Consider the following 56391-nt stretch of genomic DNA (forward strand, 5'->3'; position numbering starts at 1 on the left):
GCGCGTCGGTGGCCTCGCCGAGGCTCGGCTCGGCGCCGGCCGGGACGCCCGGCATGTCCTCTTCGTCGCCATCGGCACCGGCATCGCCGCCGCGCACGTGGTCGACGGCGCGGCCGCCGCCGGCGCGCACGGCGCCGCCGGGGAGATCGGCCACATCCTGGTACGCCCCGGCGGACCGCGCTGCGGCTGCGGCCGACCCGGGTGCCTGGAGGCGGTCGCGTCGGCGTCGGCGGTGGCCCGGCGCTACGCGGAGCTCGCGGTGACACCCGCGGTGAGCGCGGCGGAGGTGGCCGCTCGGGCCGCTGCCGGGGAACCGGCGGCCCGGCAGGTCTGGACGGAAACGGTCGAGGCGCTCGCCGACGGGCTCGCCACCGGGCAGGCTCTCTACGACGTGGAGACGATCGTGCTCGGCGGCGGCCTGGCCCAGGCTGGCGCCCAACTGCTCGATCCGCTGCACGCCGCGCTGCGCGAGCGCATGACCTTCCACCGCGAGCCGCGCCTGGTGACCGCGGCCCTCGGCGACGAGGCCGGCTGCCTCGGCGCCGCCCTGCTCGCCCTCGACAGCCTGGAGAAACGATGACCGTACGGGTGACCGGCAAGGTGGTGACCCCGACCGGGGTGATCCGTCAGGGCTGCGTGGAGATCAACGGCGAGCGGATCACCGCGGTGGCCGAGTACCCGTCGGTGCGGGACGGCCACTGGATCCTCCCCGGCTTCGTGGACATGCACACCCACGGCGGCGGTGGGCACACCTTCACCACCGGCGATGCCGAGGAGGCCCGGGCCGCCGCCGGGTTCCACCTGCGGCACGGCACCACCACCCTGCTGGCCAGCCTGGTGAGCTCGCCGTTCGAGCTGATGCGGGCCGCCACCACCGCCTACCGACCGCTGGTCGCGGAGGGGGTGCTGGCCGGGATCCACTTCGAGGGCCCGTACCTGTCGGCGGCGCGCTGCGGGGCGCAGAACCCGGAGTACCTGCGCGATCCGTCCACCGAGGAGCTGACCGAGCTGATCGAGCTCGGCGGCGGGACGGTCCGGATGGTGACCCTCGCCCCGGAGCGGGACGGCGCGGTGGAGGCGGTGAAGCTGCTCGCCGGTCACGGCGTGGTGGCGGCGGTCGGCCACACCGACGCGACGTACGACCAGACCCGGGCCGCCGTCGCGGCGGGAGCGAGCGTCGCCACCCACCTGTTCAACGGCATGCGGCCGGTGCACCACCGCGAGCCGGGGCCGGTGGTCGCGCTGCTGGACGCGCCGAGCGTGGTCTGCGAGCTGGTCGCCGACGGCGTGCACCTGCACGACGGGATGCTCGCCTTCGCGGCCGGTACGGCCGGCGCCGAGCGGGCCGCGCTGGTCACCGACGCAATGGCCGCGGCCGGGATGCCCGACGGAGAGTACGAGCTGGGCGGCCAGGCGGTCACCGTGGCCGGTGGCGTCGCCCGGCTGGCCCGCGACGGTGCGATCGCCGGCAGCACGCTCACCATGGACGCCGCCCTACGGCACGCGGTCGGGGCCGGCATCCCGGTTCCGGACGCGGCCCGGATGGTCGCCACCACTCCCGCCCGGGCGATCGGCCTCGGCGACCGGGTGGGCGCGCTGCACGTCGGGCTCCGCGCCGACCTGGTGGTGCTCGACGACGACCTGAACATGGTCCGGGTGATGCGTGCCGGCTCCTGGCTGGACTGACCGCCGCCCACCGACCGCGGCCGGCCGACCGCACCGACCTTCGACGTGGACAAGAGAACAGTGGCCGCCTTTGGAGCTGACCCGTTGACGTCATCAGACGCTGCGGAGCCAGGCCAGCCCACACACAGCCAACCCAGCCGACCCACCCACGCCGCCAACGCCCCCCACCCAGGCCAGCCCACACACAGCCAACCCAGCCAACCCACCCACGCCGCCAACGCCCCCCACCCAGGCCAGCCCACACACAGCCAACCCAGCCAACCCACCCACGCCGCCAATGCCCCGCACCGAAACCAGCCCACACACAGCCAGCCCAGCCAACCCGTCCACCGTGGCCGCCGCGGGCCCCCCGCAGCCAGGTCAGCCCACGCGCAGCCGCCCCCCCCAGCGGGCCGTCGCGCCCCCAAGGCCCGCAGGTGACCCTCCCGCGCGGCCACCGTCGCCGATCCACCTCCGACATCAGCTCCAAAGGCGGCCAACTGACCAATCGCCTGCGCCTGGCGCCATGGCACGGCACGGCCGATGGCCTCCTGAGCCGAAACCGGAGGGAGCGGGCCGCGAAGCGGCACGCGACGGGTCAGCGCGGGGCCGGGATCTCCACGCCGAGCACGGCCTGCTCGTCGGGGCGGTGCGCGAGCACGTCGGCGAGGTACGAGTGCACCGCCGGCGCCATGCCCACGTCCCGCCCGGCCCGCTCGGAGAGCAGCCACTTGTGCTCGATGATCTGCGCGAAGATCTCCTGAGGCTCCAGCTTGCGGCGCAGGTTCGCGGGCACGGCCCGGACCACCGGCTCGAACACCTCGGTCAGCCAGCGGTGCGCCGCCTGCTGCTCGTCGGTCAGGTCGCTCTCGGCCCGGTACGCGTCCAGGTCGTTGAGCAGCCGGCGGGCCTGGTTCTCCTCGGCGTCCAACCCGGTCAGGCGGAGCAGCCGCCGGGTGTGGTAGCCGGCGTCGACCACCTTCGGCCGCACCAGGTACCGCCCGTCGGCGATCGTCGACATGGCCACCTCGGCGACGTCGAAGCCCATCTCGTTGAGCCGCCGGATGCGGCCCTCGATGTCGTGCCGGGCGTCCCGCTCGACCTGCTGCTCGTAGGTGATCTCGTGCCACAGCCGCTCGTAGCGCTGCACGACCTCCTCGCAGACCACCTCGGGGTCGATCGACTCGTGCAGCAGCCCGGCGGCCTGGAGATCGAGCGCCTCGCCGAAGATGTTCATCCGGGCGATCTCCAGGTCCTCGCCGCGCTGCCCGTTCGACAGCGAACTGTGCAGCGCGCCGGTCTCCGCGTCCACCAGGTACGCCGCGAACGCTCCCGCGTCCCGCCGGAACAGCGTGTTCGACAGCGAGCAGTCACCCCAGAAGAAGCCGGTCAGGTGCATCCGCACCAGCAGCAGCGCGAGGGCGTCGAGCAGCCGCTGCATCGTCTCCGGCCGCAGTGTCCGCGAGAAGAGCGCCCGGTACGGCAGGGAGAACTGGAGGTGCCGGGTGATCAGCACCGGATCCAGCGGCTCCCCGTCGTCGGCCTGCCGGTCGGCCACGATCGCCACCGCCTCGACGGCCGGGAAGTCGATCCGCTCCAGCACGCGCAGCAGGTCGTACTCCCGCTCGGCGACCCGCTCGCCGGTCTCCTTGACCGCGTACACGTAGTCGCCCAGCCGGACGAACCGGACGACGTGCCGGGAGATGCCCTGCGGCAGCGCCACCAGGTGCTGCGCGGGCCACTCCTCCAGCGGGGTCGACCAGGGAAGGTCGAGCAGCGCCGGGTCGACGAGGGCCGAGGTGATCCGCACGGGGCCTAGTCTTACCCCTCCCCCGCCGGAACGCCTCTCCACGTGGCTCGGCACACAGCCGCCCCGGACCGCGCCGATCGGCCACCCCGCCCGGCCGGTAGCGTGACCAGGGTGCGGGAGGCCACAACGGTACGGCATAGGGTGCGGCTCCGGCCGGTCCGCCCGGCCGGCTGGTGGTTCGACGCCCTGCTGCTCGCCGGTCTCGTGGCGCTGACCGTCGCCCTCGCGGCCGGGCACCTCTTCGGCCTCGACCGATCGGTCGCCGACTGGTCGGACGCGCACCGCCCGACGGTCGCGTACTGGGTCGCGCGGATCCTCAACTACCTCGGCCAGGGCACCCCGCTGACGTTGATCGCCGCGGGGATGGGCGTGCTGCTGGCGCTGCGGCTCCGGTCGGTCCGCCCGCTGCTGCCGCCGGTGGTCGGGTTCGCGCTCACCTACCTGACGATCGGCCCGCTCAAGGTCTGGACGGCCCGGCCCGCGCCCAGCGCCAGCACCCGGGAGCCGTTCCTGCCGCCGGAGCAGACGCTGCCGTTGTTCCAGGACGAACTGCCGCTGCGGTTCGCACAGTCCTACCCGTCCGGGCACGTCGCCAACGCGATCGTCTGGTACGGCGTGATCGCCCTGCTGCTCGCGCCGCTGCTGCGCAGCTACCGGCGGTCGATGCCGCCTCGGCTGGTCACCGTGGTCCGGATCGTCCCGCCCCTCGTGGTGCTGTGCACGACGACCTACCTGGGCTGGCATTGGCTGACCGACTCGATCGCCGGGCTGCTGCTCGGCCTGCTGCTGGACCGGCTGCTGCACCGGGCGCCCTGGGACGACGTGCCGCTGCCGGGGGCGCTCGGCCGCTGGAACCAGCCGTTCACCTCGTACCCCTAGCATCGGCGGTCGTGGAGCAACTTGCGCGCCGGCTCGGCGTACGCGACGCGGTGGTCATCGGCCTCGGCTCGATGCTCGGCGCGGGCGTCTTCGTGGTGTTCGCTCCGGCCGCGGCGGAAGCCGGCGGGGTCGGGCTGCTGGCGGCGCTCACGCTGGCCGGCTTCATCGCGTACTGCAACGCGACCAGCTCGGCCCGGCTCGCCGCCCGGTACCCCGAGTCCGGCGGCAGCTACGTCTACGGCCGGGAACGGCTCGGCCCGTTCGCCGGGTTCCTGGCCGGCTGGGGGTTCGTGGTCGGCAAGACGGCGAGCTGCGCGGCGATGGCGCTGACCGTCGGGGCGTACCTCTGGCCGGAGCAGGCCCGGCTCGTGGCCGTCGCCGCGGTGGTGGCGGTGACCGCCGTGAACCTGCGCGGCGTCACGAAGACCGCGACCGCCACCCGGCTCCTGGTGCTGGTCGTGCTGGCGGTGCTGGCCCTGGTCGCGGTGGCTGGCGCGACCGACGTGTCGGTCGGCCGGATCGGCGAGCCCGGCGGCTCCACCCGGGGCGTGCTCACCGCCGCCGGGCTGCTGTTCTTCGCGTTCGCCGGGTACGCGCGGGTGGCCACCCTCGGCGAGGAGGTACGCGACCCGGAGCGGACCATTCCCCGCGCCGTGCCGCTCGCACTCGGCCTGGTGCTGCTCATCTACCTGGTGCTCGCCGTCGTCGCTCTCGGCGTGCTCGGGCCGGGCCGGCTCGCCGGGTCGGGTGCGCCGCTGGCCGACGTGGTGGCCGCCGCCGGCCTGCCCGGCCTGGCCTGGGTGGTCCGGGCCGGCGCCGCCGTGGCGGTCACCGGGGTGCTGCTCTCCCTGCTGGCCGGGGTCGGCCGGACGGCCCTCGCGATGGCGCGCCGCCGTGACCTGCCCGGTGCGCTGGATGCCGTGCACCCGGTCCACCGGGTGCCGCACCGGGCCGAGCTGGCGGTCGCCGCCATCGTGATCATCGTCGTGCTGCTCGGCGACGTGCGGGACGCGATCGGCTTCTCGAGCGTCACCGTGCTGGTGTACTACGCGATCACCAACGCGGCGGCGCTGACCCTCGGCCGGGAGCCCGGGCGGCGCCTGCCCGGGCAGGCGCTCGCCGTGGCCGGGCTGGCCGGCTGCCTGCTGCTCGCCGTCAACCTGCCGCTGTCCAGCGTGCTCACGGGCTTCGGCGTGCTGGCCGTCGGCGCCCTCTGGCACGCCCTGCGCCGCTGACGGCATCGCCACCGCACGGGCGGTGCGGGCCGGCACTTCAGGGTCGGGGTGCGAACAGCATCCGCGCCAGCAGGAACATCATCACCGCCACGCCGGCGACCAGAGCGAGCCAGGACCAGGCCCAGCCGACGGTGACGCCCAGCACCGCGAACGCCGAGACGGCGACCAACCAGAGCGTCACGGTGTACAGGCCGAACCGGGCCGCGGCGGCCGGGTCCTCGGAGAAGCGGTCGCCGACGTCGTGGTGGGCCGCCGCGAGCTGGAGCACCCACGGCTTGTGCCGGTTCGTCTGGGTGGCGCCCAACCAGGTGAACGCGACCACCGACGCCACGACGGCGAGCCCGCCGCCGATCAGCCAGGGCAGCTCGGAATCGAGCGGGTACCGCGACGCGGAGCCGGCACCGGCCAGCGCCACCGCGGTCGCGGCACCGTACCCGGCGGCGCGTCGGCCGGGCATCGGGTAGTTGCTGGTCGTCTCCCGGTGCAGGGAATCCGCCACGACGAGCCCGGCGGGCAGGGCGACCGCGAGGATCGCGGCGAGCTGCGCCGGCTCGGACACCGCCACGCCGAACCACGCCAGCACGAGGACGGCGAGCCCGGCGACGGCGAGCGCCGCCAGGGCGACGCTGCGCGCCAGGAACACCGGCTCGGGGCGTACACGGTGCCGCTCCCACGCCGCGACCGGGGACTCGGACCCGGTCTCGGCGTCGTCGATCAGGGAGCGGACGTCACCCAGCTCGGCCACCGCGCGCTGCGCGGCCTCGTCCGGCGAGACACCGGTGGCTTCGAGCTCGGCGACCCGGGCCACCAGGTTGGCGCGCATCTCCTCCTTCAGGTCCTGGGTCTCGGGGGTCATCGTGACGCCCGCGAAGGCGTCGTCGAGGAGGCGGTGGAGCACTGCCCCGGACCCGCGCGTCGTGTCGTTCGAGGCGGTCATGACGGTTGCCTTTCCAGTGATCGGTCCCCGGGCTGGTCGCCGAGGTCGAGCAGGGAGTCGATGAGGTCGCGCGTGACCACCCACGCCGCCACGTTGCGGCGGTAGACGGCCCGTCCGGCGTCGGTGAGGCGGTAGTACTTCCGCCGGCCGCCCTTGGTCTCGTCACCCCAGTACGCCTCGACGAGGCCGTCCTTGACGAGACGCCGGTAGCTCGCGTACAGCGTCGCTTCCTTGATCTCGTAGGCGCCGCCGGTCGCGTCCCGGATCGTCTTGAAGATCTCGAAGCCGTAGCTGTCGCCGCCGCGCAGGACGCCGAGCACGATCGTGTCGGTGTGCCCGCGGAGCAGGTCGGAGGCGAACACGTCGCCCAGGAGAGCGGAGTCGCTCCCGCTTCTCTCAAACATGTCCAGTACTGTATCAGTTCAAGTACTAGCCCTGCACGAGGTCTGGCAGAGGGGTTGGGGATGCGCCTACCGCCCTGGATCTCGCGGACGGCAGTGGTTACTCCTCCGCCTCGCGGGGAGTCGGCGTGCCGGCCGAGGCCGGCGGTGGCGGCTCGGGCGGGCCGGCCTCGCGGAGCAGGGCGTTCAGTCCGGCGCGGCGGGCCACCACGGTCAGCCGGTCCCCGGCGACGATCACCAGCCGCCGGTCGGGAGCCCAGTCGTACCGCTGCCCGGAGCGGGCGTGCGCGAGCAGGCGTACGCTCCCCACCCGGCCCACGGCGGCGAGCGGCCGGCCGTCCAACGCCGACCCGGCCGCGACCGAGACGTCGGTGACCAGCAGGGCGTGCCGGCCCACCGAGATCGTGGCGATCACGGCGCGGTCCAGCAGCGCGGCGGTGAACGACGGCGCGGCCAGGTACGACACGCTGCGCGACACGCCGATCCCGAAGGCCCGCTGGATGCGCTCGGCGAAGTGCCCGTCGAAGAGCCGCAGCACGACCTGCACCTCGTCGTTGAGCGCCCGGGCGGTCAACGCGGCCCGCAGGTTGGCCCCGTCGTCGGTGGAGACCACGACCAGGGCCTGGCAGGCGCCGACCGAGGCGGCACGCAGGGTCTCCTCGGTCGCCGCGTCGCCCACCACCAGCGGTACGCCGAGCCGGCGGGCCAGCCCGGCACCCCGCGCGTCCGGGTTCTTGTCGATGGCGACCACCTCGACGCCGAAATCGTTGAGCTGGGCCATCACCCGCATGCCGATGTTGCCGAGGCCGACCACCACGACGTGGCCGGAGCGCTCGGGCAGGATCTTCCCCGAGTGCAGGGCCAGCCGGGCGTTGACTATCCCGTCGACCACCACGGCCGTGATCAGTGGGATGAGTGCCAGCCCGGCCAGGTTGAGCACCACCTGGAGGACCTGCTCGCCGGCCGGCTTGCCGGCGTCCGGATCCTGCCCGGTCAGCGTGGTGACCAGGGTCAGGTAGATGGCCTCGCCCCACGCCACGTGGGCGGTGCCCGCGTACAGGCCGCCGAGGACGACGATCACCGCCAGCAGCACCAGCACGGCGACGCCGATCTTGCGGGTGGCGAAGCTGCGGACGGCGCGCAGCAGCATCGCGACCGGACGGCGCCGCCGCCGGGCCCGCCGCATCCGGCGCGCGGCCACCTCGGTGCCCGGCGGAGCGCCGGTCGCCTCGGCGAGCACCACGTCGGCGGCGCGTTCGTCGGCGGGCAGCACCCGGACCTCCTGCGGGTCGCTGGTGTCCGCCACCCCGCACACCACGTCCTGGCCGCGTACGTCGTCGCGGCGGGCGACGTAGAGAGTGCGCCCGCCGTGCCGGAAGTGGGCCGGCGCGACCTCGCCGAGCGCCGCGGCGACGAACGCCGGCGCCGCCATCGAGGCGTCGGAGAGCACGGCCGAGTCGGGGAAGATCTGCCGTACGCCGTTGGCCAGGCCGGTGTTGAACATGCGCACCACCAGCCGCAGCCGTGGCTCCACCTCCTGCGCGCACAGGGCCGCGTGCATGTTGCCGACGTCGTCCTGGTGCAGCAGCGCCAGCCCGTCCGCCCCGACCAGGCCGGCCCGGCGGAACGTCACCTCGTCCAGCCGGTCGGCCCGGATCACCTCCACGCCCTCGATGTCCCGGCCGTCGGGGCTGTCCGTCCGGCGCCGCTCGGGCACGACCAGCGTGATCCGCATCCGGGCGGTCTGCGGCTCGGTGGCGAGCAGGGCCTTCACCACCCAGTACGCGAGCGCGTCGTGACCGCAGATCACGTAGTGCGCCCGCGCGTCGCCATTGGCCCGGAACCGACGGCTGGCCCGCCGCGCGCGATCGAGCAGGGGCTCCGCCATGTGCCGCATGGTAGTCAGCCGGTAGCGGCCCGCGCAGCCCCGCGATCATGACGAATGTCGGACAGGACGGCGGGTAGAGCACCGGCATGCAAACTTTCCTCCCGTACCCGGACTTTCTGGCCAGCGCCCGGGTGCTGGACCAGAAGCGGCTGGGCAAGCAGCGCGTGGAGGCCATCCAGGTGCTGCGCGGCCTCACCTGGCCCACGTACGGGTGGCGTAACCACCCGGCGGTGAAGATGTGGGCGGGGTACGAGGAGGCGTTGACCCGGTACGGGCTCGACATCTGCGCGGTCTGGTGCGAGTCCGGCCGCGCGGACACCTGCGCCGCCACGCTGACGACCGACCTCGCCGCCGCCTGTGGCATCACCCGCGTCCGCACCCAGGCCGAGCTGGCCGAGGCCGGCGAACTGCCGCCCTGGCTCGGCCGGGACGACCTGCACCGCAGTCACCGCTCGTCGCTGCTGCGCAAGGATCCGGCGCACTACCGCCCCCTCTTCGGGGACGGCGACCCCGACGACCTGGAGTATGTCTGGCCCGCCTCCGACCGCGAGCGCCGCTGCTCGATGCGTTGAGAAGGGGCCCCGCTGCAAGGCGAGGCGTCAAGCAGGGGCCCTTCCTTGCCGCAGACTGTCGGGGTGGCACTGTCGCAGGTGGTCGGTCGACTCATCGGCGTACGCGAGCACGTCGTGGACCCGGGCGGCGGCGGCGCCCCGAGCGTGCCGCACCCGGTCACCGCCGTGGTGGTCGGCGGCGGGATCGCCGGGATGTCGGCCGCGGTGGTGCTGGCCGAACGCGGCGTGGCGGTCACCGTGCTGGAAGCGGCCGATGCCCTCGGCGGCCGGCTCGGTGCCTGGCCGGAGGCACTGCCCGACGGCACGCAGATGAACGAGCACGGCTTCCACGCCTTCTTCCGGCAGTACTACAACTGGCGGTCGGTGCTCCGCCGGATCGACCCGGCGCTGGGGTTCCTCAAGCCGATCCCCGGCTATCCGGTCCTCTCCGCGCAGTGGCCCGCCGAGGAGTTCGGCCGGCTACCGCCCGCTCCCCCGGCGAACCTGCTCACCCTCCTGCTGCGCAGCCCCAGCCTCCGCCTCGCCGACCTGCGCGGGATGGACCGGGACGCCGCGCTGCCGCTGCTGGCCTACGACCCGGTCCGCACCTATGCCGAGTTCGACGGCGCGACCGCCGACGAGCTGTTGACGTCACTGCGGCTGCCGGACCGGGCCCGGGCGATGCTCTTCGAGGTGTTCTCCCACTCGTTCTTCAACCACGAGGCCGAGATGTCGGCCGCCGAGATGCTCGCCCAGTTCCACTTCTACCTGCTCGGCAACCCGGAAGGGCTGGCCTTCGACTGCCCGGACGAGGACTACGCGACGGCGATCTGGCGGCCGCTCGCCCGGCACGTCGAGCAGCACGGCGGCCGGATCGTCACCGGCACCGCCGCCGCCGGGCTGCACCGGCACGCCGCCGGCTGGCGGGTGGCGACCACCGGGCGGGCGTACAACGCGCGGCACGTCGTGCTCGCCGTCGACCCGCCGGCGCTCGCCGCGCTGGTCGCGGCCTCCCCGGCGCTCGCCCGGGTCGCTCCCGAACTGGTGGCGCGGGCACCCGACTTCGGCCGGCCCGGCCCGCCGTACGCGGTGGCGCGCTACTGGTGCGACGGGGACGTGGACCCGGGCCGGGCGGTGTTCAGCGGGGTGTCCCGGCAGCCGACCCTGGATTCGGTCACGCTCTACCACCGGCTGGAGAACGAGTCCCGCCGCTGGGCCGCGCGTAGCGGCGGCTCGGTGGTGGAGCTGCACGCGTACGCCTGCGAGCCGGGCCTGCCCGCCGGGGAGCTGGCCGAGCGGATGCGGGCCGAGCTGGTTGCGCTGTGGCCGGAGGCCGCCCGGCTGCGGGTCCGGGAGCTGCGGGCCCGGGTGGAGGCGCGGGCACCGGCGTTCACGCCCGGCAGCCACGCGCGGCGGCCCGGGGTCCGCACCGACGCGGCCGGGCTCTACCTGGCCGGGGACGGCATCCGCACCGACTTTCCCTGCGCCCTGATGGAGCGGTCCGCCGCGACCGGCATCCAGGCGGCCAACCACATCCTGCGGGCGGAGGGCGGCTCGGCCGAACCGGTCCGCTCGGTCCGCCCGCGCGGCCTGCTGGCCCGCCGCGGCTGACCGGCCGGAGATCGAAATGCGTTGCCCGGGCGCACCGCCCGCCCTACCGTGATCGCGCAAGGTCAACCACCCGCCGCGGGAGCTGTTCATGTCGATGTCGCGCGCCAGCCGTGTGCCGTCGGTGCTGCCCGGCGACGGTTGCCGCGCCGGTGGAGGTGGCCGGCCCGACTGACGCGTACCCACGTCGAGCCGCCCGTCCACCGCAGCAGGACCGGCGGCTCTCGTCGTCCGGGGGGGGGACCGTCAGTGAGGGAGGGAGATTCCGGTGAACGCCGTCCTCGTCGTCAACGCCGACCTCGGCCCGCTGCACCGGGTCACCGTCCAGCACGCGATCCGGATGCTCTGCCGGCGGGTCGCCGAGATCCACGAGGCCGAGCCGGACCGGGTGATCGGGGTCTTCCCGATGCCCCGGGTGGTGCGGCTCGTCCGGTACGTGGTGACCCGCTGGCGGTTCACCGCCGGCCCGACCTGGTCACGGGCGGGTGTGCTGCGCCGGGACGGCCGGTGCTGCGCGTACTGCGGTGGCCCGGCCAGCACCATCGACCACATCCTGCCCCGCTCCCGCGGCGGCCGGAACACGTGGCGGAACACCACCGCCGCCTGCTACGCGTGCAACCAGCGCAAGGGCGACCGAACGCCGGTCGAGGCCGGCATGCCGCTGCGGCGGGAGCCGGTGACGCCGAGCTGGGCGTCGCTCGCGGGGCGGTGACGGACCGGCCGGCGGGGTACGGGGGACCGCCCCGGTGAGCGCGTCTCGCCGCGGGCGGCATCCCGCCGGCCCTCCGCTCGTCACCGGTCAGCCGCGGGCGGCGCCGGGGCGGGCCGGGGGCTGTTCCTTCACCCTGACCACTGGCCGCCCGTTGGCACATCGGACGGTGACCACGCTGCTTCGGTCTGCGGCTACCAGTTCGACCTGCGCCTCGCGGGCCGGGCCGGGATCGTACGACCCCAACTGGTAACCGGTGGCCGGAACGACGTCCACCACCTCGGCCATCTTCTTCCCGGCGCAGCGGACCCGGACGAGGCCGCCGCGTGCGCCGACCTCGGTCGAGGACCCGGCCCCGGTCGACGGGGTACCCGTCGTGCCGCCGCTCGGGATCGGCCCCACCCCCGGTGTCCGGCCGGCGGAGGCGGTCGGCGTCGCGGCGGCCGTGGTCGTGGCCGAGGCGCCCGGAGCGGCGACCGTGCTGGCCGGATCCGGCGGGACGGGCAGCGCGACGCTGGACCTTTCGTCGCTGCCGCGGCTGGCCCCCGGCTCCTCGGCCAGGCCGGGCCGGCGGGAGGGAGGGCTGCCGAGGGTGCCGGCGACCGCGACCGCTCCGAGCACCGCCGCGGCGGCCGTGACGAGGAGCCGGGCCCCGTACGGGGCTCGACGGCCGGGTGCCGACCGGCGGTGCTCCGGCGGGGCGGGTAACGGTCGCCGGACCGGACCGGCCGGTGCGTCGTGGGGTGGACCGGGCGGTCGCACCGCCTCCGGAGTCCGGTCGCCGGACCGGCCGGACTCGGCCGTGGGCACCCGGACCAGCGCGGCGGCCAGGATGTCCGCCGCCTCCCCGGCGGTGGGCCGGTCGGCGGGCTCCTGCGCCAGGCACCGCCGGTAGAGGCGGCCGACGTCGGGCGGCACCCCGTCGACCTCGGGCAACGGGCCCGGCTCGTCGTACCCGTCGGCGCCCGGCACGCCGGCCCGGGTGTGCGACGGCCAGGGGAGCCGACCGACGAGCGCGTGGTGGATGAGCAGGCCGAGCGCGTACACGTCGGCCGCCGGCAGCACCTCCCCGGCCGCGAGCCGCTCCGGCGCGGTGTAGGCGGGTGTGCCCAGCAGCCGCCCCTGCACGTCGATCTCGGGGGCGCCGACGGCGGCGGCGATACCGAAGTCGAGGATCTTGGCGCCGGTGCGGGTCAGCATCACGTTCTCGGGCTTCACGTCCCGGTGGACCAGGTGCTGGTCATGTGCGGTGGCGAGACCGGCGGCCACGTCCGCGCAGACCCGCAGCGCCTCCTCGGGCGGCAGCGGACCACGGTCGAGGCGCCGGGCGAGCGTGGTGCCGGTGAGCAGTTCCATGACGACGAAGGGGACGTCGAACCCGGCGTGCGGTGATTCCCCGTAGTCGTACACCCGGGTCAGGTTGGGGTGCGCCAACCGGGCCGCCGCCTTCGCCTCCGACCGGATACGCCAGCGGGCGCCCGGATCGGTCGCGGTGAGGACCTTGACCGCGACGTCCCGTTCCAGCACCTCGTCGTGTGCCCGCCAGACGGTCGACATCCCGCCGGCGCCGAGGCGTTCGATCAGCCGGTAGCGCTCGGCGAGCAACTGGTCACGCTGCACGGTGACAGCCTGCCAGAGTGGACGGCGGCGGAATCGACCGGCTCCCGTAGACCGGCATCGATCGAGGTCGGGCGGTCCTCCGGGCGGTCAGCCAGCGGGCGGGGTCCAGGTGAAGCGGGGTTGGCGGCGCTCGTTGGCCGCCGTCACGCCTTCGCGGGCCTCGCCGCTGGCCCGGACCTGCCCGTGCCACCAGGCGATCCGGTCGTCGTCCGCGCGCCCGTCGATGATTTCCTTGGCGGCGGTGACGGTGAGCTGCGACCGCGCGGCCACCGCGGCGGTGATCTCGCCGGTCCGGGCGGCGAGCGCCTCGGCGGGCAGCACCTCGTCGACCAGCCCGATCCGTAGCGCCCGCCCGGCGTCGACCAGCTCGGACGTGAACAGCAGGTGCTTCGCGGCGGACGGCCCGACCAGCCGGGCCAGCCGGCGCGTCGTGGGCGCCGGATAGACCAGGCCGAGCCGCGCCGGGGGTACGCCGAAGCGGGCGTCGTCGGCCGCGATCCGCAGGTCGCAGGCGACGGCGAGCTGGCAGCCGCCGCCGACGCAGGCGCCCCGGATGGCGGCGACCGTCGGCTTGGCGAAGGCGGCGAGCCGCTCCTCCGCGTCGACCGCGATGCTGGCGTCACCGGCGTCGAGCAGCTCGTCCAGGTCGCCGAGGTCCGCACCGGCGCAGAAGGTGCCGTCGGCGCCGGTGAGCACCAGGGCGCGTACCGCCGGGTCGGTCTCGAGGCGGTCGAGCAGCGCCGGCAGTTGCCGCCACATGCCGGCGGTCATCGCGTTGCGCCGCGCCGGGTTGTGGATCACCACGGTCGCCACCGGGCCGGCCACCTCGACGAGGAGTTCCGCGTCCGCCACCGCCACTCTCCTTCACAGCCGCTCGCCGGTGCAGCGACGATATCGGTGCCGCCCCTGCGACGACGCGACACGTGGCCCGCATCACCGCCCCCTGGGTTCCGACTTCCGGGAAAGCGCCGGCTGGGGCGGCGTAAGCCGGCCGGTCGTCAGAGGCGGTCGACGACGCGGAAGCGTTCGGTGACGGCGAGCGTGTCGTCGTCGACGGTGAAGGCGGGGTCGCCGAGGTAGGCGCGGAACTCGGGCCCGTGCCAGAACCCCTCGTGGCCGGCCCGCCAGTCGGCGACCGTCGCGAAGCCCTCGCCCTCGTCCCGGGCGTGCGCCAGGTCGATCTCACCGAGGCGCAGCACCCGCACCTCGGTCAGCTCGATGATCGCCACCGGCCGGTCCGCCGAGTCCACGACCACCGACCGGCCGCCGACCACCGGCAGCGGCTCGCCCTCGCGCTCGTACTCGAGGAGCAGCCCGGTCGTGGTGGTCTTCGCGCCGGAGAGGACCGCGGCGACCAGCTGGTCCCGCAGTGGCCCGGGGAAGGCGAACTCGCACGTGGGCAGGTCGGACATGGGGACGAGGCTAGTGGCGGGGTGGCGCGGTCACACCCGGTATTCCGGCGGCAGGCCGGTCCCCCGCAGGTCGGGCGGCAGGTGCGCGACGTCGTTGAAGGCGACCAGCCGGGGCGGCAGGCCGTCGGTGTAGCGGATCACGGTCAGCCCGCAGTGCTGCGGGTTCAGGCCGAGCCATCGCTGCGCCGGCGCGCCCAGGGCGTCCCGCACCAGCCAGGCGATCAGGAACGCGTGGGTGACCACCAGCTCCCGCGGGTCACCGTCGGCCGGCGGCCGGGCGAAGCGTCGCACGGCCGCCGCCGTCACCCGCGGCCCGCCGGCCCGCTCGGCCGCCGGGAAACCGGTCAAGAACCGGGCGTACGCGGGTGGCAGGCCGGCCGGGTCGGTGTCGTCCGGCAGGTGGTCACCGGCGAGGTCGGTGACGTGCACCGGCACCGTGGGCAGTGCCGCGGCGACCACCTCGGCGGTCCCGGCCGCCCGGGGCAACGGCCCGTGGTGGACGGCGTCGAGGCCCGCCTCCCGCAGCCGCTCGCCCAGCAGGTACGCCTGCCGGCGGCCCCGCGCCGAGAGCCCCGCCGCATCGGTGGGCTGCTCCGGCTCCCCGTGCCGGGCCAGGAAAAGCAGTCGACTCGCCATGGCTCCCCGTACCGGTCGGCGTGCGGGGCCGGGCCAGTTCACCTCGCCCGGCCCGGCGAGCGTACCGGCCCGCCGCCCCGTCAGCCGCGCGGGAACATCTGGCCGATACGGATCTTGTTGCCGAACGGGTCGCGGATGCCGAAGTCGATCCCGTACGGGCGCTCCTCGGGCGCGTCGGTGATGTCGACGCCCTTGGCGACCAGTTCCTCGTAGGTCTTGTGGGCGTCGTCGGTGGTCATGAAGAGGAAGCCGCCCGCCGCGCCCTTGGTGAGCAGTTCGCGCACCTGCTCGGCGGTGGCCGGGTCGAGGTTGGGCGGGCCGGGCTTCTCCAGCAGGATTTCCCGCTGCGGGTCGCCGGGCACGTTGACCGTCAGCCAGCGCATGAAGCCGAGGTCCTGGTCGGTGTTGACCTCCAGGCCGAGCTTGCCGACGTAGAAGTCGAGCGCCTCGTCCTGGTCGAGCACGTAGATCTGGGAGCGGCTGATCGCGTTCATCGTCATGCCGGGAACGCTAGTGCCCCACCCTGACCTGGTGCTTATCCAAAACTGCTGGGTCGGGTCCAGGCTTTCGAGAAGCAGGTGGGCACCGGCGCGGCGGGCGCGCTGCGCCGGTTGCGGAACTCCGTGGGCGACTCGCCGACGATCTGCCGGAAGGTACGGCTGAACGTGCCGAGGCTGCCGAAGCCGACCGCGTAGCAGATGTCCGTCACGTCCCGGCCGGTGCTCAGCAGCAGGGACATGGCCCGCTCCACCCGCCGGCGCTGGAGGTAGCGGTGCGGTGTCTCCCCGAAGGTGGCCCGGAAGGTACGGATGAAGTGCGCCTCGGAGACGTGGGCGATCTTCGCGAGGGCGGGGATGTCGAGCGGCTCCGCGTACGCCCGGTCCATCGCGTCCCGGGCGCGCAGCATCGCCCGGTTGCTCTCCTCGACCGCCCTGCTCACCACACCAACGATAGGTCGCTTCCCGGCCGGCGCACCGGGGGCGCGGCCCGGGCAGCTGGCCACGCGACACCCATCAACATTGCGGTTGCGTCACGACGCCTGCGCGAAGGCGACCGGGGGACATCACGCGGAGGTCCGGCGGCGTAACGTGCCGTCCCCACCCCTCCCCCGGAGTTGTGATGTACATCATGCTGGCCTGGTTCGCGGGCGAAGGCATCTCGGACGACGCCCGGCGGGCGGCGTACCGGCGGTTCGATGCGGGCCTCACGGAGATCGTGCCGGAGAGCTACCGGCGCCACGAGTTCGGGGCGGCCGACTGGGGCGTGATCGTGCTGCACCCGAGCAGCCACGACGCGTACCGCTGGCCGATGGTCGACCGGGCGGGACGGCACGCGGTGGTCTCCCTCGGGCTGCCGGTGGGCATCGACGTGTCGGGCGGGCCGGTCGCACTGGCCCGGCGTCTCCTCGCCGGGGAGGACGTGCACCGCGACGTGGTGCCGCCGTTCGGTCTGGTGGCCATGGACGAGGACGGCACGGGCGCGATCCAGCAGGACTGGCTGGGCATGTGCCGGATCTTCTCCGGCAGCTCCACCGGCGTCACCGCCTTCTGCAACCGACCCACCCTGCTGGCGGCGTTCCTGCACGGGGAGCCCCGTCCGGACCGGGACGGCTGGGCGTCGTACACGCTCGCCGGCCACTTCGGCGGTGAGCTCGCTCCGGTGCAGGGTGTCCGGCTGCTCGCACCCGGCCAGCGGGTGACGCTCCGGCGCCGGGTCGGTGGCGGCTGGGAGCTGACCAGCCAACTCAGGTACGCGACCGACGACGTGGTCGCCGACGGGCTGGCCGCCGAGGGCCGCCCGCTCACCGAGTCGATCGAACTGGCCGCGCACTCGATCACCAGCACCCTCGCCAGCACCCAGCGCCTCTGCGACGACGACCTGACGCTCGGACTCTCCGGCGGGAAGGATTCCCGGGTCATCGCGGCAGCCACCTTCGCCGGTGGCCTGACGCCCCACCTTCTCACCTACGACGACACCGCGGCCGAGGGCCGGGTGGCCCGGCAGCTCGTGCAGGCCCTGCGGGACAAGCGGGGGCTGCGACCAGAGCACACGTTCCGGCTGGCCGGACCACCCGCCAAGGTCCTCGGCACCGGCCTGCGGGAACGCGGACTGCGCCTCCAGCGCAGGTTCGACTACCAGTACCCCTCCAGCTACCTGGCGCGCCCCGCGGTCTCGAACCGGCTGGTCGACAGCCTCCATCCCCCGAGCATCAGCGGCGCCGCCGGGGAGCTGGCCACCGGGTACTGGTATCCCGCTGCCGACAGCGAACACGCCGGGGCGCCGCACGAAGCGGCGCTCGGCCGGCTGCTGCACGCCGTCCCGCCGGGCGTCGCCACCGATGCCGTCGTCACCGCCGAGCGGACCCGCGTCTCCGGGCTGCTCGACCACGGCCGCGACCTGGGCCTGCACGACTACCGGCTGATCGACTACCTCTACCTCGTCGAACGGGCCCGGCGGTGGTACAGCTCCGCCTACGCGGTCGGAACCGTCACCCCGTTCCTCGCGCCCGGCTTCGTCACGGCGACGTTCGCCCTGACGCCGCAGCAGAAGCGGGACCGGATCCTGCACACCGGTCTGATCGAGCGGCTGATCCCGGAGTGGGCGGGAATTCCGTTCGTGAGCGCGAGCACCGGTGGCTCCACCGTCACCCGGATCTGGGAGGGCGACGGCCTGAGGGCGATGGCGGACCTGCTGGACACCGTCCACGGACCGCTGACCGGGCTGATCCACCGGCCGGCGGTCGAGGCCGCGCTGAAGGCAACTGCCCGGGGCAGCCGCGCACATGCGCGTACCCTGCAGCAGTTCACCTACCTCGCGCTGGCCTGCGGCCAGCTCGACGCGGATTCGGTGCGGCCACCCACCGGCGCCACGTACGCGTCGCTGCCGACGCCTGGTCGGCCCGGCAACCGGCGGCTGCCCCGCCGACTGCGTTGGATCAAGCGGATGCCGCTGGGCAACCAGCTGCTGTCGACGGTACGCCGACACGTCCGTCCCCGGCGCCCGACCGAGTGACCTGCCCTCGGGGCGGCACTGCCGGGCCGGTCGCCGCCCGACCGGTCGCGTGGACGCCGTCGCGCAGGTCGTCGTCGGTCATGACCAGGTACACCAGCGGGCAGTCCTGCGGCCCGGTGACGTCGAGCTGGCACAGCGTGCACGGCTCGCCGGGACGCAGCGGGCACCGCGCGTCCGGCCGGCGGCGGGTGGCGGGCCGCATCACGAGGTCCGCTCTGCGGTGACGCCGGCTCCCTCGCCCGCGACCCGTCCGGCGGAGCGCCGCTCGCTCATGATCCACTCTCCGTCCCGGCCGGGAGCCTCTTTCTCCATGCTGGTCGGGGAGGGTGCGACCCGCAGGGCCGAAGGTCCCGGGTGGGTGGAGGCGAAGGGCGGGATCAGCCCCGACCGGCGGTCTCGGCGACGAAGGCGCGCCTAACGGCCGGGCGCGCACACGCGGCTGACCCGCTCGGGCCGTCACGCGGCCAGGAATGCCTCCACGGACGCCACGAACGCCGCCGGATCGTCGACCCACGGAAAGTGGCCGCTCTCCGGTTGGGTCACCACGTCAGCGGTGGGCAGCAGAGCGGCGAGCCGGCGGACGGCGGCGGCCGTCGGCCAGATGTCGTACTCACCCGCCAGGAGCAGCGTCGGCACGGCCAGTGCCGCCAGCTCCCCGGGCAGCCTCGGGTCGGGCTGGAACCCGTCGTAGAAGTGCCCGAGCAGGTCGATGCGCCCGAGGCCCAGGTGTTGCCGCAGCGCCTCGACGTCGTCGACGAGCCGGTCTACCCGGTAGGTCGCCGGATCGACCGGGACGCCGGATGCGCCGGCGCCCCGGTTGTCCAGCAGGATCAGGGTGCGGTGCCGGCTGAGCCCGCCCAGCTCGCCCAGGTACTCCACCGCCTGCCCGGGACCGCCGGGGATGCACATCACCGGTGGGCCGGAGCCGACGACGCGGAACGAGAGCCGCGTCCCGTCCCACGATCGGAAGCTGTCCATCGCCCCGATCCTGCCAGAGGCCGGCGCTTCACCGGCCGGGCCGGTCAGCCGGCGGGCGGATGGACGCGGCCGAGGAAGTCCCGCATGAGCGCCACCACCTCGTCGAAGTGGGTCTCCAGCAGCCAGTGGCCGCCGTCGAGCAGGTACAGCTCCGCGTCCGGCAGGTCCCGCAGGTACGCGCGGGCGGCGCCCTCGGGCATGTACCCGTCGTGCGGCCCCCCGGACGATCAGCGTGGGCGGCCGGTGCTCGCGCAGGTACGCCTGCTGCTGCGGGAACCAGCCAGCGCCGCCGGACCCGGGTCGGCCCACATCTCTTTCAACGGCGCGTACTTCGGGCCGTGCTGATCCTCGTAGATGTCGCCGTTCTGGATGACCAGTGCCGCCACCCGCTCCGGCGCGCCCATCGCCAGCCGCAGCCCGAACTGGGAGCCGTAGTCCTGCAGGTAGATCGCATACCGGGTCAAGCCCAGCACGTCGACGAAGCGGCGCAGGAAGTCCGCGTACGCGTCGAAGGTGTGGGCGAAGCTCTCCGCCCGGGTGTAGCCGAAGCCCGGCAGGTCGGGCGCGAGCGTCCGCCAGCGGTCACCGAGGGCCGGGATGAGGTTGCGGAACTGGAAGGACGAGGACGGGTAGCCGTGCGGCAGCAGCACCACCGGGGCGTCCGGCGGCCCGGCCTCGCGGTAGATGGTACGGATGCCCCCGACGTCGACGGCGCGGTGGGCGACGGGTACGGCCGGCATCAAGCGGCGCTACCCGCTGCCGGTCGGCACAAACGCTGTCGTACCCGGATGGCAGCATCACGGTCGTGGCGACATCGAAGCAGCCCGTGACCGTTCCCACCGACGCCAGCGTCGACGATTTCCTGTCGGCCGTCCCCGACGAGCGCCGCCGGGCCGACGCGCTGCGCCTCTGCGCCATCCTCGGCGAGGTGACCGGCGAGCGACCGGTGATGTGGGGGCCGAGCATCGTCGGTTTCGGCAGCTACCGCTACGTGTACGGGAGCGGGCGCACCGGCGACTGGCCGCTGGTCGGCTTCTCGCCGCGCAAGCAGCAGCTCGTCCTCTACCTGGTCGGTGGCTACGAGGAGCGCTATCCCGCGCTGCTCGCCCGGCTGGGCCCGCACAAGACCGGTAAGGGCTGCCTCTACCTCAAGCGGCTCGACGACGTCGACGAGGGCGCGCTGCGCAAGCTGGTGGAGCGCACGGTCCGCGTGCACAAGGGCGTCGACCGGTCCAGCCGGCCCGCCTGAGCGGTCAGACCGGCGGGGCCGTCCCGGGTGGATCGTCCGCGACATCGGGGAGGGTGGGCGCGTCGGTCGGGTAGAGGCCAGCGACGAAGCCGTAGACCTGGTCGCCGGCCCGGGGGATCTGGGCGAAGCGACGGGCGAGTTCCTGGACCTCCGCCCAGAAGTTCCGCACCTCCTCGATCGGGATGCGGGCGTGCACGAGCGTGCACCGAAGCTCGTCGGCGGCGTGGGCCGCCGACGATTCGGCGGCCGCCGCCGCGAGCCCGTTGATGGCCGCGGCGATCCGCCGGTCCTCGGGGCGGTTGAGGGCGCCGACGTAGAGGGTGCGGGCCGCCCGGCCGTAGTAGCGCTCCTCGATCGCCCGCACGCGGCGGGTACGCACCACCCGCAGCAGGCCGGCGTCGACGAGGAGCTTCACGTGGTAGGCGACGCTGCTCTTCGGGCGGTCGACCGCCCGGGCCATCTCGGTGACCGTGGCCGCCCGCTCCAGGAGCAGCTCCAGGAGGGTGGCGCGCAGCGGGTCGGCGAGGGCCCGGAGCTGCTCGGGCGCGGTGACCACGAGGAGCTCGTCGAGGTCGTAGTCCGGGATCTGCTCATTGACCGACATTTCTCGACCGTTCTAAAATCCTGGATCATTCGATCACCGTCGTTCGTTGACCAGGAGTGTAGAGATGGCCGAGGTCGTGCTGTTCCACCACGTGCAGGGGTTGACCGACGGGGTGCTGGCGTTCGCGGCGGAACTCCGCGCCGGCGGGCACGCCGTCCACACTCCGGATCTGTTCGACGGCGAACAGGCGGCGACCGTCGAGGACGGCCTCGCGCTGACCCGGCGCATCGGGGCCGGGACGCTCGACGAGCGCGCCGAGGCGGCCGTCGCCGGCCTACCCGACGGCCTCGTCTACGCCGGGTTCTCCTGGGGCGCCGGCACCGCCCAGCGGTTCGCCCAGACCCGGCCCGGCGCGCGCGGGGCGCTGCTCTACGAGGCCTGCCTGCCGGTCACCGGGGAATGGGCCGTCGGACCGTGGCCGGACGGGGTGCCGGTGCAGGTACACGGCATGGACAAGGACCCGTTCTTCGGGCTGGAGGGCGACGTCGACGCCGCCCGCGAGCTGGTGGAGATCGCCGGTTCCGACCTGGCCGAGCTGTTCGTCTACCCCGGCGACCGGCACCTGTTCACCGACAGCTCGCTGCCGTCGTACGACGCGGCTGCGACCGCCCTGGTGCTGCGGCGCTCGCGGGACCTCCTCGACCGGCTGGGCTGAACCGACCCCACCTGGCGGAGGCGGCGATGCTGACGGGCGGCCAGTAGCCCGCCCGATCCACAAGCCGGTCGCTCAGGTCGGAGAACAGCCGCCACCGCGTTCCTGCGAGGGCGCTGCAGGCGCGCTTGCTGTCAGCGTCGCGATTGTCCGCACCCGTCCGCCAGCGAGCGTCCTCGTGCGGGCACGTTGCTGTCACCGTTGCTGTCGATCCTCTGTGCTGCCAAGCCACGGCCCGACCGCCCCGAGCGCGAGTGGTGGTCAGCGGCGGCGGGGGGCCGTGCTGACGACGGTCGGCGAGTACTTGTTGGCCGCCTCGACGGCCCACTCCAGCGCGAAGTCGGCCTCCTCCTCCCAGCCCGGCTCGCCACCCACGAAGTGCGACCGACCCGGGAACTCCTGGTAGGTGGTGACGGCCTCCGCGTCGCGGTAGAGGCTGGCCACGGCGGACGCCAGCGCGGGCGGCACCACGTGGTCCTCGCCGCCGGCCGTCACGAGCAGCGGCGCGCGGTCGGCCCGGCTGGTGTCCACCGCCGTCGCGGAGTTGGGGTCCAGGTTGGCGAACGCCCCCTCGAAGAAGACGTGGCCGGCGGCCGGCACCGCGTACCGCTCCCAGGCGGCGTCGGACTCCTCCGGGCTGATCGTGTTGCCGAAGGTGTATCGGAAGTCCTCCCGGGTGAACGGGACTGCGCGGTGCCGGTTCGCCGGGTTGCGCAGGATGGAGAATCCGGAGCGCAGGGTGCTGAGCGGCAGCTTCAGCACGCCCTTGACCGCGGCCGGGTGCAGGCCGACGACGGCGGCGCCGAGGCCGCGGTCCATGAGCAGTTGGGCGATGAGGCCGCCGAACGAGTGCCCCATGATGATCGGCGGCCGAGGGAGGCCCTGGATGATGCCGGTGTAGTGGTCGACGATGTCGCTGATCCGCTGCGCGGCGATCGGCGTCGGATCCTCCCGGAGCCGCTCGACGTCCTGGTCCATGCCGGGCCAGGCGGGGGTGAGCACCCGGAAGGCACGCGCCTCGTAGCGGTCGACCCAGTGCTCCCAGCTGCGTGAGGTCATCCACAGCCCGTGGATGAGCACGATGGTGTCGACCCGTGCCGTCGGTGCGCTCATGGCTGATCTCCCCGTGTCGCGACGACTGACGTCGGCGCTGGTTACCCGGACCGGCCGGGCTCACTCGGGGCGGGGACGTGGCTGGCGACGCCCCGGATCACCACGTCGACGCCGAACAGGAACCGCTCGTCGCCGCCACCCTCGATGAGGTCGTGCAGGTGGCTCGTGATGTTCCGGCTGCCGGCCCACCGATTCCCCCCACCCAACGGCCGGTCGTTCTGCGGCGGCCCCGGGCTACCGGCATCCCGCGCCAGCCGCCGGGCGTGTTGCGTGGCCGGCGGCGACTGCCGGGTAAGTGTTGAATCCGGATCTGTCGGATGTCGGGCGAACAAGATAGGCCTATGAGGCGCGTCTTCCGGGCCCGGCCGCCGGTGCCGACCGAGGAAACCCATCGGACCACGCCGTTCGAGGTGTTCTTCGACCTGGTGTTCGCGTTCGCCTTCATCCGGGTGGCGACGTTCACGGCGGAGACGCCGACGCCCCTCGGGCTGGCGCACAGCCTGGTGCTCCTGCTGCTGCTGTGGTGGCCGTTCACCAACTACGCATGGTTGACCAACCAGGTCCGCGCCGACGTGGGCCTGGTCCGCGCCGGGAACTCCGTGGTGATGGCCGCGATGTTCGTGGCCGCCCTGGTCCTCCCCGAGGCGTGGCGGGACGGCACCCAGTCACTGGCCGCGCCCATGGCCCTGGCCCTCATCTACATCGTCGTCCGGATGGTATATCTGGCCCTCATCTGGCACATATCTGGCGGTAACGCGCGGCTACGCGCTTCGCTGCGCTTGCGGATCATCCCGGTCTCGGTGGGCTTGATTGCACTGCTGTCCGGCGCGGTGCTCGGCGGCGCGATGCAGACGCTGTTGTGGGCCGCGGCGTTCCTCGTCGACTGCATCGGCGGCCTCCTCATCGCGGTGACTGCCGGACGCGCTCCCCTGCCCAGCCCCGGCCATTTCGCCGAGCGGCACGGCCTGATACTGATCATCGCTCTGGGTGAGTCGCTGATCTCGGTAGGCGTCGGCGCCGGAGTGGCGGTGACTCGTTGGCCGGTCCTGATCGCTGCGCTGCTCGCACTGAGCACGGCGCTGGCCCTGTGGTGGCTGTACTTCGAAAACGCCGCCGCACCTGCCGGAAAGGCCCTGGCGCGGATCCCCGCTGCGGAGCGGACTCGGACCGGCAGCATCGCCTACAGCTTGGCTCACTTCGTGCTCATCGCCGGGATCATCTACCTAGCCGTCGGCATCGAGGTGGTCCTCGCCCACATGACCCACCACCCACTCCAGCAGCCCGCTGGGACCCCGCTGGACTGGACTTCGGCCACAGCTCTGTTCGGCGGCCCTACCCTCTACCTCATTGGTCGGGCCCTGTTCCTTCGACTAACCGTCCGGCACACCCCACCCGCCCCGATCCTCGCGGCCGGCGCCATCCTCGCGCTGCTGCCCGTCGCCCGACACGTTCCCGCCCTCGCTGCCCTCGCTCTGGTCGCCACCATCTTGATCGCCCTGGTCTGTTACGAACGGATCAGTTGGCAGCCAACCGCCGCGGCGAGATGACTACGAATCCAGGCCCGCCGAACCCCGAAGACCGGCAATCCGAAGCGGTGTGCCGCTGCCCGAGGTCACCTGCCGCAGCCGCTTGTTCGCCCGGCTTCGGCACGTCGCCGGCCTGCCCGGTGTCCGCCTGCACGACCTACGGCACAGTCAGCGTTGCGGTCGATCGGCTCTCGCTCACGAATGCCCGGCGCGAATTGCCTGGTGGAATTGGAGCCCCCGGCCGGGATCGAACCGGCGACATCTCGCTTACAAGGCGAGTGCTCTGGCCAGCTGAGCTACAGGGGCGGGTGTATCGACGCCAGCATAGCGACTGGCGCCCGGATTTCCCGTGCGCCAGGCCTTGCGAGCACGGGAAACGTCGGCATCCCGACGGGGCGACCGGCGACGGGTTGGCGTTTCGTACCCGCCACGACACACCTGCCCGGTATGTGTATGCCGTCCGTCCCACCGGCGGCTTCCGTTCTTGGCAGGTGGCGGAAACCCGTTTACCGTGCAGTGACACGGATGACACCGGTCGCCCGTGGGCCGGCGCGCGGCGCGTGCCGGCCGCTCCTTCACTCGGATCGTCCGGCACGTTCCTGCCGGTGAAAGGAAGCGTCCCCCCATGGCTACGGTCACCTACAGCAAGGCGTCCCGGATCTACCCGGGCACCGAGCGGCCCGCCGTCAACAAACTCGATCTTGAGATCGGCGACGGTGAGTTCCTGGTCCTGGTCGGCCCCTCCGGTTGCGGCAAGTCCACCAGCCTGCGCATGCTCGCCGGCCTCGAGGACGTCGACGAGGGCTCGATCTACATCGACGACCGGGACGTCACCCACCTCCCGCCGAAGGCCCGCGACATCGCGATGGTCTTCCAGAACTACGCCCTCTACCCGCACATGACGGTGTACGAGAACATGGCGTTCGCGCTCAAGCTGCGCAAGACCCCGAAGTCGGAGATCGACCGGCGGGTCAAGGAGGCGGCGGCGCTGCTCCAGCTGGAGGAGTACCTCAGCCGCAAGCCCAAGGCGCTCTCCGGTGGTCAGCGCCAGCGGGTGGCCATGGGCCGCGCGATCGTCCGCGAGCCGCAGGTCTTCCTCATGGACGAGCCCCTGTCGAACCTCGACGCCAAGCTGCGGGTCCAGACCCGTACGCAGATCGCGTCGCTCCAGGCCAAGCTCGGCGTAACCACCGTCTACGTCACCCACGACCAGGTCGAGGCCATGACCATGGGTCACCGGGTAGCCGTCCTGCTCGACGGTGAGCTGCAGCAGGTCGACACCCCGCGGGCGCTCTACGACACCCCGGCGAACGTCTTCGTCGCCGGCTTCATGGGCTCCCCGGCCATGAACATCAAGACGGTGCCGCTGAACGACAAGGGCGCCGAGTTCGCCGAGATGTACGTGCCGCTCACCCGCGAGCAGGTCGAGGCGGCCCGCGCCGAGGGTGGCGACGGCAAGGTGACCGTCGGCTTCCGCCCGGAGGACTGCGACCTGGTCAGCCCGACCGAGGGCGGCATGCCGGTCGTCGTCGAACTGGTCGAGGACCTGGGCTCGGACGCCAACGTCTACGGCCACGCGGCCCTCGGCGGCGCCAACGAACGCTTCGTGGTCCGCACCGACCGGCGCCACATGCCGAACATGGGTGACACCGTGTTCGTCAAGCCGCGTGCCGGCCGCAGCCACGTCTTCCACGCCACCAGCGGCGTCCGGATCTGACGTACGACAGAAGGGGCGGCCCGCTTCGGCGGACCGCCCCTTTTCGTCTTTGCGGAAGGCTCAGCCCTCGACGGCCCGGCGGCGCGCCACCTCGGCGAGGGTCACCGCCGCCGCGACGCTGGCGTTCAGCGACTCGACGTCGGAGACCATCGGGATGCGCACGGTCAGGTCGCAGGTCTCGCCGACCAGCCGGGACAGCCCGCGCCCCTCGGAGCCGACCACCACGACCAGCGGGCCGACGGCCGCCTCCAGGTCGTACAGGTCGGTCTCGCCGTCGGCGTCGAGGCCGACCACGACGAAGCCGGCGTCCTTGCACGCCTTCAGCGAGCGGGTCAGGTTGGTCACCTGGGCGACCGGCACCCGCGCCGCCGCCCCGGCGCTGGTCCGCCAGGCGGTCGCGGTGATCCCGGCGGCCCGCCGCTCGGGTACGAACACACCCTGCGCGCCGAATGCGGCGGTGGACCGGATCACCGCGCCCAGGTTGCGCGGGTCGGTGACCCCGTCCAGCGCCACCAGCAGCGGACAGGCCTGCTCCAGCGCCGCCGCGATCAGGTCCTCGAAGGGCTCGTACGCGAACGGCGGCACCTGGAGGCCGACCCCCTGGTGCAGCACGCCGCCGGTCATCCGGTCCAGCTCGGCGCGGCTGACCTCCAGGAGCGCGATACCCCGGTCGGCGGCCGTCCGCACGATCTCGTTGACCCGGTCGTCGATGTCGAGGCCCTGCGCCAGGTACAGGGCGGTCGCCGGCACCTGCGCGCGCAGCGACTCGAGCACCGGGTTACGCCCGACCAGCAGCTCCGGGGCGTCCTTCGCCGGGTTCGCCTTGCGGCCGGGCGCGACCCGCGGGCCGCTCCGGCCGGCCGGCTTGCCCCGGCCGCCCTTGCCCGCCGGTACGCCTCGACCACCACCCTTGCCCCAGGTGGTGTCCTTCGTGCCGGGCTTGCCGATCTTCGGGGCGCGCCCCTCCTCGGCGGCGGCCCGGCGCTCCTTCTCCTGCTTCCAGGCGGTGCGCTGTGGCAGCTTCTCGGTGCCCGAGTACGCCTTGTGCCAGGGCCGCTCGTCGGCGGGCAGGGTGCGGCCCCGCCCGCCGAGGGCGTCCTTGTTCTTGCCGCCGGAGCCCTTGGGGGCTCCGGCCTTCGGCGTCAACCGCCGGCCACGGCGCTGCGAGTTGCCGGCCATCAGCTCTGCTCTCCAATAGTCCAACGGGGGCCCTGGGGGGTGTCCTCGACCACCACGCCGGCCTGCTTGAGCTGGTCGCGTACCGCGTCGGCGGCGGCCCAGTCCTTCCGGCCGCGCGCCTGCGCACGCTGCTCGAGAGCCAGGGCCACCAGGGAATCCACCACGCCGCGCAGGTCGTCCGCGCCGGCGTCGCCGGTCCACACCGGGTCGAGGGGGTCGACACCGAGGATATCCAGCATCGCCCGGACCTGGCCGAGCGCGGTGCGGACGATCACATCGTCGCCGCCGGTCAGGGCCGTGTTGCCGTCCCGGAGCACCTCGTGCACCACGGCGAGCGCGGCCGAGGTGTTGAGGTCGTCGTCCATCGCGGCGGCGAACGCCACCGGCACCTCGCCGAGCTGGCCCGCGCCGACCCGGTCGGCCGCCCGCTGCACGAAACCCTCGATCCGCCGGTACGCGACGGCCGCCTCGCGCAGCGCGTCCTCCGAGTAGTCGATCATGGACCGGTAGTGGGCGGCGACGTAGTAGTAGCGCAGCTCGACGGGGCGGACACCGAGCGAGTCGACGTACGCCAGGTCGAGCGTGTTGCCGAGCGACTTGCCCATCTTGGCCCCGCCGATGTTGAGCAGCCCGTGGTGCACCCAGTAGCGGGCGAACGGCAGGCCGGCCGCCTGCGACTGGGCGAGTTCGTTCTCGTGGTGCGGGAACGTCAGATCCAGCCCGCCGCCGTGGATGTCGAACTCGTCGCCGAGGTAGCGCCAGCACATCGCCGAGCACTCGATGTGCCAGCCGGGCCGGCCCCGGCCCCACGGCGACGGCCAGTACGCGTCCGCCGGCTCGTCCGGCTTGGCGCCCTTCCACAGCGCGAAGTCCCGCGGGTCACGCTTGCCCCGGTCGGGGGCGTCACCCGCGGACTGCATGTCCGCCGGCGACTGGTTGGACAACGACCCGTACGTCGGCCAGGACAGCACGTCGAAGTAGACGTCGCCGGAGCCGTCGGTCGCCGGGTAGGCGTGACCGGTGTCGATGAGCTTGCCGATCAGCTGGTGCATCTCCGGGATGTGCCCGGTGGCCCGCGGCTCATAGGTCGGGGGCAGCACGTTCAGTGCCCGGTACGCGGCGGCCAGCTTCAGCTCGTTGGCGTACGCGATCGACCAGTACGGCCGGCTCTGCTCCTGCGCCTTGACCAGGATCTTGTCGTCGATGTCGGTGAGATTCCGGATGAACCGGACCTCCAGGCCGTGCGCGAGCAGCCACCGGCGCAGCACGTCGTAGTTGACGCCGGAACGAAGGTGCCCGATGTGCGGGGGGGCCTGAAGGGTGAGACCACACAGGTAGACCCCCACCTTGCCGGCTTCCCGTGGGACGAAGTCCCGCACCGAACGGGTGGCGGTGTCATACAGGCGTAGCGTCACCGTACAAGGGTATCGGTCCGCGCTTATCCGGGTCGCCCGGAGCCGGGGTCGTACGCTGCTGGTCGTGGACACCACCGCCCGACCTGGCAGCGACCCGACGGCCCGAGCCGGCGCGGGCCCGCAGCCGGGGGCGGACCCGGCGGCGCGCGGCGGCGAGTCCGCCCAGACCCTGGACCGGGGCTTGCGGTTGCTGCACCTGGTCGCCGACGCCCCGGGCGGACTGACCGTCACCGAGGCGGCGGGCCGGCTGGGGATCGGCCGTGCGGCGGTGTACCGGCTGGTCGCGCCGCTGACCGCGCACGGCATGCTGCGCCGGGACGCGGACGGCCGGCTGCGCCTCGGCGCCGGGGTGCTGCACCTGGCCCGGCGCGCCCAGCCGCTGCTCGCGGAGGGGGCGCTGCCGGCCCTGCGCCGCCTGGCCGAGCAGTCCGGCGCGACCGCCCACCTGACCGTGGTCGAGGGCGGCGAAGGGGTCGCGCTGGCCGTGGTGGAGCCCAGTTGGACGTCGTTCCACGTGGCCTACCGGACCGGGGCACGGCATCCGCTGGAGCGCGGGGCCGCGGGGCGGGCCATCCTCGCCGGCCGGTCCGGCACCGCAGGCCCGGTGAGCACCGCCGGTGAGCTGCAGTCCGGGGCGTACGGGGTGGCCGCGCCGGTGCTGGGCGTACCCGGCCTGGAGGCGAGTGTCGGGGTGGTGTCCCTGGCGCCCCTGGACACCGAAATGGTGGGCGCCCAGGTGCTCGCCGCCGCGACGGCGGTCGCCGCGGCCCTCCGCTGACGATTTTGATCGACCCCGATTGCGGCAACCTGCGGTGACCCCGGCCCCGGACAGCGCAGCTTGCCGCAACCCGCGACGCGGCTAGCACGAAGCCCGACCGACGGCGGGTTGTCCACAGGTGCGCCGGACCCGGGCGGCGGGCGCTGTCCACAGGGGTTCCGGCAGATCGGCCGAGGTCGCCACGCTGATCCCATGCCTCCCGTCGCACACCGACCCAAGGCCCTGGCCGGGCAGGTGTTCCGCGGTTCGGACGCCGTCCGTCGCGGCCTGCTCACCTCGCATCAGCTGCGCAGCTCCGCGTGGGTGCGGCTGCGTCACGACGTCTACGCCGATGCCCGCCTGGATCGCGATCACGCCCTGCTCTGCCGGGCCGCCGCACTCCAACTGCCCCCCGGAGCGGCGATCGCCGGGCCGTCCGCGGCCTACCTGCACGGCATCGAGCACGCTGCCGCGTTCACCGACGAGGTGCACGTCGTCGCGCCCGGGGGCACCGGTCTACGAAGTCGGCGCGGCCTCCGGGTGCACGTTTCGGCCGATCCCGCGCCCCCGCCGACTCCGACGCCGGCCCGCACCGATCCGACGCGTGCGGCGTGGGAGACGGCCGTCTGGCTGGACCCGCTGCGCGCGGTCGGCATCATCGACGCACTGCTGCGCCAGGGGCGCACCACCCCCGCCGACCTCGCCGACATCGCCCGGTGCCGGCGTGACCGCTCGGGGGGACGGCGGGCCGGCTGGCTCTTCGGCCTCGCCGACCCGGGTGCGCAGTCACCGCCCGAGTCCCAGCTGCGGCTCCGGCTGGTGCTCGCTGGCCTCCCCCGCCCGGTGGCCCGGCACCCGGTCCGGGTCCCCGGCGCCCGAGTCCTGCACCCCGACCTCGCCTGGCCGGAGTTCCGGGTGGCGGTCGAGTACGACGGGCTGTGGCATGCCGACGCCGAGCAGCTGCACCGGGATCGGCGACGCCTCAACCAGCTCGTCAACGCCGGTTGGCTGGTCCTGCACGTGACCAGTCGCCGGTTGGGGGCAGACTTCGCGGGCGTTCTGCGCGAGATCCGGGCAGCCCTTCATCGCCGCGGCTGGCGCCATAGATCCACTCCGGTTGCGGCGTCCAGCCCATCCTGCCGTGAGGATGGCCCAACCTGCCGCAACCCGAGTGGATCAACGGAGCGGGCCCGGTCGACCGGGCGGTCGACCGGGCCCGCCGGGTCCGTCCGGCCCGTTACGGGCGGGCGTGCGGCTTGAGCGGAGTGGTCACCGCCGCGTACGCGTCGATGATCCCGTAGCCGTAGAAGCCGTTGAAGTTGAGCCCGCCGGCGCAGTACGCGTCGAAGGTCTCGTCCCGGCCCTCGTTGCGGTACTGCTGGAGCCGCGGCTCCGGGCAGGCGTGCTCGGCGGCCGTGCGGTACAGGTGCTGCTCGACCAGGTCCGGGTTCATGCCGTAGCCGGACCGGCCCTGCTGCTTGCCGTAGCGGCTGACGATCAACGCGGCCACGCCGGAGGCGTGCGGCGAAGCCATCGAGGTGCCCTGCAGGTAGGTGTAGTACCCGCACTCACCGTTGCGCTTGCACTCCTTGAACACGAAGGTCTCGGCGCCGGGGACGATGTTGCCGTCCTCGTCGACCGTGCCCTCCTCCTGGAGCACCTTCTTCGGGTAGGTGGAGAGGATCATGTTGGCGTCGGTCCGGTAGGTGTCGGTGCCGAAGCCGTCGCGGAACCAGCCACCCGGTGCCGCGATCCCGATCTGCTCGGTGCCGTAGTTGGAGTAGTCGGCCTTCTTGCCGGACGGGCCCAGGGCGGAGACACCGATGACGTGCGGGCCCTCCACCGGGAAGTCCCAGCAGCTGGCGTTGTCGATCTCACGCGGGTACGGCGCGGTGTCCCCGAAGTTCGGGCTCGACATGTCGGTACGCGGGTTGCCCAGGTCCTCGTGGTTGTTGCCGAGCGACCCGACCAGCGTGACACCCCGGTTGTGGGCGTACGTCAGCGCCCGCTTCATCGCCTTGATGGTGGCGCGCTGCGCCGCCTGGTGCTCGGGCGAGTCGGCCGGGTTGGCGGTGCAGTTGTAGAGCCACGGGTCGACGTAGAACGACATGTTGACCACGTCGAGGCCCGACTTGCCGGCGTGCAGCAGCGACTTGACCACCGGCTCCAGGAAGAAGTAGCCGGAGTCCTGACCGCCCTTCAGCTCCACCAGGGAGACCTTCGGGGCGACGCCGGAGAGGCCGAAGCCGTTGGCGGCGGCGCCGATGGTGCCCGCCACGTGGGTGCCGTGGCCACCGTCGTCGGTGCCGACCGGGTCGACGCAGCTCGGCACCTCGCACTCACCGTCGACCTCGGCGATGTCGGGGGCGAAGTTGCGGGACAGCCGCCAGTCGAAGTTCGGCGCGATGTCCGGGTGGCTGGCGTCGACGCCGGTGTCGAGCACGCCGACGGTGACGCGCCGGTCGCCCGGCTCGACCTTGCGGGCCCGGTCGGCCCGGATCATGTCCAGACCCCACAGCTTGTCGTCCAGCGGGTCCATCTTCGCGCCCCGCCGGGCACCCGAGCCCTTGGCGCCCGCGGCGGCCAGCAGGTGCTCCTGCTCGACCCGGTCCAGCTTGGGCTTGCGGCCGATGGCCTTCTGCTCGGCGGCGCCGACCAGCGCCGAGGCGGCGGCCGCCCGGGCCTGGAAATCGGTCCGGTCGCTGGTCACCTGGAACAGGCCGACGTCGTCGGTCCGGGACACCACGGTGCCCCCGGCCGCCCTGATCGCGGCGATGGCCGCATCGGCGGTGACGCCGTCCTCGGCGACGACGGTGAATGTCCGCGTGCTGGTCGGCGCGGCACCCGCCGGCACCCCCAGCCCGGTCACCGTCAGTGCCAGGGCCGTTGCGGTAGCGACGGCACCGGCGGTGAAACGCTTGCTCACCACATCGAATCCTCTCGTTGAGGGACGTGGCGACATCGAACAACACCAGAACGCTTTCCGCCAGACACCTATCCCATAACGCCCGACAGGTCGGCTTCGTCCGAAAGAGCAGCGAGAACGGCGGGCAGCTCCGTCAAGGTGGACACTTCGGCGTCCGGCCGGACGCCGGGCGGACAGGGCCGGCCGTCGCGGTTGAGCCACACCCCGCGCAGCCCGGCCTTCCCCGGCCCGACCACGTCGTGGTCGATCGAGTCACCGACGTACACGACCCGGTGTGCGGGCACGCCGGCCGCCGCGACCACCGCCGCGTAGAACTCCGGAGCCGGCTTCTTGGGCAGGCCGTTCTCGTGCGCGTACAGCTCGAAGGCGAACTCGTCGGCGAGCCCGCAGCGTTCGGCGCGGCTGTTGCCGTTGGTCGCGAAGCCCAGCGTCCAGCGTTCCCGCAGCGCCGCGAGCGCGGGCAGCACGTCCGCGAACGGCCGGGTCAGCGCGAAGCGCCGCGCGAAGAAGAGCTCCGCCACGTCGTCCAGGTGCAGGTCGAGCCCGACGCGGGCGAGCGAGCGGGCGAGCGCGGCCCGGCGGATCTCCAGCACCGGCGCCGCGGCATGCGCGCCGAAGACCGCCGCCCAGTCCGACTCCAGGTCCGCGAGGGACACCTCCGCCGCCGCCGGGGTCAGCCGCCGCATCTCCTCGAGTACGGCCACCAGCCCGCCGGTCACCGCCGGGCGCAGATCCAGCAGGGTCTCGTCGGCGTCGAACACCACGGTGGTCAGCACGATGGGAGCCTGCCACGCCCCGGTTTCAGCGGTCCACGGTGAGCGCCGGCTCCGGGGCGTCGATCGCGGTGGGCGTCTCGCGCGGCTCGTCGAGGCGTACCAGGGCGACCCCGGCGACGATCAGCGCGCCGCCGAGCAGCTGGACCACGGTGGGCAGCTCGTCGAGGACCAGCCAGGCGATGAGCACCGCGAACATCACCTCGGTCAGTCCGACGAAGGAGGCCAGCCGGGCACCGAGGATGCGGGTCGCGGCGATCCCGGAGAGGTACGCGAGCACCGCCGCCACCAGCACCAGCCCGGCCACCGGCAGGAGCCAGCTGGTCTGCTGCCCGGCGAAGTCGACGGCACCGAAGGTGGCCCGCAGTGGCAGCGCCCCGACGAGCCCGAGCACGAGCAGCACGCCGGCGCCGACCGCCATCCCGCCGGAGGCCAGGACCACCGACGGCAGGTTCGGGTCGACGCGGCCGGCGAGCACGAAGTAGCCGGCCAGACCGACCGCCGCGCCGAGGCCCCAGAGGACGCCGATCGGGTCGAGGCGGCCGGCGCCGGCGAGATCGAGCACGAGACCGAGCCCGGCGAGGGCGGCGACCGAGCCCGCGACGGTCAGCCGGCGGGGACGTTGCCCGTGCGCCAGCCACATCCAGCCGACGACCACGACGATGCCCAGGTACTCCAGCATCAGCGCCACGCCGACCGGCAGGTACCGCACCGCGTTGAAGAAGCACGCCTGCGCGAGGGCGACGCCGAGCAGCCCGAAGACGCCGACCGACCCGAGGTTGCGCCGGAGCACGGACCAGCGTCCGCGCAGGGCGAGCGCCGCCGGTAACGCGATCACCAGGGCGGCGAGGCCGACCCGGACGACCACCACGGCCTCGGCCGACCAGCCGGCGTCGATCAGCGACCGGGCGAACGTCCCGGACGTGGCGAACGTCAGCGCCGAGAAGACGGCCAGGGCGAGGCCGGCACCGCCGACAGATGGTTGGCGCATGGGGGCTCCTTGGCGACCGCGCCCAGTCATGGGCAAACTATGGCTATGCCGATGACGCTAGGCCGGTACCATGACAGGAGTCAAGTTGCTTTTTGCTCATGACACCGAATGCTCGCTGATCGCCGCCGCCGCGCTGGTCAACACCGACAGTCGCGACGGCGAGGGCCTGCCGGACGTCGCCGCGCTGGACAGCTTCTTCGTGGCGCACGCGTACAGCGGGCGGCACGAGCACACCGACGCGGAGCTGCGGACGGTCCGCGCGCTGCGCCCACGGCTGCGCCGGATCTGGCACGCCGACACCGACGAGATCGTGACGATCGTCAACGGGCTGCTCCGGGAGAACAACGCCCTGCCGCAGCTCATCACGCACGACGACGAGCCGTACCACCTGCACGCCGTGCCCCGGGACGCGCCGCTCGCCGTCCGGATGGCGGTGGAGGCCGCGATGGCCATCGCGGACCTGGTCCGCAGCGGGGAACTGAGCCGGCTGCGGATCTGCGACCACCCGGACTGCGACAACGTGCTGGTCGACCTGTCGAGAAACCGTTCCCGGCGGTTCTGTGAGGCGGGCTGCGGCAACCGGGCCGCGGTCACCGCGTACCGGGCCCGCAAGGCCGCCGCCAAGAGCTGACCGGGCCGGGGGGGGCAACCTGCCGCCGCCCGGCGGCCGTCAGGGATGGGTCATCCGGAGCAGGTCCAGCGCCTCCGCCAACTGCTCCTCGGTGAGCTTCCCGGAATCCACGTGGCCGCGCGCGATCACCACCTCCTTGATGGAGATCTGCTTCGCGAGAGCCTCCTTGGCGATCGACGCGGCCTCGTCGTAGCCGAGGTGGCGGTTGAGCGGAGTGACGATCGACGGCGAGCCCTCCGCGTACGCCAGGCAGACCTCGGCGTCCGCGACCAGGCCGACCACGCAGCGGTCCGCGAGCAGCCGGCTGGACGCGGCCAGCAGCTTGATCGACTCCAGGATGTTGCGGGCCATGACCGGCAGCATGACGTTCAGCTCGAAGTCGCCCTGCGACCCGGCGAAGGCCACCGCCGCGTCGTTGCCGATCACCTGGGCGCAGACCTGACGGACGGCCTCGCAGACCACCGGGTTGACCTTGCCGGGCATGATCGACGAACCCGGCTGGAGGTCGGGGATGCGCAGCTCCCGCAGGCCGGCGCGCGGGCCGGAGCCCATCCAGCGGATGTCGTTGGCCACCTTGTAGAGGCCGACCGCGACGGTACGCAACTGCCCGGAGGTCTCCACCAGCGCGTCCCGGGCGCCCTGCGCCTCGAAGTGGTTGCGCGCCTCGGTCAGCGGCAGCCCGGTCGACGCCCGCAGCTTCTCGATGACCCGGGCGGCGAAGCCGAGCGGCGTGTTGATGCCGGTGCCCACCGCCGTGCCGCCGAGCGGCAACTCGGCGAGCCGGGGCAGCGCGGCCTCCAGCCGCTCGATGCCGTAGCGGACCTGCGCGGCGTAGCCGCCGAACTCCTGGCCGAGGGTGACCGGCGTGGCGTCCATCAGATGGGTACGCCCCGCCTTGACCACCGTCTCGAACTCGGCGGCCTTCGCCTCCAGGGCCTGCGCCAGGTGCGCCAGGGACGGCAGCAGGTCGCGCGCCACGGCCTCGGTGGCGGCCAGGTGGATCGAGGACGGGAAGACGTCGTTGCTCGACTGCGACGCGTTCACGTCGTCGTTCGGGTGCACGTCCCGCCCCAGCTCCCGGCCGGCCAGGGTGGCGAGCACCTCGTTGGTGTTCATGTTCGACGACGTCCCGGAGCCGGTCTGGAACACGTCCACCGGGAACTGGTCGTCGTACCCGCCGTCCGCCACGTGCGCGGCGGCGGCCGCGATCGCCGCCGCCGCGTTGGCGTCGATGACGCCCAGCTCGCCGTTGACCTCGGCCGCCGCCCCCTTGATCTGGGCCAGGGCACGGATCTGGGCCGGTTCGATCCCCCGGCCGGAGATCGGGAAGTTCTGCACGGCGCGCTGGGTCTGTGCCCGCCACAGCGCCTCGGCCGGCACCTCCACCTCGCCCATCGAGTCGCGTTCGATCCGGTAGCCCGTCGCCTCTGGAGTCGTCACGCGTACCATCCTGCCGCGCACCGCGGCGGTGTGCAGATGTTCGCGGCTCACAGTCAACCCAGCTCGGCGAGCGACCGCTCCACCTCGTGCCGTTCCGGCACGTCGAGCTGCCGGAACAGGGCGAGCGCCCGGGTCCAGTGCGCCCGAGTCGCGGCCGGGTCGGTGGTACGCAGGCAGCGGGCGATCCCGTCGAGGGCCCGCGCCTGCTCGTACCGGTGGCTGATCTTCGTCGCGTCGCGCAGCACCCGGTGGAACAGATCCAGCGCGCTCGCGACGTCGCCCTGGTCGAGGATCGCCCGGGCGAGCAGGTTGCGGGAGGCACACTGACCGACCCGGTCCCCGGCCTCCGTGATCGCGATCAACGCCTCCCGGTGCAGGGCCGCTGCCTCGTCGGGCCGGCCCGCCTCCCGCTCGATGACGCCCAGCTCGTTGAGCGTCTCGCCCTCGTGGATCCGGTTGCGAAGCAGGCGCTGCAGCCGAAGCGCTGCCCGTAGCAGCCGGCGAGCGGGTGCCACATCCCCCATCCGCCGCCGAACGGCACCGGTGTTGCCCACCGCGTTCGCCAGTTCCCGGTTGTCGCCCAGCTCGCGGGAGAGCGCGAGGTGCTTCCGGCAGACCAGCAGCGCCTCCTCGTACCGCCCCCAGCACAGGAACGTGTAGCTCAGGTTGTTGAGGAAGGAAGTCAGCTCGGCCGTCCGGTCCACGCCCTGCAAGAGCCGGTACACCTCGCCGTAGTACTCCGTCGCGCGGGCGTAGTCGCCCTCGCCGATATGTGCGCCGCCGAGGTTGCCCAGGATGGTCGCCAGCGGCCCGTGCGAGCCCTGGTGTCGGCTGATCTCGACGGCCCGCTCCATGAGCCTCGCGGCAAGCGGGAAACGGGCCTGCCGGTAGTAGGCGGAAGCCAGGTAGTTGAGCATGAGTGCCACGGCGGCTTCGTCACCGAGCGTCTCCGCCGCCCGCAGGCCCACGGTGTGCATCTCGATCAGCTCGTCGAGCTGGCCGCCGCTGTAATAGAGGCGCCAACAGGCGCGCGCCAGCTGCCAGCAGTGACGCGGAAACGGGCTCTCCGCCGACCGCACGAGCGCGGTCAACGCGGTCCTGTTGTCATCGAACCAGCCGACCCCCTGGGCGGCGCACTTCGCCACCAGCTCCGGGCGCGGCGGATCCGGCAGGACGAAGCTGCGCCTGCTCGCCGGCGATTCGAGCGTCCGCGCGATCGCAGCGGCCGCGTGCAGGTGGTGGTCGAGCAGGCGCTCCAGGGCGGGCCCGCGTTCGGGTTCGGCGACCAACCGGCGGGCGTACTCGCGGACCAGGTCGTGCAGCCGGTACCGGCCCGGGTCGGGCTCGTCGACCAGGTGCGCGTCGACGAGTTCGTCGAGCAGGTCCTGCGCGTCCGGCAGCGGCAGCTCGGTCAGGGCGGCGGCGGCCGTGTTGTCGAACCGGATACCGGGGTGCAGGCCGAGCAACCGGAACAGCCGCTGCGCGGCCGGCGACACCTGCGCGTACGACAGGGCGAACGCCCCGCCGACCGACCGCTCTCCCGCGGCCAGTTCGGCCAGGGGGTCGCTCGCCTCGCGCAGCCGCTCCACCAGATCGGCGATCCGCCAACCCGGCCGATGGGCCAGCCGGGCGCCGGCGAGCCGGATGGCCAGCGGCAGGTACCCGCAGCGGCGGGCCACCTCGGCCGCCGCCGCCGGCTCCGCCGCGACCCGCTCCGCACCGGCCACCCGGCCCAGCAACTCGACGGCCTCGTCCACGTCGAGGACCGGCAGGGACGACGGTCGCCCCTCGTCCAGCCCCGCCAGGCGACGTCGGCTGGTGACGACGGTCAGACAGCCCGACCCGGGGGGCAGCAACGGCGCCACCTGATCAGCGCTGGCGGCATTGTCCAGCAACACCAGCGCCCGACGCCCCGACAGCTCCGTCCGCCACAGCGTGAGCCGATCATCCAGGTCCACCGGGATCCGCTCCGGCGGCACACCCAACTGCCGCAACAGCGTCGCCAGCGCGGCGGTCGGCGACAGCGGGGTCCGCTCGCTGTAGCCGTGCAGATCGATGAAGAGCTGCGCGTCCGGGTACCGGCCGGCGAGCCGGCTGGCCAGATGCACCGCCAGGGTGGTCTTGCCGCTGCCGGCCATCCCGTCGATCACCTGGATCCGCGTGCCACACTGCTCGACCTCCTTCAACAGCCGGGCGATGGTGTCCTGGCGGCCGGTGAAGTCGTCGATCGCCCGCGGCAGGGCCCGCACAGGTGCGACCGTCGTCCGCTGGACGGGGGCCAGGGCGAGGTCGCCGGCGAGCACCCGCTGGTGCAGCTCCTGCAACGCCGCACCCGGCTCGATGCCCAGCTCGTCGGCGTACAGCCGGCGGCCCTCCCGGTAGACGGCGAGCGCGTCGGCCTGCCGGCCGACCCCGGCGAGAGCGAGCATCAGGTGGCCGCGCAGCCGCTCGCGCAGCGGGTGCTGCTCCACCGCCTCGGTCAGCTCATCCAGGAGATCGGCCGCGTGGCCGAGCCGCAGCTCGACCTCCACGCACTCCTCCAGCACGGTCAACCGCTGTTCGTCCAGGGCGTACGCCCGCCGGCTGACGCTGCGGCTGGTGATCCCGCCCAGCGCCGGGCCCCGCCAGAGCGCCAGTGCGGCCCGGAAATGCCGGCGGGCGGCGGCGAGCCGGCCGGCGGCGACCGCCGCGCGGGCGGCGTCCACCTCCTGACCGAACACCTCCGCGTCGAGATCACCAACTCCCGTGCGGACGCCATAGCCGACGGGGTCGGTGACGATGGTCTCCGGTGGCAGCCCGAGCCTGACGAGGCGCTGCCGCAGACGGGACACGCAGGTGTGCAACTGGGCCCGGGCGGTGGCCGGCGGGTGGTCCTCCCATACCGCGTCGATCAGGTCGTCCACCGGCACGATCCGGCCCGCGCGCAGCAGCAGCGCGGCGAGGACGGTCCGCTCCCGGCCGGCGGTGACGGTGGCGCCACCACCGCCGACCCGCAAGGGTCCCAGGATCTCGAACCGCATCTTCCGCCCCCGCCAGTCATGCAACTTCCAGCAGCGTAACCCGGGCGTGACCCATCGCCTCACATCGGTGATAGCGATGTGAGAGCGGATCGACAGGGCGGCGGTCGACACTCGACCCGGGTTGCCGGTGTCGGCATCCGACGGGGGCGGTGCGCCCGCCCGGTTACCGACCGGGCGGGCGCACCGAAGTCGAGCCGGAGACGAGCGGCGGAACAGCCGGCCGGGCAGATTCAGCCGAAAGCCCAGGGCCAGCCGGCATTCGGCCACTTAAGATCATGGTTCTCGCTCACTCCTCTCGGAGGTTCCCACCTTGCCCGAAAACGGGGGTACCACGGGCGTGCGCGCACGCCGCCGGCAGCTTCCACGCCGGATCCTGACCACTGGGCTCGCCGCCCTGCTCACCACCACGGGCGCCCTGACTGTCACCGGCCAACCGGCGGCGGCGCTGACCACCTTCGTCCAGCCGACCGAGGTCACCTGGACGGACAAGGCCGAGCCCACCCGCTCCTTCCCGGCCGAGAACGGTGCCGTACCCGTCGGCACCTGGCAGGACTCGACCAGCGCCAAGCACAGGTCCCGGGCGTACTCCACCTTCGACCTCACGCCCTACCGGGGCAAGGACGTCATCCGCGCATACGGGGTCACCGGTGAGTCGTCGGTGACCGACTGCAACCGGGCTCGCGAGATCGAGATCTGGCGTACCGACACGCCGTCGCAGGCCCCGACCTGGGCGACGGCCCCGCAGGTGCACGAGAAGGCCGGTGACGTCTTCAGTCCCCCCGCCTGCCCGGCCCGCTACCTGGAACTCGACCTCACCGAGACGGTGCGCCAGGCGGTTGCCGACGGGCGGGACAGCCTCACCCTGATGGCCCGGATCGCCGGGGACCACGAGGAGAACAAGCACTTCAGCCGGTGGATCACGCCGCTGGGCATCTCGATCGAGGCGAACGCCGCGCCCGACGTGCCCAGCGGGCAGACGGTCGCCGGACTGGCCTGCGCGGACGGTCGCCTGATCGGCACCACCCAGCCGGTGCTGAGCGCCGAGGTCACCGATCCGGACAAGGTCGAGTGGGCGGCCGGAGACCAGGTGACCGCGACCTTCGCCTGGTGGCCGGTCGACCAGCCCACCGAGCGGACCGAGTGGACGTCCTATTCGTCCTCCGCCCCGCGCCGCTTCACCTACACCGTGCCGGCGGGCGGGATGGTGCACGGCGGCACCTACGCCTTCTCGGTGCGCGCCGCCGACCAGCACGCCAGCTCCGACTGGTCGCCGGAGTGCCGGTTCACCGTCGACACCGAGGTGCCGGCGGCACCGACCGTCACCTCCACCGACTACCCGGCCTACCCGGCCCAGCCCACGAGCCACGGAGCGCAGATCCCCGGACGGTTCACGATCAGCGCGAACGGCTCGCAGGACGTGGTCCGCTATCAGTACTGGGGCTTCGACGGCACCGGGCAGGTGGACGCCGACGGGCCCGGTGGCAACGCCACCTTCACCTACACGCCGAAGCGTGCCGGGTACCACCGCATCGAGGTCTACAGCGTGGACCGCACCGGCAACACGTCGCCCCGGACCACGTACGAGTTCCTGGTCCGGGAGACGGCGCCTCAGGTCGTCGACGGCAACCCGGAGGGCCGGCTGGGCCAGCCGCGCACGTTCACCTTCAACCCGTCGATGGCGGACGTGACGGAGTACGTCTGGCGGCTCGACGAGGGCGCGGAGCAGACGGTCGCCGCCGACGCCGATGGCACCTCCACGGTGACCGTGACCCCGACCGGGACCCGACACACCCTGCACGTACGTAGCCGGACCCGGGACGGTGCGCTCTCCGCGGATGCCGCCCACACCATCTGGGTCCGCACCGCGCCGCTCGTCACCTCCGCGGACTGGCCGTTCGACGGAACGCCGGGCGCACCGGCCGGCACCGAAGGCACCTTCGTGTTCCGGCCGGCGATGGACGACGTCGCCGAATACGTCTACTCCTTCGACTGGGGCGAGCAGCAGACAGTGGTTGCCGGCGCGGACGGGACCGCCACCGTCAGGTACACCCCGAGCGACGCCAGTCACCACACGATCCAGGTGTTCAGCCGGACCACTTCCGGCGTGGAGTCGGAGGTGACGGAGGAGGCGTTCTTCGCAGCCTCGGTCGCACCGACGGTTGTGTCGAAGGTGTACCCGCAGAACCAGACCGGTGGCGGGCCGGGAATGCCGGGGACGTTCACCTTCACGCCCCATCCCGGCACGAGTGGGGTCACCTCGTTCGTCTACATGTTCCGGGACGAGCCGGAGCGCACGGTGACCGCCGGCGCGGACGGCACCGCCACCGTCACGTGGACACCCGCCGAGCTGAACAGCGAGTACGGCGGCTGGATGGAGGTCCGCGTGCGGGCGGTCACGGCCACCGGCCAGACCACGGACGCGGCGTACTACTCGTTCCGGGTCGACCCGAAGAGCCCGCTGATCACGTCCGACGTGTTCGGCTGGCAAGGTGGCGCGGTGGTCGGGCAGACGGGCGACTTCGTCTTCACCGCCCAACTGCCCGAGACCACCGAGTTCGTCTACTCCTTCGACGGCGGCCCGGAGCAGACCGTGGCGGCCGGCGCGGACGGCACAGCCCGGGTGAGCTGGACGGCACCGTCGGCGTACGGCCATGACCTCACCGTACGGAGCCGCACCGCGAGCGGCACGGTCTCCGGGTACGCGTACTACAACATCTGGATCGACTGGAGCTGATCCGGAACTGGCGGAAGGGGCGCCGGGCTCTCCGCCCGGCGCCCCTCGTCAGGTCCGTGGGGTCAACGGCGGCCGACGGTGAGGACCGGCTTGGTGACCTCGGCGAAGAAGTCGTTGCCCTTGTCGTCGACCACGATGAAGGCGGGGAAGTCCTCCACCTCGATCTTCCAGACCGCCTCCATGCCGAGCTCCGGATACTCCAGGACCTCGACGTGCTTGATGCAGTCCTGGGCGAGCCGGGCGGCCGGGCCGCCGATCGAGCCGAGGTAGAAGCCGCCGTACCGCTCGCAGGAGCGGGTGACCTGGGCGGAACGGTTGCCCTTGGCGAGCATCACCATCGAACCGCCGGCGGCCTGGAACTTCTCCACGTACGCGTCCATCCGGCCGGCGGTGGTCGGGCCGAACGAGCCGGAGGCGTACCCCTCCGGGGTCTTCGCCGGGCCGGCGTAGTAGACGGCGTGGTCGCGCAGGTACGCCGGCATCGGCTCGCCGGCGTCGAGCCGCTCGGCGATCTTCGCGTGGGCGATGTCCCGGGCGACGACCAACGGCCCGCTCAGCGACAGGCGGGTCCTGACCGGGTACTTCGACAGCTCGGCGCGGATCTCGTCCATCGGCCGGTTGAGGTCGACCCGGACCACCTCGGAGCTGTCGAGCTGGGCGTCGGTGACGTCGGGCAGGAAGCGCGCCGGGTCGGTTTCGAGTCGCTCCAGCCACACGCCCGACGGGGTGATCTTCGCGACCGCCTGCCGGTCCGCCGAGCAGGAGACGGCGATCGCCACCGGGCACGAGGCACCGTGCCGGGGCAGCCGGACCACCCGTACGTCGTGGCAGAAGTACCGGCCGCCGAACTGCGCGCCGATGCCGAAGTTGCGGGTCAGCTCCAGCACCTCCGCCTCCAGCTCCAGGTCGCGGAAGCCGTGCCCGGTGAGCGAGCCGGAGGTGGGCAGCGCGTCGAGGTACTTCGCGGAGGCGTACTTGGCGGTCTTCAACGCGTACTCGGCGGAGGTGCCGCCGATGACGATGGCCAGGTGGTACGGCGGGCAGGCCGCGGTGCCGATCAGCCGCAGCTTCTCCTCCAGGAACTGCATCATCCGCGTCGGGTTCAGCAGCGCCTTGGTCTCCTGGTACAGGTACGACTTGTTGGCCGAGCCGCCGCCCTTGGCCAGGAACAGGAACTTGTACGCGTCCGGCTGCCCGTCCGGGTCCTCCGCGTAGATCTCCACCTGCGCCGGCAGGTTGCTGCCGGTGTTGCGCTCCTCCCACATGGTCAGGGGGGCGAGTTGCGAGTAGCGCAGGTTCAGCCGGGTGTACGCCTGCCAGACGCCCCGGGAGATCGCCTCCGCGTCCGTCCCGTCGGTGAGCACGTGCCGGCCGCGCTTGCCCATCACGATGGCGGTGCCGGTGTCCTGGCACATGGGCAGCACGCCACCGGCCGCGATGTTGGCGTTGCGCAGCAGGTCCAGCGCGACGAACCGGTCGTTCGGCGAGGCCATCGGATCGTCGATGATCGACCGGAGCTGCGCCAGGTGCGCGGGGCGCAGGAAGTGCGCGATGTCGTGCATCGCCTCGGCGGTCAGCGCGGTGAGCGCGGCCGGGTCCACGGTCAGGAACCGGCGACCGCCGGGGCCGTCGACGACGTCGACACCCTCATCGGTGATCAGGCGGTACTCCGTCTGGTCCGGTCCGGTCGGCAGCAGGGGGGCGTACGAGAAGGCGGCGGCACTGCTCATGAGCGGAAGCCTAGGGCAGGAGGGTCGCCCGCTCCCACCCGCCGGGGGTGCGTCCTGGGACACCGCTCTCATCGGCGCCGGTCAGGACGGGACTCAGCCCTCGTCCGGGCAGAGCTCCCCCTTGGGGCCGCAGCTGCCCGCCGGCGCCGGGACGTCCCCGTTGCCGCCGGGGGACGGGCGGGGTCCGTCGTCGCCGCCCGGGGGCGGGACCACCGAGGCGCCGCGGAAGCGGACGTACCCGATCTCCCGGCCCTCTCCGATGATCATGCCGCTGGTTCCGACCGCGAGGGCGTTGGCCGCCGTGCGCAGGGTCGCCAGCTCCGCGCCGGTACGCGGGTCGAGCGCGACGAGCCGGGAGGGCTTGTCGTCGACCAGCACCGCCGCGTACAGGGTGAACGCGGCACCCGCCTTCGCGCCGGTGGGGCGGCTCCACCGGGTCCGGCCCGTGCCCAACTCGCGGGCCGAGACCGAGCGCTTGTCGGCGGCGCGCACCAGGGCGTACCGGTCGTCGACGGCGACGATCTTCTCGCCCGGCTCGGTGACCAGGAGCAGCCGGCCGTCGTACCCGTCGAGGACCGCCTCCCGGCCGTCCGGCGCGACCCCGATCAGCACGCTCCGCGCCCCCTGCGGATCCTCCCGCTGCGCGCAGCCGACGGCCTCGGCGGTGCGCAGGTTGAGGCCGGTCCGCTGCCACGTCTCCTGCCCGGTGACCGGGTCCCGCGCGGAGATGGTGAACAGGCAGCTGCCCTCCTCGGACCGGGCGGTGATCCGCAGCAACCGGCCGCCCACCACCGAGAGCCGCTCGTCCCGGCCGGGCTCGATGTCGGTGAGGACACGACCGGTAGCGGTGTCCAGCACGTGCACGCGCCCGTCGACCGGGAACCCGAGCAGCCCGGGCACCGGCTCCGGGCCGGCCACCTCCTCGTCGATCCGCACGGCGTCGAGCCGGCGGGTGTCGAGCAGCCCCGGGTTGTCGCCGAGCAGGCCGCTGCGGACCCCGGGCATGAAGACCGTCCACAGCGGAACGGTGCCGCGCGGGTCCCAGGCGGTCAGCGTGCAGTCGGTGGGTGCCGCGCAGCGGGCGTCGAGCAGCAGGTTCCGCCAGGTCCAGACGGCCACCGCGTCGCCGTCGCGCCGCCGGGTGACGCCGGTCGTGGGGTCGAGCACCTCGTACCCCTTGACCAGGAGCTTGCCCACGACGACGACCGCGTCCCGGTCGCCGCCCGCGACCGCCGACCAGTCGGCCTTGCGCTCCCACAGCTGGCTGCCGTCGCTGAGCCGCCGCGCCTCGACCCGGGTGCGCTGCTCGACGACGATCGTGTCACCGGCGAAGGTGACGCTGCGCGGCGTTCCGCCGACGCGCTGCTGCCAGACCACGTCGGGCTCGGAGATGGGGTCGCTGCGATCCACCCAGTCCCAAACTCCAGGAAACGGGTTCCAGACTCCGGTCGAGGCGAGGATGACGACGGTCACCAGCCCGAGCAGCAGCCAGCCCCGTACGCCAAGGCCGCTCCCCTTCGCCACCGGAACACGGTAGCCACCCGAGCCGCGCTCGGGACGCCCCGGCGCGCCGTGGGCGAAAGAAGGGCCCGTTATTAACGCCCGTGGTAGCGGAAGGGTCCCTTCTCGACACCTCAGCCGACGGCGCGCGGCGGCTTCAGGATCCGCCACAGTGCCAGCGTCGCGACGAGCGACGCCACGCCGGCCAGGGCCATCACCGTGCCGGGGGCCACCACCTCGCTCAGCGCGCCGCCGGCCGCGGCGGCCAACCCCTGCACCGCCATCAGACCGGTGCTCAGCAGCCCGAACGCCTGCCCACGCCGGGCCTCCGGCACCGCGTCGAGGAACCGCCGGGCCAGGCCGAGCTGGTAGGCGAAGCCGGCGGTCGCGACCGCGAAGAGCACCGCCGCCGGCCACAGGCCCGGCCGGGCCACGAAGGCCAGCATGGGTACGCCGAGCAGCAGCGCGAGCCACGGCGTCCACGCCTCCCGGCGGGCCGGCGCGACGAACCGCCCGACCAGCAGGTCCCCCACGAGCATCCCGAACGCGGCGGCCATCAGCAGCACGCCGGCGCTGGCCTCGGCGCCGAGCCCGGCGGCGTACGGCACGGCGACGCCCTCCGCCCCGACCAGCACCGAACCGGGGATCCACTGCGCCAGCAGCAGGCCCCGGACCCGCCGGTCGGCGAGCAGTGCCCGGTTGACCCGCCAGGTCTCCCGGACCGCGTTCCCGCCGTCCGGTCGTGCGCGGGGCGGGCGCCGCGCCAGCCCGACCCGGACGAGCAGGGCGGCGAGGGCGCAGGTGACGGCGGTCAGCCACAGCGCACCGTACGGGCCGACGAGCCCGAGCAACAGCCCGCCGAGGGCGAACCCGGCCACCTGGGTACCGCCCGCCGCCACGGTCAGCAGCGACCGCCCGAGCACGTACGCGTCACCGTGCAGCACCTCGGGCAACAGCGCGGTCCGCGCGGCGCTGCTGACCGGCCCGAACAGGCCGACGACGGCGACCAGGCCGAGCATGGCCGCCGGGGAGAGCACGCCGAGGGCGAGCACCACCACCATCGCGCACCGGAGCAGGTCGTACCCGGCGATCAAGGCCCGGGCCGGCCACCGGTCGGCGAGCGCGAGCAGGAACACGCCGCCGAGCGCGTGCGGCAGGAACCCGGTCACGTACGCCAGCGCGGCCAGCAGCCCCGAGCCGGTGCGCTCATAGACCAGCACGGACAGGGCGAGCATCTTCACCGTCTCGCCGATCATGAAGATGCCGAAGCTGCCGAACAGCACCCGGAACTCGCGATTGGCGAAGACTTCGCGGTAAGTGGCGGGACGGCTGTCGGCGTCCGTACGGATCGCGGTGGTCACCGGGTCAGCGTGCCAACGGGCCGCGGATCGCACTATCCTTTCGCTGGCTAGCGAAAGGTCCAGCATGCGCATCGCGGTGACCCCGGCCGACATCGCCGCCAGCCGGTATGCGGTCTCCCCGCTCGGCGAGGCGGCCTCGGCGTTGCGGCTCTGCGCCGGGCAGCGCTCCGCCCCGGCCCTCACATCCTGGGTGGCCCGGGCGCGACCGGCCTACGACCGGCTACGCCGGGAGATGCCGGCGATCGGTGCGCTGCTGGCGTTGCAGCGGCGGGGCGGATACAACGCGGACTTCATCCAGCCGCCGCCGGACGGCACCGGGCGGGACTTCGCCGACGAGCTGGCCGTGGTGCGGGCGACCCCGCTGGCACAGGCCCGCGAGGAACTGGCCCGCAACCTCGCCGGGCACCGGACACCACCGGCGTACGCCCGCCGGATCTACGAGTCCCCGGACGTGGTCGATCGACTCGCGGACGCGATCGAGGCGACCTGGACGGCACTGGTCGAGCCGGACTGGCCCCGCCTGCGGGCGGTCCTGGAGCGCGACCTGCTGCACCGGGCGGGCCGGCTGCTCGCCTACGGCTGGGGGGCCGCCGTCGCCGACCTGGACCCCCGACTGCGCTGGGTGCCCGGCGAGGCCGTGGGACATCTGGAGGTGTCCGACCGCGACCCGGGGACGTACACCCTGGACGGGCAGGGCCTGCTCTTCGTGCCGACCGTCTTCGGCACGCTGATCAGCTACGTCGAGCGGCCCTGGCCGTACGCGATCGTCTACCCGGCCTCCGGAGTGGCCGAACTGCTCGGACCGCCCGACCCGACCCGCCCCGAGGACGCGCTGGACCGCCTGGTCGGCCGGGGCCGGGCCGCCCTGCTCCGGGCGCTGGGCGCACCGGCCACGACCAGCCAACTGGTCGCGCAACTCGGGCTCAGTCTCGGCGGTGTCGGCGACCACCTGTCCGTGCTCCGCGACGCGGGCCTGGTCACCCGCACGAGGACGGGCCGCACCGTCCTCTACCGCCGCACTCCCCTGGGCGACGCCCTGTCCACCACACCCCCTTGACCCGGCCGGAACGCGGGGTGGGGAGCGGTCAGTTGGGGTGGGCCGCGGCGCTGCGGACCAGGGGGAGGACGCGGTAGGGGATCTGCTCGGCCAGGGCGATGATCGTCGAGGCGCGGCGGATGCCCTCGTAGCTCACGATCTGGTCGATCACCCGCTGCAGGTCGGCGTTCGAGCGGGCCACGATGCGGCAGAGCAGGTCGCCGGAGCCGGTGATGGTGTGCGCCTCCAGCACCTCGGGGATCGCCGACAGGTGGGCGGTGACCGGGTCGTGGCCGTGCCGCTGACTGATCTCCAGCGTGACGAAGCTGGTCACCCCGAACCCGATCGCGGCGGGCGAGACCTCCGGCCCGAACCCGCCGATCACGCCGCGGTCGACCAGCTTGTCGAGGCGGGCCTGCACGGTGCCCCGGGCCACGCCGAGGCGGCGCGAGCACTCCAGCACCCCGATCCGGGGCTCCTCGGCGAGCAACTCGATCAACCGGGCGTCGAGGGCGTCAAGCTGTACATCCTGACCAGTGTTCACGGGTTCGGACTCTACTCCTTGTGCAACCTGACCAGCTAGATCGCGGACAGTTGCCCAGTGGCCACGGTCACGGCGATATTCGCGGGAAGAGCACAGCGGCGGCCTACGCGGCCGGCCGGTACGCGAGGGAGGCCACCATGACCCAGGCGATCGACCGACCCCAGTCGACCGAGGAGGTCGACGTCGACCGGCTGGTCGGCGCCGTCGACCACGACATCAGCCGCGACCCGTTCCCGGTCAAGGGCCTCGACCACGTGCAGTTCCTGGTGGGCAACGCCAAGCAGGCGGCGCACTACTACTCGACCGCGTTCGGGATGACCTGCGTGGCGTACCGGGGCCCGGAGCAGGGCTACCGCGACCACGCCCAGTACGTGCTGACCAGCGGCTCGGCCCGGTTCGTCCTCACCGGCGTGGTCCGCCCGGATGCCGAGGGCGCCGACCACGTCGCCCGGCACAGCGACGGCATCTCCGACATCGCGCTGGATGTCCCGGACGTCGACGCCGCGTACGCCCATGCCACCGCGCAGGGCGCGACCGGCCTGGTCGAGCCGCACGACGTCAGCGACGAGCACGGCACCGTTCGCCTGGCCGCCATCGCCACGTACGGCGACACCCGGCACACCCTGGTCGACCGGTCCCGCTACCGCGGGCCGTTCCTGCCCGGCTTCGTCGCTCGCGGCCCGATCGTGGACCGGCAGCCGATGATCGAGGCCGGCATTCAGCCGAAGCGCTTCTTCCAGGCCGTCGACCACATCGTCGGCAACGTCGAGCTGGGCCGCATGGACGAGTGGGTCGAGTTCTACAAGCGCGTCATGGGCTTCACCAACATGGCGGAGTTCATCGGCGACGACATCGCCACCGACTACTCGGCGCTGATGAGCAAGGTGGTCGCCAGCGGCACCCGCAAGGTGAAGTTCCCGCTCAACGAGCCGGCGGTCGCCCGCAAGAAGTCGCAGATCGACGAGTACCTGGAGTTCTACCAGGGCCCCGGCGCCCAGCACGTCGCGGTCGCCACCAACGACATCCTGGCCAGTGTCGACGCCATGCGCGCGGCCGGCGTCGAGTTCCTGGACACCCCGGATTCGTACTACGACGACCCGGAGCTGCGCGCCCGGATCGGCGAGGTGCGGGTGCCGATCGAGGAGCTGAAGGCTCGCAAGATCCTGGTCGACCGGGACGAGGACGGCTACCTGCTCCAGATCTTCACCAAGCCGGTGCAGGACCGGCCGACCGTCTTCTTCGAGCTGATCGAGCGGCACGGTTCGCTCGGCTTCGGCAAGGGCAACTTCAAGGCGCTCTTCGAGGCGATCGAGCGGGAGCAGGACAAGCGCGGCAACCTGTAACACTGTCGAGCGTGAGCCAACCTCCGCTGAACGTACCGCCGCCGGCCGCTGGGTCCCCGCCCGCCGCCGGCGGTGGCCCGTCCCACCCCGCAGCCCCACCCCCCGGGTACGCGATCCCGCCGCAGTACGCCCCGGGCTGGCCCGGGGCGTACCCGCCGGGCTCGGCCGGTCCGGGAGTCCCGCCGGGCTGGGCACCCCCGCCGGGCTGGGCCCGCCCGGGAATCCCGCCGGGCTGGGTGCCTCCCCCGCCGCCGACCATCGCCCCGAACGGGCAGCCGCTCGCCAGCTTCACCGACCGGTTGCTCGCGTGGCTGCTCGACGCCGCCCTGGCCTCGGGTGTCACGATGGTGCTGTTCCTGCCGGTCATGCTGGTGGTCTGGTGGAACATGGTCACCGAGACGACCCGGCTGGGCCCGGACGGCACGCTGCCCGAGCCCGACCCGGGCACCATGCTCCGGGATTTCCTGCTGCCGCTGCTGCTGGCCCAGCTCGCACTGCTCGTCGTGATGATCGGCCTGTACTGGCTCTACCACGTCGAGTACCTGGTCCGCCACGACGGCCAGACGCTCGGCAAACGGGTGATGAAGCTGCGGGTGGTGCCGCTCGACCCGACGCGGAAGCTGGACCGGCGGGTGGCCGGCCGGCGGTGGTTGGTGCAGTTCCTCGCCAGTTCCCTCGTCCCCGGCCTCAGCTACCTCGACGGGTTCTGGCAGCTGTGGGACAAGCCCTGGCAGCAGTGCCTCCACGACCGGTTCGCGGAAACCGTCGTCGTTAAGGTGTCCAGGTGAGCGAGCGCATGAAGGCGACGCCATGAGCGTCGCACCCGGCTGGTACGTCGACCCGGCCGACCCGGAGACGCGGCGGTACTGGGACGGCGAGGGCTGGATCGGCCCGCCCATCCCGGTCGACGCCACCCCGCCGGAGGGGCCACCGCCGGCCGAGCCGCCCGCCGCGGAGCCGGCCAGCGTGCCCGGGGCGGCCACCACGCCCGAGCCGGTCTCCCCGGCTGCCGGGCAGCCGCCGGCCGACCCGGCTCAGGGCGGGACCGCCGCGCCGCCGCCGGGTGGCTGGCCGCCGCACGCCGCCCCACCGCACGCCGCCCCACCCCATGCGTACGGCCCGCCACCGGGCTGGCCGTACCCGACCTGGCCGGGACGGCCGCCGGAGCCGCGCCCGCACGGCCTGCCGCTGGCCGGTTACGGGGCCCGCCTGACGGCCCGGCTCATCGACTTCGCCATCGTCTTCGCGCTCAACGCCGCCGTGAACGCCTTCTTCGTCCGACGGCTGGTGCAGGAGTTCCGGCCCACCTTCAACGAGTGGTGGCGGCGCGTCCAGAACGGCGAGGTGACGTCGGAACCGCTGCCCCCGCCGGGCGCGCAGGCGGAGTCGCTGCTGATCGTCATCCTGCTGATCGCCACGGCGCTCTGGCTGGCGTACGAGGTGCCGGCCATGGCCGCCGGCGGGCAGACGTTCGGCAAGCGGGTGATGGGCATCAAGGCGGTGCCGCTCGCCGCCGACCAGCCGCTGGGGATGGGCCGGGCGCTGCGGCGGTGGAACACCCTGGGTCTGCCCACGCTGCTGTGGTACTGCTGCGGCCTGGGCCTGCTGCTCCAGCTGCTCGACGCGGTCTCCCCGCTCTTCGACCACCCGCTCCGGCAGGCCCTGCACGACAAGCGGGCGCAGACCGTGGTGGTCCAGGTTCCGCGCGCCCCGCGCACCCCCGCCCAGAACGACCGCACCACACCCCCGGGAGACACCCCATGACCGACACCGGACGTCACCAGCCCGCGCCGCGGCTGACCCGCGCCGACCTGGACGCGCTGCCCAACTACGTACCCGGCCGCAGCCCGGCCGACCTGGCCCGGGAGCTGGGCCTGCCCGAAGCGATCAAGCTGGCCAGCAACGAGGTGCCGTACGGCCCGCTGCCCGGTGTCGTGGAGGCGGTCGCGGAGGCGACCGCCGGTGTGCACCGCTACCCGGACATGGGTGTGGTGGCGCTGCGGCAGGCCCTGGCCGAGCGGTACGCCGTGGACCTGGACCGGATCGCCACCGGATGCGGCTCGGTGGCGCTGGCCGAGCACCTGGTCCGCGCCACCTGCCTGCCCGGCGACGAGTTGCTCTACTCGTGGCGCTCGTTCGAGGCGTACCCGATCATCGGGGCGACCAGCGGCGCGACCAGCGTCCGGGTCCCGAACGACGCCGGGCACGGGCACGACCTGGCGGCGATGGCCGCGGCCGTGACCGACCGGACCCGGATGATCCTGGTCTGCAACCCGAACAACCCCACCGGTACCGCCGTGCGGCGCGCCGAGCTGGACCGCTTCCTCGACGCGGTGCCGGACGACGTGCTGGTGGTCATCGACGAGGCGTACCGGGAGTTCGTCACCGACCCCGAGGTGCCGGACGGCCTCACCTACGCGGACCGGCCAAACGTGGCGGTGCTGCGGACGCTGTCGAAGGCGTGGGGCCTGGCCGGCCTGCGGATCGGCTGGTTGGTCGCCCAGCCGGAGGTGGCGGCGGCGGTGCGCAAGGTGGTCACGCCCTTCTCCACCAGCATGGCGGCGCAGGCCGCCGCGCTGGCGGCGCTGGCGCAGGCCGCTGAGGTGGAGCGACGTTGCGCGCTGGTCGTGGCCGAGCGGGACCGGGTCACCGAGGCGCTACGCAAGCTCGTCCCGGACGTGCCGGACAGCCAGGCCAACTTCGTCTGGCTGCCGCTCGGCGACCGGGCCATGGACTTCGGCAAGGCGTGCGAGTCGCGCGGTGTGATCGTGCGGCCGTTCCCGGGCGACGGGGTCCGGGTCACGATCGGGACCCCGGCCGAGAACGACGCCTTCCTGGCGGCGGCGGAGGCCGCGCTGGGCTGAGTCCACGCTTGCCGGTGTTGTGCACCTCGGCCGTGACCACCGGCGTGCCGTCCGCCTCCCGGCTGCCGGCGGCCGGCACCGTGATGTCCACTCCCTCGGTCAGCGCGATCCGGACCGTCCTGGACGCCGGGGCGGCCGCCACCGGGGCGGCGTCGCCGAGGACCAGGAGCACGACAGGATGGCCACGAGACGCACGCGTGTGACTATAAATAACTAATGTCCGTTTTGTCGACCAGCCGACCCGTCATGTCGCGGCGAGCAGCACCGGCTCGGAGGTGAAGAAGTAGCGTTGGTCGTCCGCCCCCGGGTCGACCGGCTCACGCAGGCGCTCCACGGCCAGGAAGCCGTCGACCGCGTACGCGGCCCCGGGCGCCCAGGACGTCCCGTCCGAGCCGGCGGTGAGCGGGAACCGGGACCGCTGGACCCCGCTCGCCGGGTCCAGCGTCACCAGGTCGTTCGCACCGGTCACCAGGTGCACCCGGTCCCGCTCGACGGCGAGCACCCGGGCACCCTCCAGGTCGGCACGGCGCCACCGTTCGGTCCCCGTCCGCGCCTCCCGGCCGACCGGGACACCGTCCACGATCCCGACGGCGGTGTCACCGGCGAGCACCGCGTCCGGCTGGTTCAGCACCGGTGCCGCGACCGGCTCGCCGGCACCCAGCAGCCACCCCCGGCCCGCGTCGTCACCGGAGCCGCCGACGGTACGCAGGCCGGTGCACCCGGCCCGGCCGGCGCGGCAGCCGAGCGGCGTGACGACCAGGCCCTCCCCGGCAGCGGGCGGGCGCCACCGGGCACTCACCGTGCCGGTCGTGACGTCCCGGAACTCGACCGCGGCGTCGCACGAGTCGACGGCGACCACCCGGCCCGTCGACGTGGTGCCGACCGGCTGGTGGCAGCCCTCACCGACGCCGGCCCGCCAGAGCTGCCGCCCGTCGGCCAGGTCGACGCCGGCCAGCGAGTCGTGGCCGGCGGTGATCACCACCGTCCGGCCGGCCGCCGGGGTGACGAGGAGGCCGTCCGGTTCCCACACCGTCGCCGCACCGGTCCGCCGGGGCGCGGCCGCCCGTTCCGGCTTCGGCCCTTCGGTCCGCCAGACGACCCGTCCGGTGCGCGCGTCCAGTGCCACCAGCAGGCCGTCCGACCAGCGGGTCACGACAGTGGCGCCGCTGGCTGCCACGCCGTCGAGTTCGGCCGGCCAGCGGCGGTACGACCAGTAGGGCGTCGTCCGGTGCCGGTGGTCCACCGGACGGTCGGCGTAGACCTGCCGTTGAGCCGCGTACACCCGGAGCCGGCCGTCGACGACCAGCGGGGCCACCGGCAGCCGCGCGACCACCCCCGGCGCCGGGTCCGCCGCGGTCGGATAGGCGGCCCTCGCCGGAGTGCTGACCTCGGCCGGGGCGAGCACCCGGTAGACCGTGGCCGCGACCGCGACGGTGACCAGCAGGACCGCCGCCACCAGCACGAGCCGCCGCCGGCCCTTCGGGAACCCCATGCGCACCTCCGCCCGGCACCCTACCCAGCGCGGCGCGTCCGGCCGCTGTGAGGTTGCCGGCCGCGGCCGGCGCCGCGACGTCCGCCAGCCGGCCGGACCGGCACGTCGCTACGCATGGCAACCGCCCGGTCGGGCGGGTTCAGGCGGCGTCGGCAGCCCGGGTGGCGGCGGCGAGGTCGGCGAGGTCACGCCGGAGGGCGCTCTCGACCACCCGGGCGGCGAGCCCGCCGAGGAACAGCGCGACGACCCGGCCGTACGGCGCGGAGGCGATCGCCTCCTGGGTGACCGTGACCATCGTGCGACCCCGGCGCGGGACCGGGCGCAGCGTCCAGGTGACCCGGTAGTCGACACCCGCTCCGGGCGAGTTGAGCACCAGTCGGCGCGGTGGCTCGACGTCGACCACGACGAACTCTTCGATCAGGGCCGAGCCGTCCGGCTGGGACCGCACCTCCCGCCAGGCGGTGCCGGGGCCGAACCCGCCCGGGGTCAGGACCTCGACGCCACGCGTGGCACGGGTGCGGACGGTCAGGTCGGTGAGCAGGCGCCACACGTCGGCCGCGTGCGCCTCGATGGACTGTGTGACCGTCACCCTCGACATGCCACCTCCCGTGGCGTCGACGGTACGCCCCGTGAGCGCCGAACGGGGCCCCGCGGCCGGAAATTCCCGTCCGGTGAGGCCCCCGCGGCGCCGGCCGTACGCGATCAGCGGTCGAACTGTCCCGCCTGGATCGCCCGGACGAACGCCGACCACCCCGGTGGGCTGACCGTGAGCGCCGGGCCGGACCGGTCCTTCGAGTCGCGTACGGCCACCACGCCGAGCGCGTCGACCAGGTTGTCGGCCACCTCCACGCAGAGGCCCTGGTCGTTGGAGCGGCTGCTGGTACGCCAGACCGCACCCGGGAGATCGTTCATCCTCACCCTCCTGTCGATGGACGCCAGCCGACGGCCGGGCCGGGACCGAAGGGGGGAGATCGGGCCCGGCCCGGCGCGGCACAGCGACGGAATCCGGTCGATCAACGCAGGAGACACGGTCGCCGGTCGGACGATCTGTGCGACATGGCGTCCCGTTCACGGGACGACGGACCGGCCGTACGTCAGAAACCGGCGGGCGGCGGCCCGGCGCGACCGGCGGTGCCGCCGACGGACCCCGGTCCAGCGCGGCCGGGCCGCGGATCGGCGGAGCTGGGCCGGTGCCGGGCCCGGCGTCAGCGGGCGGGGAGGATGGTGCCGGTGACCTCGCCGAGGGCGACGGTCGTGCCGTCCGGGCCGGGCGCGGTGGCGATGACGGTGACGGTGTCCCCGTCCTCCAGGAAGGTGCGCTCCGCGCCACCGACCTTCACCGGCTCCGCGCCGCCCCAGGTCAGCTCCAGGAACGAGCCGACCTGGTGCCGCTCGGGCCCGGACACGGTGCCGGAGGCGTACAGGTCACCGGTGCGCAGGGACGCCCCGTTGACGGTCAGGTGGGCCAACTGCTGGGCCGGCGTCCAGTACATGGTGGCGAACGGCGGCTGGCTGACCCGCTCGCCGTTCCACTCGACCGCGAGCCGCAGGTCCAGACCGTGGTGCGGCTCGTCGCGCAGGTAGTCGGCGACCGGCGGGTCCTGGTCCGGCGCCGGCACGAACGCCGCACCGAGCGCCTCCAGTGGCGTCACCCAGGCCGAGACCGAGGTGGCGAAGGACTTGCCGAGGAACGGGCCGAGGGGCTGGTACTCCCAGGCCTGGATGTCCCGCGCCGACCAGTCGTTGACCAGCACCACGCCGAACACGTGGTCGGTGAAGTCGGCGGTGGCGACCCGGCGACCCAGCGGGCTCGGCACGCCCACCACGAAGCCGACCTCCGCCTCGATGTCGAGGCGGACCGAGGGACCGGTGGCCGGGCCCTGCGGGGTGGCCCGCTGCCCCTGGGGACGCACGACGGGTGTGCCGGAGACGACGACCGTGCCGGCCCGGCCGTGGTAGCCGATCGGCAGGTGCTTCCAGTTGGGCAGCAGCGGCGGCTGGCCGGGCCGGAAGATCTGCCCGACGTTGGCGGCGTGGTGCTCCGACGAGTAGAAGTCCACATAGTCCGCCACCTCGAACGGCAGCAGCAGCTCGACGCCCGCCAGGGGCACCAGCAGCGGCTCGACCGCCCCCCGGTGGGTGGGGTCGGTGAGCAGTTCGGTGATCCGCTGCCGGACGGCGGTCCACTGCGGACGGCCAAGCGCCATGAAGTCGTTCAGCCGGGGCCGGCCCAGCGTGCCGGCGGCCAGTACCAGACCGGCCGCCTCCGCGCCGCCCAGGTCCAGCACGTGGTCACCGATACGTACGCCCACCCGCGGCTCCTGCCCGGCACGGCGGAACACCCCGTACGGCAGGTTGTGCACGCCGTACGGCGATCCCTCGGCACCCGTCACCCAGGTCGTCATGCCTCGAAGCCCCCGTTCACCAGTCCCAGCCGGATCAGATCGGTCAGT

54 protein-coding genes and 1 tRNA gene (2 of these 55 running past the window's edge) are annotated in these 56391 nt (G+C 73.4%); 21 read left to right on the forward strand and 34 right to left on the reverse strand.

Annotation, left to right across the window (positions count from 1 at the left end):
* Window positions 1–580, forward strand: partial view of an ROK family protein gene (locus EV376_RS03205; protein WP_130320660.1) — the 3' portion only. It extends 350 nt beyond the left edge of the window; 580 of the gene's 930 nt are visible here — the last part of the coding sequence; its start codon lies beyond the left edge, outside the window; it ends in the stop codon at window positions 578–580.
* Complete coding sequence (gene nagA, locus EV376_RS03210; protein ID WP_130320661.1) at window positions 577–1686, forward strand: N-acetylglucosamine-6-phosphate deacetylase; 1110 nt, start codon at window positions 577–579, stop codon at window positions 1684–1686. Before EV376_RS03205 ends, nagA begins: the two co-directional genes overlap by 4 nt.
* A 577-nt stretch (window positions 1687–2263) precedes the next feature.
* Here nagA and EV376_RS03215 read toward each other — a convergent pair.
* Window positions 2264–3529 (reverse strand): DUF4032 domain-containing protein, encoded by a 1266-nt coding sequence (locus EV376_RS03215; RefSeq protein WP_130320662.1) that lies wholly within the window; start codon window positions 3527–3529, stop codon window positions 2264–2266.
* 87 nt (window positions 3530–3616) lie between these two features.
* Between EV376_RS03215 and EV376_RS03220 the strand changes: the two genes are divergently transcribed.
* Both EV376_RS03220 and EV376_RS03225 read left to right on the forward strand, forming a co-directional pair.
* Window positions 3617–4354, forward strand: coding sequence for a phosphatase PAP2 family protein (locus EV376_RS03220; protein WP_207228491.1), 738 nt, complete (start codon window positions 3617–3619; stop codon window positions 4352–4354).
* 11 nt (window positions 4355–4365) lie between these two features.
* Window positions 4366–5589: an APC family permease gene (locus EV376_RS03225; RefSeq protein ID WP_130320664.1), complete on the forward strand. Its 1224-nt coding sequence runs from the start codon at window positions 4366–4368 to the stop codon at window positions 5587–5589.
* A 37-nt stretch (window positions 5590–5626) separates the two neighbouring features.
* Here EV376_RS03225 and EV376_RS03230 read toward each other — a convergent pair whose 3' ends face one another.
* From EV376_RS03230 to EV376_RS03240, 3 genes are all read right to left on the reverse strand, one after another.
* Window positions 5627–6526 carry a permease prefix domain 1-containing protein gene (locus EV376_RS03230; RefSeq protein WP_130320665.1) on the reverse strand — a complete coding sequence of 300 codons (900 nt, stop codon included), beginning with the start codon at window positions 6524–6526 and terminating at the stop codon, window positions 5627–5629.
* Entirely contained in the window at window positions 6523–6930 is a 408-nt protein-coding gene (locus tag EV376_RS03235) for a PadR family transcriptional regulator (RefSeq protein WP_130320666.1), read from the reverse strand. The genes EV376_RS03230 and EV376_RS03235 overlap by 4 nt, the downstream gene beginning before the upstream one ends.
* 97 nt (window positions 6931–7027) lie before the next feature.
* Complete coding sequence (locus tag EV376_RS03240; protein ID WP_130320667.1) at window positions 7028–8824, reverse strand: NAD-binding protein; 1797 nt, start codon at window positions 8822–8824, stop codon at window positions 7028–7030.
* A 77-nt stretch (window positions 8825–8901) separates the two neighbouring features.
* Here EV376_RS03240 and EV376_RS03245 point away from each other — a divergent pair, with 77 nt between their 5' ends.
* From EV376_RS03245 to EV376_RS03255, 3 genes are all read left to right on the forward strand, one after another.
* Window positions 8902–9387: an MSMEG_6728 family protein gene (locus EV376_RS03245; RefSeq protein ID WP_130320668.1), complete on the forward strand. Its 486-nt coding sequence runs from the start codon at window positions 8902–8904 to the stop codon at window positions 9385–9387.
* A 63-nt stretch (window positions 9388–9450) separates the two neighbouring features.
* On the forward strand, window positions 9451–10977 hold the full coding sequence (locus EV376_RS03250; protein WP_130320669.1) for an FAD-dependent oxidoreductase: 1527 nt from the start codon (window positions 9451–9453) through the stop codon (window positions 10975–10977).
* A 265-nt stretch (window positions 10978–11242) separates the two neighbouring features.
* Entirely contained in the window at window positions 11243–11686 is a 444-nt protein-coding gene (locus EV376_RS03255; RefSeq protein ID WP_130320670.1) for an HNH endonuclease, read from the forward strand.
* Window positions 11687–11773: 87 nt separating this feature from the next.
* On the opposite strand, the gene EV376_RS30430 is transcribed toward EV376_RS03255, so the two are convergent.
* From EV376_RS30430 to EV376_RS03285, 6 genes are all read right to left on the reverse strand, one after another.
* A complete protein-coding gene (locus EV376_RS30430; protein WP_486482503.1) occupies window positions 11774–13303 on the reverse strand; it encodes a serine/threonine-protein kinase in 1530 nt (509 codons plus the stop codon).
* An 87-nt stretch (window positions 13304–13390) separates the two neighbouring features.
* Window positions 13391–14161: an enoyl-CoA hydratase/isomerase family protein gene (locus EV376_RS03265; protein ID WP_130320671.1), complete on the reverse strand. Its 771-nt coding sequence runs from the start codon at window positions 14159–14161 to the stop codon at window positions 13391–13393.
* A gap of 140 nt (window positions 14162–14301) precedes the next feature.
* Entirely contained in the window at window positions 14302–14715 is a 414-nt protein-coding gene (locus EV376_RS03270; protein ID WP_130320672.1) for an ASCH domain-containing protein, read from the reverse strand.
* A gap of 30 nt (window positions 14716–14745) precedes the next feature.
* Entirely contained in the window at window positions 14746–15351 is a 606-nt protein-coding gene (locus EV376_RS03275; protein ID WP_130320673.1) for a histidine phosphatase family protein, read from the reverse strand.
* 80 nt (window positions 15352–15431) lie between these two features.
* Window positions 15432–15851, reverse strand: coding sequence for a VOC family protein (locus EV376_RS03280; protein ID WP_130320674.1), 420 nt, complete (start codon window positions 15849–15851; stop codon window positions 15432–15434).
* 35 nt (window positions 15852–15886) lie between these two features.
* A complete protein-coding gene (locus tag EV376_RS03285; protein ID WP_130320675.1) occupies window positions 15887–16291 on the reverse strand; it encodes a helix-turn-helix domain-containing protein in 405 nt (134 codons plus the stop codon).
* 179 nt (window positions 16292–16470) lie between these two features.
* Here EV376_RS03285 and EV376_RS03290 point away from each other — a divergent pair, with 179 nt between their 5' ends.
* Entirely contained in the window at window positions 16471–18363 is a 1893-nt protein-coding gene (locus EV376_RS03290) for a hypothetical protein (protein ID WP_130320676.1), read from the forward strand.
* Here the strand turns inward: EV376_RS03290 and EV376_RS30675 are convergent.
* The 4 genes from EV376_RS30675 to EV376_RS03305 all read right to left on the reverse strand — a co-directional run bounded on the left by EV376_RS30675 (window position 18287) and on the right by EV376_RS03305 (window position 20081).
* Window positions 18287–18565 (reverse strand): DUF6767 domain-containing protein, encoded by a 279-nt coding sequence (locus tag EV376_RS30675; RefSeq protein ID WP_130320677.1) that lies wholly within the window; start codon window positions 18563–18565, stop codon window positions 18287–18289. The two genes, EV376_RS03290 and EV376_RS30675, sit on opposite strands and share 77 nt — an antisense overlap.
* 254 nt (window positions 18566–18819) lie before the next feature.
* Window positions 18820–19341, reverse strand: coding sequence for an alpha/beta fold hydrolase (locus EV376_RS03300; RefSeq protein ID WP_130320678.1), 522 nt, complete (start codon window positions 19339–19341; stop codon window positions 18820–18822).
* A 44-nt stretch (window positions 19342–19385) separates the two neighbouring features.
* A complete protein-coding gene (locus tag EV376_RS30680) occupies window positions 19386–19541 on the reverse strand; it encodes an alpha/beta fold hydrolase (protein ID WP_486482504.1) in 156 nt (51 codons plus the stop codon).
* 27 nt (window positions 19542–19568) lie between these two features.
* Window positions 19569–20081: an alpha/beta fold hydrolase gene (locus tag EV376_RS03305; RefSeq protein WP_486482505.1), complete on the reverse strand. Its 513-nt coding sequence runs from the start codon at window positions 20079–20081 to the stop codon at window positions 19569–19571.
* A 65-nt stretch (window positions 20082–20146) separates the two neighbouring features.
* On the opposite strand from EV376_RS03305, the gene EV376_RS03310 reads away from it, so the two are divergent.
* Window positions 20147–20590: a DUF1801 domain-containing protein gene (locus EV376_RS03310; RefSeq protein ID WP_486482506.1), complete on the forward strand. Its 444-nt coding sequence runs from the start codon at window positions 20147–20149 to the stop codon at window positions 20588–20590.
* A 4-nt stretch (window positions 20591–20594) separates the two neighbouring features.
* Here the strand turns inward: EV376_RS03310 and EV376_RS03315 are convergent, their stop codons facing one another.
* Window positions 20595–21194: a winged helix-turn-helix domain-containing protein gene (locus EV376_RS03315; protein ID WP_130320679.1), complete on the reverse strand. Its 600-nt coding sequence runs from the start codon at window positions 21192–21194 to the stop codon at window positions 20595–20597.
* Between the two features lie 64 nt (window positions 21195–21258).
* Between EV376_RS03315 and EV376_RS03320 the strand changes: the two genes are divergently transcribed.
* Entirely contained in the window at window positions 21259–21849 is a 591-nt protein-coding gene (locus EV376_RS03320; protein ID WP_130328506.1) for a dienelactone hydrolase family protein, read from the forward strand.
* Window positions 21850–22107: 258 nt separating this feature from the next.
* Here the strand turns inward: EV376_RS03320 and EV376_RS03325 are convergent, their stop codons facing one another.
* On the reverse strand, window positions 22108–22959 hold the full coding sequence (locus EV376_RS03325) for an alpha/beta fold hydrolase (RefSeq protein WP_130320680.1): 852 nt from the start codon (window positions 22957–22959) through the stop codon (window positions 22108–22110).
* A 41-nt stretch (window positions 22960–23000) separates the two neighbouring features.
* The gene (locus tag EV376_RS30050) at window positions 23001–23165 is read right to left on the reverse strand and encodes a hypothetical protein (protein ID WP_165437942.1); all 165 of its coding nucleotides are present in this window, start codon (window positions 23163–23165) and stop codon (window positions 23001–23003) included.
* Window positions 23166–23300: 135 nt separating this feature from the next.
* Between EV376_RS30050 and EV376_RS03330 the strand changes: the two genes are divergently transcribed.
* Window positions 23301–24506, forward strand: a complete 1206-nt coding sequence (locus tag EV376_RS03330; protein ID WP_165437943.1) for a low temperature requirement protein A — start codon at window positions 23301–23303, stop codon at window positions 24504–24506.
* A 208-nt stretch (window positions 24507–24714) separates the two neighbouring features.
* On the opposite strand, the gene EV376_RS03335 is transcribed toward EV376_RS03330, so the two are convergent.
* Window positions 24715–24791 (reverse strand) — tRNA-Thr (locus EV376_RS03335).
* Between the two features lie 319 nt (window positions 24792–25110).
* Between EV376_RS03335 and EV376_RS03340 the strand changes: the two genes are divergently transcribed.
* Window positions 25111–26202 carry a sn-glycerol-3-phosphate ABC transporter ATP-binding protein UgpC gene (locus EV376_RS03340; protein ID WP_130320682.1) on the forward strand — a complete coding sequence of 364 codons (1092 nt, stop codon included), beginning with the start codon at window positions 25111–25113 and terminating at the stop codon, window positions 26200–26202.
* Window positions 26203–26262: 60 nt separating this feature from the next.
* Here the strand turns inward: EV376_RS03340 and rlmB are convergent, their stop codons facing one another.
* Complete coding sequence (gene rlmB, locus EV376_RS03345; protein WP_130320683.1) at window positions 26263–27381, reverse strand: 23S rRNA (guanosine(2251)-2'-O)-methyltransferase RlmB; 1119 nt, start codon at window positions 27379–27381, stop codon at window positions 26263–26265.
* Complete coding sequence (cysS, locus tag EV376_RS03350; protein WP_130320684.1) at window positions 27381–28796, reverse strand: cysteine--tRNA ligase; 1416 nt, start codon at window positions 28794–28796, stop codon at window positions 27381–27383. Before cysS ends, rlmB begins: the two co-directional genes overlap by 1 nt.
* Before the next feature lie 64 nt (window positions 28797–28860).
* Here cysS and EV376_RS03355 point away from each other — a divergent pair, with 64 nt between their 5' ends.
* Together EV376_RS03355 and EV376_RS03360 are read left to right on the forward strand one after the other, a co-directional pair.
* On the forward strand, window positions 28861–29574 hold the full coding sequence (locus EV376_RS03355) for a helix-turn-helix domain-containing protein (RefSeq protein WP_130320685.1): 714 nt from the start codon (window positions 28861–28863) through the stop codon (window positions 29572–29574).
* A gap of 192 nt (window positions 29575–29766) precedes the next feature.
* A complete protein-coding gene (locus EV376_RS03360; RefSeq protein WP_130320686.1) occupies window positions 29767–30813 on the forward strand; it encodes a DUF559 domain-containing protein in 1047 nt (348 codons plus the stop codon).
* On the opposite strand, the gene EV376_RS03365 is transcribed toward EV376_RS03360, so the two are convergent.
* The 3 genes from EV376_RS03365 to EV376_RS03375 all read right to left on the reverse strand — a co-directional run bounded on the left by EV376_RS03365 (window position 30791) and on the right by EV376_RS03375 (window position 34243).
* Window positions 30791–32479 (reverse strand): S8 family serine peptidase, encoded by a 1689-nt coding sequence (locus tag EV376_RS03365; protein ID WP_130320687.1) that lies wholly within the window; start codon window positions 32477–32479, stop codon window positions 30791–30793. The two genes, EV376_RS03360 and EV376_RS03365, sit on opposite strands and share 23 nt — an antisense overlap.
* 68 nt (window positions 32480–32547) lie before the next feature.
* Window positions 32548–33255, reverse strand: coding sequence for an HAD family hydrolase (locus tag EV376_RS03370; protein WP_130320688.1), 708 nt, complete (start codon window positions 33253–33255; stop codon window positions 32548–32550).
* A 25-nt stretch (window positions 33256–33280) separates the two neighbouring features.
* On the reverse strand, window positions 33281–34243 hold the full coding sequence (locus EV376_RS03375) for a DMT family transporter (protein WP_130320689.1): 963 nt from the start codon (window positions 34241–34243) through the stop codon (window positions 33281–33283).
* An 85-nt stretch (window positions 34244–34328) separates the two neighbouring features.
* Between EV376_RS03375 and EV376_RS03380 the strand changes: the two genes are divergently transcribed.
* Window positions 34329–34874, forward strand: coding sequence for a CGNR zinc finger domain-containing protein (locus EV376_RS03380; RefSeq protein ID WP_207228496.1), 546 nt, complete (start codon window positions 34329–34331; stop codon window positions 34872–34874).
* 39 nt (window positions 34875–34913) lie between these two features.
* Here the strand turns inward: EV376_RS03380 and EV376_RS03385 are convergent, their stop codons facing one another.
* Together EV376_RS03385 and EV376_RS03390 are read right to left on the reverse strand one after the other, a co-directional pair.
* The gene (locus EV376_RS03385; RefSeq protein WP_207228498.1) at window positions 34914–36323 is read right to left on the reverse strand and encodes a class II fumarate hydratase; all 1410 of its coding nucleotides are present in this window, start codon (window positions 36321–36323) and stop codon (window positions 34914–34916) included.
* A gap of 44 nt (window positions 36324–36367) precedes the next feature.
* Window positions 36368–39334, reverse strand: coding sequence for an AfsR/SARP family transcriptional regulator (locus EV376_RS03390; RefSeq protein ID WP_130320692.1), 2967 nt, complete (start codon window positions 39332–39334; stop codon window positions 36368–36370).
* Window positions 39335–39671: 337 nt separating this feature from the next.
* Between EV376_RS03390 and EV376_RS03395 the strand changes: the two genes are divergently transcribed.
* The gene (locus EV376_RS03395; RefSeq protein WP_130320693.1) at window positions 39672–42068 is read left to right on the forward strand and encodes a hypothetical protein; all 2397 of its coding nucleotides are present in this window, start codon (window positions 39672–39674) and stop codon (window positions 42066–42068) included.
* A 62-nt stretch (window positions 42069–42130) separates the two neighbouring features.
* On the opposite strand, the gene EV376_RS03400 is transcribed toward EV376_RS03395, so the two are convergent.
* The 3 genes from EV376_RS03400 to EV376_RS03410 all read right to left on the reverse strand — a co-directional run bounded on the left by EV376_RS03400 (window position 42131) and on the right by EV376_RS03410 (window position 46659).
* Window positions 42131–43798: a fumarate hydratase gene (locus EV376_RS03400; RefSeq protein ID WP_130320694.1), complete on the reverse strand. Its 1668-nt coding sequence runs from the start codon at window positions 43796–43798 to the stop codon at window positions 42131–42133.
* 93 nt (window positions 43799–43891) lie between these two features.
* Window positions 43892–45322: an outer membrane protein assembly factor BamB family protein gene (locus EV376_RS03405; RefSeq protein WP_130320695.1), complete on the reverse strand. Its 1431-nt coding sequence runs from the start codon at window positions 45320–45322 to the stop codon at window positions 43892–43894.
* A 110-nt stretch (window positions 45323–45432) separates the two neighbouring features.
* Window positions 45433–46659 carry an MFS transporter gene (locus EV376_RS03410; RefSeq protein ID WP_486482507.1) on the reverse strand — a complete coding sequence of 409 codons (1227 nt, stop codon included), beginning with the start codon at window positions 46657–46659 and terminating at the stop codon, window positions 45433–45435.
* Window positions 46660–46723: 64 nt separating this feature from the next.
* Between EV376_RS03410 and EV376_RS03415 the strand changes: the two genes are divergently transcribed.
* The gene (locus EV376_RS03415; RefSeq protein ID WP_130320696.1) at window positions 46724–47716 is read left to right on the forward strand and encodes a winged helix-turn-helix domain-containing protein; all 993 of its coding nucleotides are present in this window, start codon (window positions 46724–46726) and stop codon (window positions 47714–47716) included.
* A gap of 28 nt (window positions 47717–47744) precedes the next feature.
* Here the strand turns inward: EV376_RS03415 and EV376_RS03420 are convergent, their stop codons facing one another.
* The gene (locus EV376_RS03420; RefSeq protein WP_130320697.1) at window positions 47745–48239 is read right to left on the reverse strand and encodes an Lrp/AsnC family transcriptional regulator; all 495 of its coding nucleotides are present in this window, start codon (window positions 48237–48239) and stop codon (window positions 47745–47747) included.
* 137 nt (window positions 48240–48376) lie between these two features.
* Between EV376_RS03420 and hppD the strand changes: the two genes are divergently transcribed.
* Genes hppD through hisC form a run of 4 tightly spaced genes read left to right on the forward strand, consistent with a single transcriptional unit; the run spans window position 48377 to window position 52446 of the window.
* Window positions 48377–49582, forward strand: coding sequence for a 4-hydroxyphenylpyruvate dioxygenase (hppD, locus tag EV376_RS03425; protein ID WP_130320698.1), 1206 nt, complete (start codon window positions 48377–48379; stop codon window positions 49580–49582).
* 11 nt (window positions 49583–49593) lie between these two features.
* On the forward strand, window positions 49594–50370 hold the full coding sequence (locus tag EV376_RS03430) for an RDD family protein (protein ID WP_130320699.1): 777 nt from the start codon (window positions 49594–49596) through the stop codon (window positions 50368–50370).
* A 22-nt stretch (window positions 50371–50392) separates the two neighbouring features.
* A complete protein-coding gene (locus tag EV376_RS03435) occupies window positions 50393–51346 on the forward strand; it encodes an RDD family protein (protein WP_130320700.1) in 954 nt (317 codons plus the stop codon).
* Window positions 51343–52446 carry a histidinol-phosphate transaminase gene (gene hisC, locus EV376_RS03440; RefSeq protein WP_130320701.1) on the forward strand — a complete coding sequence of 368 codons (1104 nt, stop codon included), beginning with the start codon at window positions 51343–51345 and terminating at the stop codon, window positions 52444–52446. Before EV376_RS03435 ends, hisC begins: the two co-directional genes overlap by 4 nt.
* 244 nt (window positions 52447–52690) lie before the next feature.
* Here the strand turns inward: hisC and EV376_RS03445 are convergent, their stop codons facing one another.
* The 5 genes from EV376_RS03445 to EV376_RS03465 all read right to left on the reverse strand — a co-directional run.
* Window positions 52691–53938: an outer membrane protein assembly factor BamB family protein gene (locus tag EV376_RS03445; RefSeq protein ID WP_130320702.1), complete on the reverse strand. Its 1248-nt coding sequence runs from the start codon at window positions 53936–53938 to the stop codon at window positions 52691–52693.
* 139 nt (window positions 53939–54077) lie between these two features.
* Window positions 54078–54536 (reverse strand): SRPBCC family protein, encoded by a 459-nt coding sequence (locus tag EV376_RS03450; protein WP_130320703.1) that lies wholly within the window; start codon window positions 54534–54536, stop codon window positions 54078–54080.
* 104 nt (window positions 54537–54640) lie between these two features.
* Window positions 54641–54850: a DUF397 domain-containing protein gene (locus EV376_RS03455; RefSeq protein ID WP_130320704.1), complete on the reverse strand. Its 210-nt coding sequence runs from the start codon at window positions 54848–54850 to the stop codon at window positions 54641–54643.
* 293 nt (window positions 54851–55143) lie between these two features.
* Entirely contained in the window at window positions 55144–56343 is a 1200-nt protein-coding gene (gene fahA / locus EV376_RS03460; RefSeq protein WP_130320705.1) for a fumarylacetoacetase, read from the reverse strand.
* Window positions 56340–56391, reverse strand: the end of a protein-coding gene (locus EV376_RS03465) for a hypothetical protein (protein WP_130320706.1). Its footprint extends 812 nt past the window's final position; 52 of the gene's 864 nt are visible here — the last part of the coding sequence; its start codon lies off the right edge, out of view; the stop codon is at window positions 56340–56342. The genes fahA and EV376_RS03465 overlap by 4 nt, the downstream gene beginning before the upstream one ends.

It is taken from the genome of Micromonospora sp. CNZ295 (assembly GCF_004217535.1).

Excerpts from the sequence above, each read along its gene's own strand:
- nagA (WP_130320661.1), top strand. The coding sequence starts at position 577 with ATGACCGTACGGGTGACCGGCAAGGTGGTGACCCCGACCGGGGTGATC.
- EV376_RS03230 (WP_130320665.1), bottom strand. The coding sequence starts at position 6,526 with ATGACCGCCTCGAACGACACGACGCGCGGGTCCGGGGCAGTGCTCCAC.
- EV376_RS03235 (WP_130320666.1), bottom strand. The coding sequence starts at position 6,930 with ATGTTTGAGAGAAGCGGGAGCGACTCCGCTCTCCTGGGCGACGTGTTC.
- EV376_RS03240 (WP_130320667.1), bottom strand. The coding sequence starts at position 8,824 with ATGCGGCACATGGCGGAGCCCCTGCTCGATCGCGCGCGGCGGGCCAGC.
- EV376_RS03245 (WP_130320668.1), top strand. The coding sequence starts at position 8,902 with ATGCAAACTTTCCTCCCGTACCCGGACTTTCTGGCCAGCGCCCGGGTG.
- EV376_RS03270 (WP_130320672.1), bottom strand. The coding sequence starts at position 14,715 with ATGTCCGACCTGCCCACGTGCGAGTTCGCCTTCCCCGGGCCACTGCGG.
- EV376_RS03275 (WP_130320673.1), bottom strand. The coding sequence starts at position 15,351 with ATGGCGAGTCGACTGCTTTTCCTGGCCCGGCACGGGGAGCCGGAGCAG.
- EV376_RS03280 (WP_130320674.1), bottom strand. The coding sequence starts at position 15,851 with ATGACGATGAACGCGATCAGCCGCTCCCAGATCTACGTGCTCGACCAG.
- EV376_RS03290 (WP_130320676.1), top strand. The coding sequence starts at position 16,471 with ATGTACATCATGCTGGCCTGGTTCGCGGGCGAAGGCATCTCGGACGAC.
- EV376_RS30675 (WP_130320677.1), bottom strand. The coding sequence starts at position 18,565 with ATGCGGCCCGCCACCCGCCGCCGGCCGGACGCGCGGTGCCCGCTGCGT.
- EV376_RS03300 (WP_130320678.1), bottom strand. The coding sequence starts at position 19,341 with ATGGACAGCTTCCGATCGTGGGACGGGACGCGGCTCTCGTTCCGCGTC.
- EV376_RS30680 (WP_486482504.1), bottom strand. The coding sequence starts at position 19,541 with ATGCCCGAGGGCGCCGCCCGCGCGTACCTGCGGGACCTGCCGGACGCG.
- EV376_RS03305 (WP_486482505.1), bottom strand. The coding sequence starts at position 20,081 with ATGCCGGCCGTACCCGTCGCCCACCGCGCCGTCGACGTCGGGGGCATC.
- EV376_RS03315 (WP_130320679.1), bottom strand. The coding sequence starts at position 21,194 with ATGTCGGTCAATGAGCAGATCCCGGACTACGACCTCGACGAGCTCCTC.
- EV376_RS03320 (WP_130328506.1), top strand. The coding sequence starts at position 21,259 with ATGGCCGAGGTCGTGCTGTTCCACCACGTGCAGGGGTTGACCGACGGG.
- EV376_RS03325 (WP_130320680.1), bottom strand. The coding sequence starts at position 22,959 with ATGAGCGCACCGACGGCACGGGTCGACACCATCGTGCTCATCCACGGG.
- EV376_RS03330 (WP_165437943.1), top strand. The coding sequence starts at position 23,301 with ATGAGGCGCGTCTTCCGGGCCCGGCCGCCGGTGCCGACCGAGGAAACC.
- EV376_RS03340 (WP_130320682.1), top strand. The coding sequence starts at position 25,111 with ATGGCTACGGTCACCTACAGCAAGGCGTCCCGGATCTACCCGGGCACC.
- rlmB (WP_130320683.1), bottom strand. The coding sequence starts at position 27,381 with ATGGCCGGCAACTCGCAGCGCCGTGGCCGGCGGTTGACGCCGAAGGCC.
- EV376_RS03360 (WP_130320686.1), top strand. The coding sequence starts at position 29,767 with ATGCCTCCCGTCGCACACCGACCCAAGGCCCTGGCCGGGCAGGTGTTC.
- EV376_RS03375 (WP_130320689.1), bottom strand. The coding sequence starts at position 34,243 with ATGCGCCAACCATCTGTCGGCGGTGCCGGCCTCGCCCTGGCCGTCTTC.
- EV376_RS03385 (WP_207228498.1), bottom strand. The coding sequence starts at position 36,323 with ATGGTACGCGTGACGACTCCAGAGGCGACGGGCTACCGGATCGAACGC.
- EV376_RS03390 (WP_130320692.1), bottom strand. The coding sequence starts at position 39,334 with ATGCGGTTCGAGATCCTGGGACCCTTGCGGGTCGGCGGTGGTGGCGCC.
- EV376_RS03400 (WP_130320694.1), bottom strand. The coding sequence starts at position 43,798 with ATGAGCAGTGCCGCCGCCTTCTCGTACGCCCCCCTGCTGCCGACCGGA.
- EV376_RS03415 (WP_130320696.1), top strand. The coding sequence starts at position 46,724 with ATGCGCATCGCGGTGACCCCGGCCGACATCGCCGCCAGCCGGTATGCG.
- hppD (WP_130320698.1), top strand. The coding sequence starts at position 48,377 with ATGACCCAGGCGATCGACCGACCCCAGTCGACCGAGGAGGTCGACGTC.
- EV376_RS03435 (WP_130320700.1), top strand. The coding sequence starts at position 50,393 with ATGAGCGTCGCACCCGGCTGGTACGTCGACCCGGCCGACCCGGAGACG.
- hisC (WP_130320701.1), top strand. The coding sequence starts at position 51,343 with ATGACCGACACCGGACGTCACCAGCCCGCGCCGCGGCTGACCCGCGCC.
- EV376_RS03445 (WP_130320702.1), bottom strand. The coding sequence starts at position 53,938 with ATGGGGTTCCCGAAGGGCCGGCGGCGGCTCGTGCTGGTGGCGGCGGTC.
- EV376_RS03450 (WP_130320703.1), bottom strand. The coding sequence starts at position 54,536 with ATGTCGAGGGTGACGGTCACACAGTCCATCGAGGCGCACGCGGCCGAC.
- EV376_RS03455 (WP_130320704.1), bottom strand. The coding sequence starts at position 54,850 with ATGAACGATCTCCCGGGTGCGGTCTGGCGTACCAGCAGCCGCTCCAAC.
- fahA (WP_130320705.1), bottom strand. The coding sequence starts at position 56,343 with ATGACGACCTGGGTGACGGGTGCCGAGGGATCGCCGTACGGCGTGCAC.